Origin of the sequence: uncultured Friedmanniella sp., from assembly GCF_964244285.1 — a bacterium.
Lineage (GTDB): Bacteria > Actinomycetota > Actinomycetes > Propionibacteriales > Propionibacteriaceae > Microlunatus.
Map to the genome: position 1 here is coordinate 1 of NZ_CAXTHT010000007.1, position 57135 is coordinate 57135.

Consider the following 57135-nt stretch of genomic DNA (forward strand, 5'->3'; position numbering starts at 1 on the left):
AGAGTGTCAAGGATCAAGCGGAGTAGGTCCGTCAAGGATCACCCGAAGCTGAACATCAGCTCCCCGGCTTGGCTTGCTCCCTTAGCCTCTCGATGGACGCTCGATCGAGGTCCTCACGGCAGCGGCGGATGGGGAGACCTGAGATGGCGTCACGGCCCCGACCGATCCGGACCCGGCGGGCGGCGGCTCAGCTGGGAGCGCAGCTGGCGGCCACGCGGGAGCAGCAGCGGCTCAGCGTGGACCAGCTGGCCGAGCGGGCCAGCATCACGCGGGGGACGTTGCGGCGGGTGGAGAACGGCGATCCCGCCGTCGGGCTGGCCGCGTTTCTCACCGTGGTCAAGGCCCTCGGACAGTTGGACGCCCTGATGGCGGCTCTCGCACCCCCCGAGGACGACGAAGGCTGAGCCCAGCCCGTCAGCGGGCCAGCAGGTCGACCAGGAACGTCACGGCGGCCGGGTAGGCGTCCTGGCGGTTGGCCCGCTTGGCCAGGCCGTGGCCCTCGTCTGCGTACACCTTGAGCACGTGGGGGACGCCACGGGCGGCGAGCGCCTCGACGATCTGCTCGGCCTCGGACAGGGGCACCCGCGGGTCGTTGGCGCCGTGGATCACGAACAGGGGCGCCCGGAGCTGGTCCAGGTAGGTGATCGGGGACGCGCGGACCAGCAGCTCCCGGTCGTGTTCGAGGCTGCCGTACTCCCGCTCGCGGTAGGCCCGGCGGTAGGCCGAGGTGTTCTCCAGGAAGGTGACCAGAGACGAGATGCCGACGATGTCGACGGCCGCGGCCCAGCGCTCGGGCTGCATGGTCACCCCGGCCAGCACCATGTAGCCGCCGTACGAGCCGCCCCACAACGCTGCGCGCTCGGGATCGAGACCCTGGCTGGGCAGCCAGTCGTGCAGCGCGGCGAGGTCGGCCACCGAGTCCAGCCGGAGGTCGACGTCGTCCAGGCTGTACCAGCGCTTGCCGTAGCCCGTGGAGCCGCGGACGTTCGGCACCAGCACCGTGAGCCCGCAGCCCACCAGCGCCTGCACCACGGGAGAGAAGGTCAGGTCGGCCGCCGACTCGGGTCCGCCGTGCACCAGCACCACCGACGCCCCGGCCAGCGCGGGCACCGGTACCGACGGGGCGTAGACGAAACAGGGCACCTGCTCCCCGTCCGGGGTGGGAACCCGGTGGATAGACGGCTCGACCAGCCGCGCCGCCAGGTCAACGGGCCTCCCCTCCCGGCTGTCGGCCACCAGGGTGGCGCGACCCTTGGCCGCGTCCACCGAGTAGAGCGAGCCCGGCGCCGTCGGCTGGGAGACGGTGAGCACGAACCGCGACGAGTCGGCCGCCCAGACCACGTCGGCCACCGCCCGCCCCCACTGCGCGCCCTTCTCCGCCGGGACGGCAGAGCGCAGCCGCCCGTCCGCCTCAAGCACCGCCAGCTCCACCCCACCGTCGACCAGCCGGCCCACCACCAGGGCGCTGCCGTCCGGTGAGGGCCACGCCGCCAGGTCATGCGCCTCGTCGGCGACCAAGGTCGTCCGGCCGGTGTCGTCGAAGCCAGGGCCGTCGAGGCCCACCCGCATCACCGCATCGAACTCGCGGCCCGAGTTCGAGGTCAGCACCAACGCCTCGTCGTCGGGCGCCCAGCCCACGGCATGGTTCCGGGCGTGGTCGTCGGGATCGGTGACCTGGTTGCCGGCGGCGGCCCTTGGTCCCGCCAGAACCACCAGCGTGGACGCCGGACGGAGGCTCAGCGCCGTCACCGCCACCGAGGTGCCGTCGTGGGAGACGTGGGTGTCCGCGACGTAGCCGCCGCCGTCCCACAGGACCTCCTCCGCACCGGTGGCCCAGTCGCGCACCACCACGTCCATGTCCACGCCGTTGCGGCGGTTGGTGCCGTAGACCAGCCGCTGGTCGTCGACGTCGCCGATGACGTGCAGGTAGGCCGGGTCGCGCACCAACGGCTCCAGCCCGTCGAGGGTGACCGGAGTGGTCGCACCTGTGCTGAGGTCCAGCAGCGAGAGCTGCATCAGCTCGTCACCGCCGTTGTCGTGCTGGACGACCACCTGCCGGCGGCCGGGGCGGTAGCGGCCGACGCAGCGCGAGGGCAGGTCGGTGAGCGGGGTCCGGGTGCCGTCCGGGTCGATCTCGACCAGCTGGACGCTGCCCAGCTCGTCGTGCCCGGCGAGCACGCGCCCCTCGGCGTCGATGTCGAACGCCGACCACGTGCGCAGGTCCAGCAGAGCACCCACTACCGCGCTGACATCCACCCCGCCGAGTCCGGACCGGTCCGACGGGTTGGGGGTCGGTGCGCTCACCCGGTCAACCTAGCCCGCGTCGACAGACCGACCGCCTGGCAGCAGAGTCGCCCGCACCCCGGGCGGTGAAGCTAGCTGAGGTCAGCCGGTACCTCAGCGCGGAAGCGGTGGAGCTGGTCGAGGATGAATCCCAGGTCCGGCACGCCCCCGTGGTCGCGGTTCATGAAGTCGATGACCAGCTCGTCGACGCCCGCCGCGCGGTACTGAAGCATCTTGGCGGCGATCGCGTCCGGACGGCCGACGAGGCCCGGCACGCCGCCGGCCGCCTCACTCGGGTCGACGATGCGGAAGTCGGTGCGCACGCTGATGCGGAAGCCGGGTCGGGCGCTCTGGGCCCGGGTGGCGGCCACGTAGGAGGGCAGCTCGTCGGGTTCGAGCCAGACCCCGTGCCAGCCGTCACCCAGCCGGGCGGCGCGCCGCAGGGCTGACGGGGCGTGACCGCCGACCAGGATCGGCAGCGGCGACTCGACGGGCGGGGCGAACGGCAGCCCGACGAGAGCGGGCGGGACGAGCGTCGCATCGGCGTCGCCGGCCAGCAGGCTCCGCAGCACGGCGACGGAGCGGTCCATCACCTGACCGCGTCCCTCGAAGTCGGCGCCCATCAGCTCGAACTCCTCGGCGATCCAGCCCACGCCGACGCCCAGCTGCAAGCGCCCGCCGCTCAGGGCGTGCAGGGTCGACGCCTGCTTGGCCAGCAGGACCGGCTCGTGCAGCGGCAGGATGAGGACGGACGTGCCCAAACGGACCCGTTCGGTCGCCGCGGCGACGTAGGCCAGGGTGGTCAGGCTGTCGAGGGTGTCGCCGTACGGGTCGAACATCTCGGCGGGCACCACGACGTGCTCGGAGGTCCAGACGGAGTCGAAGCCGAGCTCCTCGGCCGCTCGGGCCAGCGTCAGCATCGACGCGGCCGACCGGTGACGACCGAGGTTGGGCAGGGCGAGGCCGAGTTCCACCGGAGACCTCCTCATCCGCCGATCGGGTACCCCGACGCTAGCGATCTCGCGCAGCCACCGCTACCGATCGCCGCACTGGGTCTGCCTCGCCGCCTGCCCGATCGGACCTGGCGGCCGACCGGTCCGCGCGCGACCCTGGACCCGGAGGGTGCGGTGGGTTGGCCCACGCAGGGGATCGAGCCGGCGTCAGCGACGACGCCGGCTCGGGCACGCCCCCGACCGCCCGTCCGACGCCCGAAAGCTCCGCCCGCGACACCCGCCGAGCAGGTACTGGAGTGGCAACGGACGGCGGGTAACCGCGCGACCGTGGCCCGGTTGGCGGCGCGCGAGGGCCCGTCGACGAGACCAGGGAGTACGACCTCAGGGAACGAGGTCGTCCAGCGGGAACCGCTGCCTCAGCTGGTGCTGTCCGCGGAGCCGGGGACCGAGGTCCTTCCCGGACCCTTCCCGCCGGGCACGGTGCGCGAGTCCGGGGGCCTCACGGTGACCCAGACCGACGCCCAGCACGTCGAGATCAGCTACGGCGAGTCGTGGGTGCGGCTGGCGAGCCCGGTCGGCGGGGTCTACGCGTTCTCGGTGGGGCCGCCGATTGCTGGTCCCCCGCAGGCCGCCCCTGCCCTCGGGCCGCTGATCCCGAAGCCCGACCCCGACACCAAGCCGGTGCTGCCGCAGCGGCTGGTCCGGGTGACGGCGACGGACCAGATCGTCGAACAGCACCAGGACGAGAACGCCCGGATCGCGCCGCTGGCCGTGCAGAGCCGGCTCGCCTCGGCGGCCGGGGTCGCCGAGGCCCATCCCGAGATCGGGGACCTCGACATCCTGGAGAGCGCCGAGGCCGACCACGCGCAGCTGCAGCTGGAGGAGACCCTGGTCCGGGTCGAGGCGGCGCCCGGCAAGGAGGGCGGCTTCGCCTACTGGATCGACCCGGAGTGGACCGGCGCCCAGTCCGACGAGCGCCGGGTGACGGTCGTGGCCGCGCCCGGCGTCCGCGTCAGAACCGGCGCCCCGGCGCACGCGCCGGTCATCACCTACGGCCGCCGGCTCACCACCGAGGTCGTCCGGGTCCCGCACCCCGGCCTCGTCCCCGCCCAGGGCAGCCGGATCGAGCTCAGCGACTTCGTCGGTGTGGAGACCATCGGCGATCGCCCGGACCAGGGCCTGCCGATCTCGACCGTCGGCCCCATGGACCCGGCCGCCGAGTCCAGCGACACCGTCCACATCGGCACCGGCCGGTCGGGGGTGACCATCGAGCACCCGTGGAGCGAGGCCCGGGTCACCGTGGCGCCGACCGACCCCGAGGTCGGGGCCGCCTACGCCTGGCAGGTGCTGCCGCCGGTCAACGGATCGCCGGGTGAGATCCGGGTGGTGGTCGGCCCCGGGGTCCGCGTCGACGTGGCCGAGCCGGTACCGGTCCGGCTGCGCTCCTCCGACGGCTCGGCCATCAGCCCGAAGCCGAGCGAGGCGGGCCCTGGCGACGGCCTGCGCGACCAGGCGTTCGAGCTGACGCTGGTCGAGGTCGCTGAGGTCGCCTCCGTGCCGGCGCAGGGCACGCCGCTGAACCTGGAGCACCTGCGCGGGCTCGGCCGGACCCGCGCGCCCGACGGGCACGTCTGGCTGGGCACCTCCGACGCCGCCACCCGGCTGGCCACCTCGCTCGTCGACGCCGCGATCGGCTTCATCCCCGTCCTCGGCCAGCTCTACACAATCGGTGAGTTCGCCTACGCCGCGTCGACGGGTGAGGACTTCTGGGGCAACGAGATCGACGACGCCGGGCTCGTGGTGATGGGCTTCGGAGCTGCCCTGAGCGTGATCCCGCTGGTCGGCGGCATCCGGGCCCTGGTCACCGGGAGCCGCGAGCTGGCCAAGGTCGCCGAGCTGGCCGCGCGCTGGGGGCTGCGGGCCGAGGAGCTCGAGGCGCTCCTCGTCCGGGTCGGCAGCGCTGCCGAGGGGGCCGACGCCACTCTGGTGCAGAAGGCCGTCCGGGCGCTGCAGAAGGGCGGCTCGCTGACCGAGCAGGAGGTGGACGGGCTGCGGCGCATCCTCGGCCGCGTCGGCGCGGGCAGCGTCGCACTGGAGGGCCTCACCCTCTCCGCGACCGGCACGCTCGAGCTGGCCCTGGCCACCGGCGGCACCCCGCTGCGCAGCGAGACCTACCTCTCCCAGCTGCTCAGCGCCTACCGGACCACCGGCGCCGTCCCGGACGAGCTGGTCCGACCGCTCGCGGTCTCGGGGCACTTCGGCAACGCCGAGGAGGCCGAGCTGGCCGTGCAGCAGGCCCTGCGCGACCTGGCCCGGAGCGAAGGCGTGGCGGCCGACGAGACGATGATCGCCGCCGCCGCACGTAGCTCGGGAGAGGCGGTCGCCCGCGTCCAGACCGCCGCCACCGAGGTGGTGCCGTCCCAGACCAGGACGACGCAGGTCGCCCAGCCCCAGCTGCTCGCCGAGTACGAGCGGCTGGTGGACCAGAAGCTGCCCGCGGTGATCCAGGACGCTCTCGCCCGCCAGCGGACGACTCCGACCCGGGTCCGACTGGCCCAGCTGCGGACCCAGTTCGACCAGCTGCGCACCCAGGTCGGCGACGCCCGGACGCTCACCAACGCCCAACGCGACGCGGCCAACGACCTGCTGCGCGAGGCCCGCGACCTGAGCGAGGCGGACTTCAACAACCTGCGCGACGCCGTCTGGCGCCGGCTGCGGAACCCTCGGCGGCATCCCGACCTGGCCGCTCTCGAGCGCCGGATGCGGACGGCCGGCAACCTCGACGCGACCACCACCGGCGCACCCCGGCTGCGCACCGCCACCCCCGACGGCATCGCGTACGACTCGATGAACCTCGAGCACCGCATCCGACGCTCCGACAACCCCTGGCGCTACAACGACCCGACCAACCTGATCGCCGCCGACGGGCCGCAGAACCAGCAGTACCTGGAGGGGATCCGCCAGCAGGGCAGTATCTGGCCGACGGACGCCGTCGAGGAGTTCGTCGTCCGGTTCGGGCTGAACGACCAGGGCATCAACTTCGCGCCCCGCTCGCGCTGAGCGTCATCGAGGCAGTCGGCTCACCAGCGCGGCCAGTGCTCCGGCCGCGGCGGCCGCCAGCCCCATCAGCAGGAACACCCGGACCGAACCGCGGACCGGCTGCCGGGTGACCGGCAGGCCGCCGAGCAGAGCGGCCGCGTCGACGATCTCCTCCAGCGTGGCGGTCATGGCGTGCGGCATGACGAGCAGGCTCGTCCCGTAACGGCGGATCCGTGTCGCCCGACCCCAGGTGTAGCGACGACGCCCGTAGGTCGGCGGGTCGGGCAGTTCGACGCCCGGCCGCGGGACGAAGGCCAGGACCGGGTAGCGCTTCGACCCGAGAAACCAGCCCGGACGCATCGGGGCGACGACCACCTCGGCCAGGTCGGACCACGGCACCACGTCGTAGCCGCGCACCGTCACGCCGGCCACGCCCAAACGCAGCACCACCCCAGCCGTGCGGCTGCGGACCAGGCCCCTGATGGCCAAGGGGACGATGACGGCGAACTCGACTCCACCGACGGTCGCCAGCCATCCCGGGATAAGCCCTGTGATGCCCGCAACGACGAACGCCACAGCGAATAGGCCGAGGATGAGAACCGGCCTCGTCTGGCGACGAGGACTGTAAGCCACCTCCAACGGCGCGGCTGCGCCCAGGTCGGGCTGGTCAGGTCGCGGCGTCACCTCAGGCATCATGCCAACCCGCTCCGTCCACCACTGCTGCCTCCCGAAAGTGCTCGTGCCTCCCGTCGAGCGGATGCAGGACCACCTTCAGGAGGCAACGTGCCGAGCGCGGCGGTCGGCGCGGTCCGAACGGTCCCGGCGCAGCAGGGCGACGGCGGCGACCAGCGCGGGCAACGTCATCACCAGGTCGAAGGCCCAGAGGGAGGAGACGGTCGAGTTGTTCATCAGATGCACCAGGATCCCGGCGAGGAGGATGTTGCCCCCGGTCCGCAGGTAGAGCCAGGTCATGATCAGTGACGAGAGCACCGTCCCCAGGATCAGCCAGAGGACGCCCATCCGCTCGTCGTGCTGGAAGGTGCCGCTGATCAGGAAGGCCGGCAGGTGCCAGGCGCCCCAGACCAGGCCGAGCACGGCAGCCGAGCCAAGACGGCCGAGCCGTCCGCGCACCAGCCGGGGCAGGGCGTAGCCGCGCCAACCCAGCTCCTCACCGAGTGGTCCGGCGTCCAGCAGCAGGGTCGCCAGCAGCATGGCCGGGGCGAGGTACCAGCTGTGCAGCGGGGTCGGCGGGATTCCGCTGAGCAGCAGGGGGCCGAGCGGACGCTCGGTCACGATCTCCTCGAGCAGCCGGGCCAGCAGGTCCGCGAAGGGCCAGGCCAGCAGCACCAGGGCGTACCAGCCCGGCGACACCCGCCGGCGCAGCAGCCGTGAGGCCAGTTCCTCCAGTCCCGACCGGCCGGTCCGGACGGCCGTCAGCACGACTGCGCTGAGCGAGGGGGCGTAGACGGCCAGGTAGTACAGCGGGCTGCTCGTCCCGAACTCGCCCGTCACCGCCTCGACCTGGGGTCGCGCCAGCAGCACCAGGGCCGCGACGCCCCAGGTGAGCCCGAAGGTCAGCCCGAAGAACCAGCTCAGGTCGTGACGGCGAGCCGGCACCTCGGCCACGGCCCTCGTCTCGGAGGAGGCGGGTGGTGTCGCTGCTGAGGGAAGGGCCTGGGTCAGGGGCGGGTGGACGGTCATGGCGGCTCTCAATTCGGCGATGGTGCGCTACCTCGTCGAGGCCTTCGCCAGGCTCGGGGCACGGGAACCATCCTGGGCGGGGGGGGCGGGCGGGTCACTGGTGCTGACGGCCGGATCGGGGGTGCGGCCAGCCCCACCGAGGATCGGGAGCGACGACACCGCCGACGGTGGAAGAGGAAGCGCCTTCTGCGCGTTGCCTCAGGCGAGTCCGACCGAAGCCGTCCCCAGCCGCACCGAGGAGCCCCTGCGATGTCCGTCCCGACCTCCCCGCTGAGCGCCGAGCCCGCGGCGCCGGCCTCGGTGCCGGAGTCGTTCCGCCAGACCATGGCCTGCGTGGTGACCCCGGTCGCGGTGGTCACCACCGTGCTCGGCGGCCGAGCGCACGGCACCACCGTCAGCGCCTGGGTGTCGCTGTCGATGACACCGCCGATGATCCTGGTCTCACTCGACCAGCGGTCGCGGCTGCTCGGCCAGCTGCGCGAGAGCCGCCGCTTCGGGCTCAACATCCTCAGCGCCGACCAGGCCGGGCTCGCTGAGACCTTCGCCAGCAAGGACCAGGACAAGTTCGGCCTGCTGGACTGGCACTACGACGCCGGGCTGCCGCGGCTCGGCGGACTGGCCGGCTGGGTGGCCTGCGACGTCGCGGAGTTCGTCACCGGAGGCGACCACGTCGTCGCGCTGGGCACGGTCGTGGCCGCGGAACCGGGCGACGCCGAACCCCTGAGCTACCACGCCCGCCGCTTCGGCACCCACACCCCGTTCCCGGTCCTCGACGGCCGCTGAGCCCGTCCGGCCCCGACTCCCCGCCTGACGCTCCACCGGGAACCGATCCGTCGTCGCGGCCCCGCGATCGCGCTGACAGGTGCGACACTGACCCGGTGAACGGTCCCCCCGCCGCACAGGAGCGCAAGGCGACCGCTGGTCCGGCCTACCGGATCGCGGCCTTGGCGGCGCGCGCCATCGGCGTCCAGGACGGGACGTTCGTCCTCGTCGACGGCCACCTGCAGGGCGTGCTGGCCAGCACCCGCTCCCCGACCGAGCCCGACGGCGTGGCGGAGACGCTCAGCGAACTCGTGGCCACCCGGGCCCGGCCGCTGGTGGTCGAGGATCTCGCGACCTCTGACGAGTCGGCGCTCACCGGCACCGAGGCCTCCGGAGCGTTCCTCGGCGTCCCGATGACCGGCCCGGCCGGCGTGGTCGTCGGCGTGCTCCACGTGAGCTCGCCCGCCCCCCGGTCCTTCACCGTCGACGACGTCGAGCTGCTGAGCGACCTCGCCGCCATCGCGGGCGACCAGCTGGACCTGACCCGGCGCGCGAACGAGCTGGAGGCCCCGAGCGAGCGGGGCGCGGCCGCCCTGGTGCACGCGATCGGTCGGGGCGAGATCGTGCCCTGGTACCAGCCGATCGTCGACCTGGCCACCGGTCAGGTCATCGCGGTCGAGGCGCTGGCGCGCTGGGAGAACCCGTCAGGCTCGGTCGACGACCCGGCCGTCTTCATCCCGCTCGCCGAGCGCTCGCACCTGATCACCGACCTCGACCGGGTGGTGATCGGCCAGTCGCTGGTCGACCTCAGCCGGTGGCGGGCTCAACACCCGGGGCTGCGGCTCAGCGTCAACCTGTCCGGTCGGCACCTCGACTCCGACGACTGGGTCGCCGTCGTCCAACACCAGGTGGCCCAGGCCGGCGTCGAGCCCAGCGCGGTCACGCTCGAGCTGACCGAGACGGCCCGGCCGGCCGGTCCGGGACTCAGCGTGGAACGCATCACCCAGGCGCGGGCTGCTGGCTTCCAGGTCTGGTTCGACGATTTCGGCTCGGGCTGGGCGGCGCTGCAGGAACTGCTGTCCTTTCCCCTCGACGGGATCAAGATCGACCGCTCGTTCGCCGCCGAGCTCGGCCGGCACGTGGACGACACCATCGTCCGGGCGATGGCCCAGACCGCCGGCGAGCTGGGGCTGAAGGTCACGATGGAGGGCGTCGAGACGATCGAGCAGGCCACGATCGCCCGCGAGCTCGGCTGCCACTACGGCCAGGGTTACCTGTGGTCGCGCCCTGTTCCGGCGCTGCGGGTGGACCGGATGCTGGCCACCGCCGACGGCCAGCTCCCCCGACTGGGCTGAGGTCCACCGACCTCCTCCGCGCCCCGGACGCCCGACGCTGGACCTCGAGCGCGCCGGTCAGGACGGCAGCGGTGACATCCGGGCGATCCGCTCCGCCACCTCGGCGGCGGTGAACGGGCCCCCGAAGCAGCTGCCCTCCATCACCTCGCACCCCAACCCGGACAGCATGGCGCGGTGCTCGTCGTCGGTCACGCCGGTGACCACCAGCGGCAGGCCGAAGTTCTGGACGCCCTGGACCATCAGCTGCAGCAGCCCGGCCCCGGACGGGCTGCGCCAGTCCAGGAACCCGCCGTCCAGCTTGACCACGTCGATGGGCAGCCGTTGCAGCCGCCGGACGGAGCTGTAGCCGGTGCCGAAGTCCTGGAGCCCGACCCGCACCCCCAGCTCGCGGATCCGGTCCAGGTTGCCGAAGCCGACCGGGTCGTCGATGAAGGTCGTGTCGGTGATCTCGACGGTCAGCTGTCCGGGGGCGATGGCAGACTCCTCGACGGCTCGCCGGACGTCGTCCAGGACGCGGACCCGGGCGAGGTGGCGGGCCGAGACGTACACCCCCAGCCCCAGCCGGGTCGCGCTCAGCCCGTTCCAGACCGCGAGCTGCCGCGTGGCCTGCCCGAGCACCCAGGTGTCGAGGTCGAACGCCAGGTCGGACAGCTCGGCGACGGCTCGGAGCTGCTCCCCGGTCACGGGCCCGACCCCCGGCCGGTCCCAGTCCAGCACGGCCTGGTACCCCAGGACCGTGCCGTCGCCGACCTCGACGACCGGGTCGTACCGCAGGGTCAGCGCGTCCTCGGCGAGGGCCCGGCGCAGCGCGCGCTCGAGGTCGGAGCGCTCCTGCAGCTCGCGGCGGAGAGCGTCGCCGAAGACCTCCACCCGGCCCCGGCCGAGGTTCTTCGCCCGGTACGCGGCGGTGTCGGCCTCGTTGAGCAATGTCTCCGCATCGGTCCCGCCGTCCTGGCTGATGGCCACCCCGACGCTCGCGCCCACCCGCACCGGGTGCCCGTGGCTCAGCGTGACGGCGGCCGACACCTCCCCGATCAGCCGTTCGGCCACCGTGACGGCCGACCCGGTCTCGACCAGCGGCTCGAGCAGCACGACAAACTCGTCGCCGCCGAGCCGACCGACCATGTCCCCCTCCCGGAGCACCGCGCGCATCCGGGCCGCGACGGCCTGCAGCACCTCGTCGCCGGCGCGGTGACCGTAGCTGTCGTTGACCCCCTTGAAGCCGTCCAGGTCGACGAAGAGCAGCCCGACCAGGGCGCCGTCGCGCTGGGCGCGCGCCAGCGAGGCGCTGACCAGCTCCAGCCCCTGGGCCCGGTTGGGCAGTCCGGTCAACGAGTCGTGCGAGGCCTGGTACGCGAGGGCGGCCTGGGCCTGCTCCCGCTCGGCCTGCGCCGCGGCGATCTGCCGGACGACGATCGTCATCCGCAGCACGACCAGCCCGAACATCGCTGCCGAGGCCAGTGCGATCGGCCAGACGCTGATCGGCCGGTGCCGCAGGTGCTCCCCCACCAGCACCCCGGGTGGAACCAGCATCACCAGGATCGTCGCGGCCACCCGGGAGCGGCGCAGCTGCCCCTGCTCGGCCCGCACGGGGATGGACAGCTCGTACAGCGACGGGTGCAGCAGCGCGGCGCCGAGCAGGACGTAGGACGCGAGCCAGAGGTGGTCCAGGGCGCCGGTGCTGTCGAAGGTCATCTTGTCCAGCGCGGTGGCGCCCACGTCCGCCGTGACCACGAGGCTGAGCGCGACGACCAGCAGCTTGAGGGCCGGCGTCCGCGAGCCCGGGGTGGTGATGAGGGCCACCAGGATCGTGATGATCAGGATGTCGAGCTGCGGGTAGGCGCCGGACACGACCAGGGCCAGGACCGGGTGGCCACCCGTCACGGGGGCCGGCGACCCGATGACCACCATGGTCAGCAGCGCGAGCCCGATCAGGACGGTGAGCGCGTCCAGCAGGCCCTCCAGGTCGCGCCGCGGGCGCCGCCCACGGGTCAGCATCAGGAGGGCCACCGCGAGCACCGGGTAGGCAACGAGGTAGAACGCGTCCGCCACCGTCGGGAAGTAGTCGGTCGAGCTGACCGCCGCCAGCACGCCGCCGACGGCGTCGCCCAGCACCCACAGCACCTGGCTGGCCAGCAGCACCAGCCACGGAGCCCGGCGGACGGGCCGGCGCAGGTGGATGCCGAGGGCCATGGCCCCGACGCCGAGCGCCCCGACGGCCACGTAGTAGACCGTCGTCGCGGTCCCGCGGGGCACCCAGTGGTAGGCGATGACCAGCGCCGCGCCGCCGAGCAGGAAGACCCACCAGGCTTGGGGGAGCCGGACGGGCGGCGCCGCGGTGCCGCTGGTCCCGGCCGCGCTGGTCACGGGGACGCTCTCCACTGCCGGACCGGACAGCTGCCGACCAGCACCGCGAGAGCGTGCACCAGGGTCCTCTTCCTGTGTCCAGACCCCGAGTCCGTTCAGCGCGAAGTCTACCGGCGGACTTAGGCGCGGTAGCGGATCCGGACCGCTCCGGTTCCCACCCTCAGCCCGGCAGGAGGAGACTGACGTGGGTGAGCGTGAGTGTGTTCGACCTGTTCAGCATCGGCATCGGCCCTTCGAGCTCGCACACGGTCGGCCCGATGCGGGCGGCCGGCCGCTTCGTCGCCCAGCTGGCTGAGGAGGCTCTGCTGGACCAGGCGACGCGGGTCAGCGCGCAGCTCTTCGGCTCGCTGGGGGCGACCGGGCACGGTCACGGCAGCTACGACGCGGTGATCTGGGGACTGGAGGGCGAGGACCCGGAGACCGTCGACACCGCCGCCGGCCGGCTCCGGTCCGCGGAGGTCCGGCGGACCGGTCGGCTCCGCGTCCTGGGCCGCCACGAGATCGACTTCGACCCCGACACCGACCTGGTGCTGCACCGGCGGCGTGCGCTCCCCTTCCACCCGAACGGGATGACCTGCACCGCCTACCTCGGCGACCGGGTGCTCCTCGAGCGCACCTACTACTCCATCGGCGGCGGCTTCGTGCTGGAGGACGACGGCTCGGGCCAGCCGACCCTGCGGCCCGACCCGACCCCAGTGCCGCACCCCTTCCGCACCGCCGCCCAGCTGCTGGAGCAGTGCCGAGCGTCCGGACTCTCGGTCAGCGGGGTGATGCTGGCCAACGAGTGCGCCCGGCGCCCCGAGGCCGACGTCCGGGCCGGCCTGCTGGAGATCTGGGCCGTGATGGCTGGGTGCGTCCGGGCCGGCAGTGCGGCGCACGGGGTACTGCCCGGCGGGCTGAAGGTCCGGCGGCGCGCCGCCGAGCTGTACGACCGGCTACTGGTCGAGGCCGAACCGGTGGCGACGGGCGACGTCCTCCTCCCGCCCGGGCCGGTCGACCCGCTGAGCGCGCTGGACTGGGTGAGCCTGTGGGCGCTGGCGGTGAACGAGGAGAACGCCTCGGGCGGACGGGTGGTGACCGCCCCGACCAACGGTGCCGCCGGCATCATCCCGGCCGTCCTGCACTACGCCGTCCGCTTCGTCCCCGGGACCGACGACGACGGGATCGTCCGCTTCCTGCTGGCGGCCGGTGCGATCGGCGCGGTCTACCAGCAGACGGCGTCCATCTCCGGCGCCGAGGTGGGCTGCCAGGGCGAGGTGGGCACCGCCTGCTCGATGGCCGCGGCCGCCCTGACCGAGATCATGGGCGGCACCATCGAGCAGGTCGAGAACGCGGCCGAGATCGGGATGGAGCACCATCTCGGCCTGACCTGCGACCCCGTCGGCGGTCTGGTCCAGATCCCCTGCATCGAACGCAACGCCGTCGGCTCGGTCAAGGCCATCACCGCCGCCCGGCTCGCCCTGCGCGGCGACGGCCGGCACACCGTCAGCCTGGACAAGGTGATCAAGACCATGATGGAGACCGGCGCCGACATGAAGGTCAAGTACAAGGAGACCTCCCGCGGCGGTCTCGCGGTCAACATCGTCGAGTGCTGACCGACTCGTCAGAACTGGGTTGTCCTATGGGACAACTCAGTTCTGACAAGTCGGGGCTGGAACGATGGGCGAATGAAGCGCACGGTCACCTCCCACCTCGACCTCACCCTCTCCGGGCCGACGAAGCTGGTCTACAGCGTCGCGGTGGCGGCGCGGGCCCCGTTCGAGAGCGAGCTGTTGTCGATCGTGGCCGACGGCGAGGCCGTGGAGCCGCAGGAGATCGTGGACGCGAACGGCACCCGGCTGCACGTCCTGCAGACCTCGGCCCAGCTGGTCAGCCTGGACTACCGGGCCGTGGTGGACGGGCAGTTCGACGTCCCGGCCGTGGACGAGCTCGACCTGATCACCTACCTGCGACCCAGCCGCTACTGCGAGTCCGACAGCCTCGGGCCGACGGCGCTCAGCGAGTTCGCCGGGCTCACCGACCAGCCGCTGCTCGCCGCGGTCGGGGACTGGGTGGCCGGCCACATCACCTACGCGGCCGGCTCGAGCCTGCCCACCGACGGCGCCGTCCGGACCCTGCTCGGCCGCCAGGGCGTCTGCCGCGACTTCGCGCACCTCTCGATCGCCCTGCTGCGGGCGCTGAACGTGCCGGCCCGGATGGCCGCCGTCTTCGCCCCCGGGCTGAGCCCGATGGAGTACCACGCGGTCTGCGAGGCCTACGTCAACGGCGCCTGGTACGTCGTCGACGCCACCCACCTCGCGCCCCGGCAGAGCCTGCTCCGGGTGGCCACCGGGCGGGACGCCGCCGACACGGCGTTCCTCACCAACCTGGGCGGCAACGTCCAGCTCAGCGGCCTCGAGGTCACCGCCACGGTCGACGAGCTGCCCTGGGACGACGGCAGTCAGCTGCTGCAGCTCGTCTGACCGACGGCACTCCTGCCCGGCGGGCGTGGGGGTACGTGGGCGGGGGCACCGCTCGCGGCTGCGGCAGGAGAGCCAGTGTGACAGCGGCGCTGCTTGCTTTGATAACGGGAATCATATTCACTAGTGACCTCGACGCGGCCACCGAGGAGCACGTATGAAGCCAGGCATCCATCCCCCGTACCGACTGATCGTGTTCCGCGACCGCTCGGCCAGCCACCCCTGCTCCACGGGCCGGTCGAGGACGTGGGACACAGGCCGGGTGGAGCAGTTCCAGCGCCGCTCCGGCAACCGGGCGACGTCGTGACGAGCCCGGTGCCCGTCCTGCTGCTTGCCGCGGTCGACGACGTCGCCCGGCGGTCCGCCGCGCTGGGCCTGCTGCTCGACCTGCCGTCGGTGGTCGTCGTCACCCACGACCTCGTCGTCGGCCACGACGGCGGCGGGGCGGTGCGACGGACGATCACCGACCGCTCCGGGGTGCTGGCCGAGGAGACGACCCCGCTGGACCACGCCTGCCTCGCCTGCGCGGTGCGAGAAGACCTGCTGCCCACGCTGCAGATGCTCCTGAACCTGGACCGGTGGAGCACGGTGGCGGTGTCGCTGCCGCTCACCGCCGCGCCGGAGCCGGTCGCGTACGAGATCGGTCGGGCGATCGGCGACGGCTCGCTCCAGGGCGCCGTCCTCGCGTCGGTCGTCAGCCTCGTCGACCTGGCCACCTTCGAGGCCGACCTGCTGGGCGACGAGCTGCTCGACGAACGCGGGCTGGCCTTCGGCGACTACGACCGGCGGTCGGTGGGTGAGGCCGTCGCGGCGCAGGTGGAGTTCGCCGACGACGTGGTCACCGTCGACCGGGCCTCCGCTGCCGCCGAGACCCTGCTGGCGCACCTGGTGGCGCCCACCAGCCGGCTGCACGTCGGCTGGGACTCTGTCGCAGCCGACCACCTGGTCGGCGTCCGGCACGACACCGAGACGGCGCGCCGGCGGATGGACCCCCTGCAGGTGCAGCCCAGCAGCTGCCGGGACGAGCACGGGATCTGGACGGTCGAGCTCAGCGCCCACCAACCGCTGGACCCGGGGCGGCTGCTGCGGCACGTCGAGGCGCTCGGCTCCGGCCGCGTCCGGGCCCGCGGTCACTTCTGGCTCGCGTCCCGACCCGACGTCGCCTGCGTCTGGGACGGCAGCGGCGGACAGCTCGCCATCGGCCACCTCGGCCCGTGGCGGCAACGCCGCCCGGGCAGCCGGATCGTGGTCACCGGCAGCGACCCGGACGACCGGAGACGGATCGTGGACACCTTTTCCCGAGTCCTGACGACGGCCGCAGATCTGTCGACCGCCTGGGCCAGCCAGCTCGTCGACGACGGCTTCACCCCCTGGCTGGGGCCCCTCCCCACGAGGACGGCCGACCGGGAGACGGTCGAGGACCCCTCGCCCCGGCCGTCGACGGACTGACTCGTGGTGGGGAAGGAACGGCCCTTGCCGGACCGGTCAGCGGGTGCACCAGTCGGCGGCTGAGCCCGGTGCGACGAGCGGGTGCTCGTCCGTGCCGAGGTCGACGACGGTGGTGACACTGCCGACCGGATCCGGGTCGTCGGCGTAGGAGCCGGCCGTCTCGACCGATGCCGTCACGGCAACCAGCTGCTCGTTGGGTGAGAGGCACACCGCCTCGACGGTCGCTCCCGCAGGTGGGGTGTAGAGGAGGTGGGGCCGGCGGCGGGGGCCGAGGGTGACGGCGGACGAATGCAGGTCGCCGGCGCTGTAGCGGTTGAGGACGGCCACGAACCGGTCCCGCTCTCCGAGCGGGGTGATCCGCCGGGGCAGACCGCTGCCCAGCCGCAGGTCGAGCAGCGGCTCGGTCCGGCCCGTCGTCAGGTCGATCCGGGTGTACCGGTTCTGGGCGTCTCCGACGACCAGGGTCGCCCCCCGGCCGAGGCCGTGGATCTCCAGGTGGTCGCCCAGCGCCTTCGGGACTGCCCCGCGGACAGGGTCCAGGAGGAACATCCCGTTGTTCTGGTCCTGCACCACGACCGCAGACGTGCCCGGCACGAACGCCCAGTCCCGGACCTCGACAGGGAGGCCGCCGAGACCGGTGACGGTGAGCGGGCCGGTGCGGGAGCCGGTCTGGTAGAGCAGCAGGTGCACGGGGTTGGACGTCGTGCCCTCGGTCTCGGTCGTGACCACGAAGCCGAAGAGGCCAGCTGACCCGGAGGCCTTGAGCTGGCTCAGGTGCACACCGCTCAGCACCGTGTCGGAGGGGTGCGCGGGATCGAGCGGCCCGACCTGCAGGGTGTCCAGGCCGTCGGCGTCGGCGGTGACGACGGCGATGTCGGGGTCGGCGACGGCGTACTCCTGGATCCGGGGCAGCGTCCGGACCGGCTGGGGTGTCGTGACACCGGCGGTGACCCGCTCGATGGTGTCCGGCTGGTCGTCGGAGTCCTGCGCCCGGTGCAGCGTGTAGAGCGTCGCCGGCGGGGTGGTGAAGCCGTAGCGCAGCACCGAGGCCGCACCCGTGGCCCGACTCACCAGCGGCACCTCCACCTGGTAGGTCGTCGCGTAGGCGAGCGTCGTCTGGAGCTGCAGGTCGAGGGTGGACCCGTCGGTGCGGGCGACCACGGCGAGGTGGGGGAGGGTCGCGACCGCGTCGCTGGGCACGGGGTCGACGACCTGGTCGAGCTGCAGCACCAGGTGCTGTCCGGCCCGCTCGACGGCCGCATCGGGACTGACCTGAGCACGCACCAGTCGCGCACCCTGCACCGAGTTCGCGGCCGTGAGCCCGGCCACGACCAGCAGCAGGGCGACGACGACGACCAGGATGCCGTGGTGGAACCGCCGGACCGGGTCCGGCGGGGCGTCCGCCCCCGATCCGTCAGTAGACATAGGGCTGGGCCGGCTCGTCCACGACCGTGACGTCGGTCGGGGTGATGACCGTCGCGTAGCGACTGGTCCGGTCGGCGTTCGGGGTGAAGCTGCCCGTCACCCGCACCCAGTCCGAGGGCTGCATCTGGTCGCGCCACTGCCGACGGGCGACCGGCACCCCGACCGGTTGGGCGTCGACCGCGCAGCAGCTCACCATGAGCCGGGTCAGGTAGAACACGTCGGGGTCCCCGCGGTCGAGGACGTAGCCCGTGGCGTCAACGTGCTGGCCGACCACCGCGCGCGGTCCACCCTGCCGCAGCAGCGCGGCCCATTCCTTGACGGTGAAGGTGGACGAGTCGGCGCCCGTCAGGGTGGTCACGTCGGTCGACTCGAGGGCCTGACCGGAGGTGACCAGCTCCCGGCTCTGACGAGCGACCGAGGTGAGGCTGGCCGGCGGCACGACCAGCAGCACGAGGACCGCACCGAGCAGGACCGCGGCCCGCGCCAGTGCGGCCATCCGACCCCGCCACACCGGAGCCTGTGACTCCTGGTCCGGGTCCACGTCGTGCTCCCACCCGTGGCCGGCGTGGTCTGGATGTTCCTCGCGGCCGGCGATGATCGCCGCCACCATCACCCCACCGGCCAGCAGCGCCATGACCACCGTGAACGTGACGTACCGGGGGTGGATGTAGAGGGTGAGACGACCCTGGCCGGCCAGCACGAGGATGGCGACGACGCTCGTCAGGGTCAGCACCAGACCGGTCCACCGGGCGAGCAGACGTTCACAGCGCAAGGTTCACCGCCAGTCCCGCGGCGGCCACCAGCAGGGCGACCACCGCCGTGAGCTCGACCAGGGTCAGCCCGCGGAAGGTCGTCCGCAGCAGCGCGAGCATCTTCACGTCGATCATCGGGCCGAACAGCAGAAACGCCACGATGGCACCCGGGGTGAAGGTCGAGCCCAACGACAGGATGAAGAAGGCGTCGACGGTCGAGCAGATCGCGATCACGAAAGCCAGGACGATCAGCGCGACGACGGACCAGAGCGGGCTCTGACCCAGGACCAGGAGCAGGTTGCGGGGGACGAACACCTGGATGGCGCCGGCCGCCGCCGCACCGACGAACAGCGCGGGGAGCATGGTCGTGGTCTCGGCGAGGAACAGCTCGAGGGTCTGTCGCGGTCTGCCGGACTCCGCGCCGTGCCGATGAGTGCGGCAGCTGTCGGTGAAACGCCTGGTCAGCAGGTCCTCCGGGTGCGGGTGCCGGCTGAAGAGCCAGCCGACGAGGTTGGCGATGGCGAACCCGCCCACCACCCGCCAGACCAGGATGCCGTCGGAGAAGCCGAACGCCTGGTAGGTCACCACGATGGTGATCGGGTTCAGGATCGGGGCGGCGAGCAGGAAGGTGAGGACGTCGGGGACGGTGAGGCCGCGGACGAGGAGTCCGCGGGCCAGCGGGACGTTGCCGCACTCACACACCGGGAGCAGGACGCCGAGCAGCGACAGCCCAGCCCGACGCAGCGCCGGCGTCCGCGGCAGGACGCGGAAGATCACCTCCGACGGCAGCCAGATCTGGACCAGGGCCGAGACCGCGATCCCGACCACGACGAAGGGCAGCGACTCGACGACCACGCTGATGGCCAGCGTGAGGAAGTCCTGGGTCCGCGAGCCGAGCCCGACCCGGTCGGGTGCGATGACGCGCACCACGACCAGCAGGCCGAGGACGGCCGCGGCAGCCGTGGGCCGACCCCACCGTCGGCGCTTGGCCAGAACCGGTCCGGCACGCTCGGCGACGACCGTCATGACCGTCGGAGATGGGTCGAGACGGCCAACGCAGCTCCCAGGACGAGAACGAGGGGATCAGGGGGCGCGGATCCGCACTCCCGGGACACGGCGGGCCTCAGGGGGACTGCGGTCCCCCGACCCCGTGCTCCACCCTCGGTGTCGACGCTGCAGGAGAGCCTACTGGTGGTGCTGTTGCCCGGCCAGGTGCTCCGTGTCACACTGCGGAGGTTATTTCCACTACGGATCGTCGGGCACGTACCTGCCCGTGGAAAGGTTGTGTGGCATGGCCACCGTTTCATTCGATGACGCGACTCGCGTCTACCCGGGTGCTGATCACCCCTCCGTGGACAAGCTGAACCTGAACATCGGGGACGGGGAGTTCATGGTGCTCGTCGGCCCCTCCGGGTGCGGCAAGTCCACCTCGCTTCGCATGCTCGCCGGGCTCGAGGAGGTGAACGCGGGCGCCATCCACATCGGCGACCGTGACGTCACCGACCTGCCGCCCAAGGACCGCGACATCGCGATGGTCTTCCAGAACTACGCCCTGTACCCCCACATGACCGTGGGTGACAACATGGGCTTCGCGCTGAAGATGGCCGGGGTGTCCAAGACCGAGCGTCAGCAGCGTGTCTCCGAGGCCGCCAAGCTGCTGGGCCTGGAGGACTTCCTCAACCGCAAGCCCAAGGCGCTCTCCGGTGGCCAGCGTCAGCGCGTCGCCATGGGCCGCGCGATCGTCCGTTCGCCCCAGGTGTTCCTGATGGACGAGCCGCTGTCCAACCTGGACGCCAAGCTTCGGGTCTCCACCCGTACCCAGATCGCCGCGCTGCAGACCCGGCTCGGCGTCACCACCGTCTACGTGACCCACGACCAGGTCGAGGCCATGACGATGGGTGACCGGGTGGCGGTCATGAAGGACGGCATCCTGCAGCAGGTCGACAGCCCGCTGCGCCTGTACGACACCCCCAAGAACCTGTTCGTGGCCGGCTTCATCGGTTCGCCCGCCATGAACCTGATCGAGGGCACCGTCGTCGACGGTGGCATCAAGGTCGGCGACTACACCGTCCCGGTGCCGCGCGAGTGGCTGACCAAGGCCGCGGGTGAGGACAAGCTCACCCTGGGCATCCGGCCCGAGAACTTCTCGCTCTCCGAGACCGGCGAGGGCATCGGCATCGACGTCGCGGTGCTCGAGGAGCTCGGCGCCGACGCGTTCCTGTACGGCACCCTCTCGGGGCTGGACGAGGACGCGCGTCTCACCGCTCAGCAGATCGTCGCCCGCATCTCGTCCCGGCGCCCGCCGGCCCGCGGTTCGAGCGTCCGGCTGACGGCCGACCCGGAGCACTTCCACGTGTTCTCGACCAAGAGCGGTGACCGTCTCTCCTGAGTCGCACCGGTCGCGGTCGACCCGCGGCTGACCCACACCACAGGCCCCCGGCTTCTCGCCGGGGGCCTGTGGCGTTCCCGGGCCGACCTGTCCCGGAACCGGGAACCGGGTCGGGTTCAGAGCAGGTCGAGCAACGTCCGCGGTCCGAGGACGCCGGCACCGAGAGCCTCGACGCGCCGGCGCAGCTCGCGGTCGGCGGTGACCACGCGTACGGGACGGCCGCGGTCTCGGCGCTCGGCCACGGCGGCGACGACCGCGTCGTCCCCGGAGCCCGACGCGGACAGCACCTCGACGCCGGGGACCCCCGCCACGTCCCGGGCCGCGCCCTCCACCACCAGGACGAACGCAGGGTAGGTGCGCAGGCCCGGCGGGGACGGCGGACCCAGGCCTTCGACGCCACTCTCGGCGGCCGCGGCCAGCTGGTCGCGGAGCCGTTCGGCCGCGCCGGCCCGGTCGCGCCACCAGCCGTCCGGCCTGCTGCCCACGACGTTCGCCGCGTCGACCACCACCAGGGGCGCCGGTCCGACCTGGCGCAGCAGCGGCCAGGTGCTCGCGAACCCGGGGTGCAGCGCGAGACCGTCGATCTCGACCAGCGGCACCCAGGCGACGGCGTCGCTCTCCCAGTTCCGCGGCGCCAGGGCCATCGCCGAGGAGGCCGACGCGACGATCGTCGTGTAGGTCCAGCCGCCATGGTCGTCGACGTAGCCGGCTTCCACCTCAACCCTCTCGGGCTCGACTCCTGCCTCCTCGGCCGCCTCGCGAAGGGCGGCCTGCACGGGCGTCTCGTCCTCGTGCCGGGCACCGCCGAGGATGCCCCAGGTGCCACCGTGGTGGCTGCGCTCGGCCCGCAGCTGCAGGCCCACCGCCGACGCCTCGTCCGCGGGGGTGCGCAGCAACAGCCCCGCCGCGCCGAAGAGCCCCCAGTGACGGTGGCCGAGGGCGCAGGTCGTCCACCCGTCGCCACTGCTCACCCGTCACCACCGCTCACCGCCCGATCGTATGCGTGGCAGCGTTGCCCCCATGGGAGACCTGCACGAGCCCTGGCTGATCCTCGAAGCCACCCCCGACGACGCCGAGGAGTACGTGGCCTGCCACGTCGACTGCCTGGCCGAGACCTACGTCGACATCATGCCGCCGGCCTTCGCCCAGCTGCACCGCGCCGAGGCGCCGGAGAAGGTGCGCCGGCTGCGCCGGGAATGGCGGGACGGCACCCTCGACTCGTCCTGGCTCGCCCGCGACGCCGCCGGTGAGGTGGTCGGGATCGTCCAGTCGGGGCCGGGCGTCCAGGACTGGGAGGCCGCCCTCGACGCCCCGCCGACCACCGTGCCCCACCAGCTCAACCACCTCTACACGCGCCGGCGGACCTTCGGTACCGGGCTCGGCCGGCAGCTGCTCGAGGCCGCCCTGCCCGACGAGGCGACCTACCTGTGGATCCTGCACGACAACGCCCGCGCCGACGCCTTCTACCGACGGCACGGCTTCGTCGCGAACGGGGACGAGATGAACTGCGGCCCGAGCTGGTTCCACCGGACCATGTACCGGATGGTCCGGCCGGGGCTCCCGGCCGGGACGACCCCTCAGCCCAGGCCGCGCAGCGTCGCGTAGGTAGCGGCACCGTAGGCCAGGTGCGGGACGACATCGGCCGCCCAGTCTCTCGCGGCCCACGTGGCCGGGTCGCTGATGCCGAACGCCTTGAGCGGGACGTCCGAGAGCGCCATGGCCGCGCCGCCGATCACCAGGACGGCCAGCGGTGCCGGTACCTGACGGCCGGAACGACGCAGCAGCGCGTCCGCGAGCCCGGCGCCGATGCCGACGGCGACGCCCACCGCGGATCCCGACAGCGGTCCGAGGCCCTGCAGCCGGTTGGCGCGGGCGTCGTCGTCCCCCGGAACCGTGATTCCGACTCGCCCGGCCACCTCCTCGACCAGCTGCTCGGGAGTGCTGCTGGTGGCACGACCGCGGACGGTCATGTCGAGATAGGTGACCGCGTTGAGCACCGTGGTGCCGGCTGCGCCTGAGGCCGCACCCCGCCAGATTCCTCCGGACAAGGACATCTCCTGGGCCCCTGGCACTCAGGCCGGGAGCAGACCGAGCTGGGTCATGATCCCGATCTCGTCGGTGCTGCCCCAGCGCTCGACCATCAGCCCGTCCGCGAACCGGCTGATCTGAACGCCGCGCACGCTGAACGCGCGCCCGGTGGGCCCGTGCCCCTGGAACGGTCCGGTATGGGTGCCGGTGAGGGTGTAGGCGAAGGCGACGTTGTCGTCGTCGGCCACCAGGTGCTCCACCTCCACCTTCAGGTCGGAGAAGGCCGCCCGCATCCCGCCGAAGAGGTCGCGGTAGCCCTCGGGACCGGGGACCTGACCGGGGCCCGGGTCGTGGTCGACGCAGGAAGGCGAGACCAGCTCGTCGAACGCGGCGAGGTTCCCGGTGTTCACCGCCTCTCCGAACGCGGTCTGGGCCGCGAGGTTGGTGTCGCGTGACTTGTGCAGGATGCTCATCGAATCTCCGTCTGTGGGTGGTGGCGGCTCGGCCGACTTCAGGACTGCCGTCCTGGGAGGGCTCTATGTCGAGCACTACCCAGTCGTGTGCGATTCATATCCGGTCACGTGCCGACTGGCCCCAGAAGGCCTGAGCACGAGTCGATCGCGTCCAGCAGCGCCTGGCGTAGCGGCGCGGCCCGGACGGCGAAGTCGCGTTGCGCGGCGGCGTACGTCGCCCGGCCCTCGACCGTCTCGACCGGCACGGGTTCGTAGCCCAGCCCGGTCAGGTCGTACGGGCTGGCCCGCATGTCGAGCACGCGGATCTCCCGCGCCAGCGCGAACGTGTCCGCGACCAGCTCCGAGGGCACCAGCGGACTCAGCTTGTACGCGTACTTGTAGAGGTCCATGTTCGTGTGCAGGCAGCCCGGCTGCTCCAGCTCGGGCTGGTCGTCCCGGGTCGGCTGCAGCACGTTGAGCGGTCGGGCCGCCGGGGTGAAGAAGCGGAAGGCGTCGAAGTGCCCGCAGCGGACGCCGCGCTCCTCGACCACCGCCGCCACCTCGTCGGGCCCGAGGCGGAGCGGCACGCCGGGGTGCCGGAGCTCGGCGGCGGGCCACCGGTAGACCATCGCCCACTCGTGCAGGCCGAAGCACCCGAACCACCCGGGCCGCGTCGCGGTGGCCCTCAGCAGCTGCCGCGCCCAGGCAACGGTCCCGGCGCGGGCGCCGAGGACGGCGGCCACGTCCAGGCCCACCCCGCCGTCGACCTCGACGTAGTGCCGGCGGTCCAGCAGCTCGCGCGCCGCCTCGCCGCCGAGGACCACACCGGCCCCCGGGTGCCAGCGCCTCAGCTGGCCAGGCCGAAAGCTGTAGTACTCGAAGAGGAAGTCCTCGACCGGGTGCGTCGTCCCGCGACGCCGACGGTCCGTCACGCCGCCCAGCCAGCCGTCGACCCGGGACTCGTGCGCGGCGCGCCGCTGCTGCCACTCCGCCTCCGCCAGCACGATGCCACGGTACGGGGCCTGCGACAATGCCCCCATGCCCAGGTTCCTGTCGGCGCGTCCGGACACCCGTCTGATCACCCTGCCGTGGGAGACCCCGCTGGCGGAGTGGCCGGAGGAGCGGCTGGTGGCCCTGCCGCGCGGCATCTCCCGGCACGTGGTCCGGTTCGTCCGGGTGGGCTCGGACATCTACGCGGCCAAGGAGGTGCTGGAGCACCTGGCCAAGCACGAGTACCGGCTGCTGCGCGACCTGACCCGGCTGGACACCCCGTCGGTCGAGGCGGTCGGCGTGGTCACCACCCGGCTGGACGTCGACGGCGAGCCGCTGGACCCGATCCTGATCACCAAGCACCTGCAGTTCTCGCTGCCCTACCGCTCGCTGTTCAGCCGTGGCGTCCGGCAGGACACCGTCAACCGGCTGGTCGACGCCATGGTGGTGCTGCTGGCCCGGCTGCACCTGATCGGCTTCCTCTGGGGCGACGTCTCGCTGTCGAACACCCTGTTCCGCCGCGACGCCGGCTCGTTCGCCGCCTACCTGGTGGACGCGGAGACCGGCGAGCTGCACGACCAGCTCAGTGACGGCCAGCGCGAGCACGACCTGTCCATCGCCCGGGTCAACCTGTTCGGGGAGTTCTGCGACCTCGAGGCCGGCGGGCTGCTGGACGAGGCGCTGGACCCGCTGACCCTGGTCGAGACGATCGAGAACCGCTACCGCGAGCTCTGGGCCGAGCTCACCGAGGTCGAGGAGTTCGACGGCAGCCAGATGCACCGGATCGAGAGCCGCGTCCGGCGGCTCAATGCGCTTGGCTTCGACGTGGCCGAGCTGGACATCACCACCGACTTCGCCGGCTCGACCATCCGCATCCAGCCCAAGGTCGTGGACGCCGGGCACCACTCCCGTCGGCTGCTCCGGCTCACCGGGCTGGACACCGAGGAGAACCAGGCCCGCCGGCTGCTGAACGACCTCGACTACTACCGCGCCCGCACCGACCAGCAGGGCGCCGACGAGTCGATCGTGGCCCACCAGTGGCTCAACGACCGCTTCGAGCCGGTGGTCAACTCCGTCCCGTCCAACCTGCGCAAGAAGCTCGAGCCCGCGGAGCTCTACCACGAGGTGCTCGAGCACCGGTGGTTCATGAGCGAGAAGGCCGGCCGCGAGATCGCCGTCGACGAGGCGGCGCAGAGCTACATGTCGACGGTCCTGCAGGACCTGCCCGACGAGCAGATCGCCCTCTCACTCGACTCGATGGGACCGCTGCAGAACCCGTTCGACCCCTCCCAGGGCTACGCCGACGACGAGGCAGACAAGCCCTACGACCCGTGGGAGGACGAGGAGGGGGACGCCGCGGACGAGCCTCCCGCCCACGCCTATCTCGACATCGGGGCGCTGCGCGCGAAGGCCGCCAAGGGCTGACCCGCCGAAGCCGTGGCCCTGGCAACATGCTGAGGGCCGTAATGCGCACTACCCTCGTCTGATGGATGAGGAGCTGCACGCCCTGGGGGAGGACCTGATCTCGGCTTCGGCCCGGATGGTCCGCTGGGCTCCGAACGCTGCTCCCGTCACGCTCAGCCTGGCCGCCGGCCGGCTGCTGGCCCGGCTGAACGACAAGGGGCCCACGCGGATCAGCGAGCTCGCCTTGGCCGAGCGCTGCTCTCAGCCGACGATCACCAACCACGTGAAGCGGCTGGAGGCGGCCGGCCTGGTGGACCGCACGGCCGACCCCCGCGACGCCCGGGCGTGGATGATTGCCCTGACCCCCCGCGGCCACGAGGAGCTGAGGATGCTGCGCCACTCACTCGGCACCGGCCTCGAGCCGTACCTCTCCCAGCTCTCCCGTCGCGACCTCAAGGCGCTGCGGGACGGCGTCGAGGTGATGCGGCGCCTGATGACGCTGGAGGCCTGACGTCTCCGCTGCGGTGACCCCCCGGGCGGCCCAGGGGTCGGACCTGGTCCTCGCGGTGCTGCTCGCCGGCGTGGCCGCGGTGCTGCTCAAGGTGCTGTCGACCAGCCTGGACGCGGCGGACTGGGTTTTCGTCCCCCTCGTGATGCTGCCCCTCGCACTGCGCCGGTCCCGGCCCCGCACCGGCGCCACCCTCGTCGGCGTCGCCGCCCTGACCCAGGCCCTGCTGGGCGTGCCGATCGGGTTCCACGACGCGGCGGTCCTGCTGGCGCTGGCCACCCTGGGCGGCTGGACGGACCGGCGGACCGGCCTGGTGGGCCTCGGCTGCGCGTTCGTCCTGGTCGGGGTGGGGGTCTGGCGGCGCTGGTGGGGCTACCTCGACCGACGGCTCGGCCCCGACCTGACGCTGGTGCAGACCCTGAGCGCGGCGGGTGCGGTGGTCCTGGTGGTCGCCGCCTGGGCCTTCGGCGAGCAGGCCCGGCGGGCCCGCGAGGGCGACCTGGCCGTACGCCAGCGGGCCGCGCAGCTGGAGCGGGAGCGCAGCCAGCTCGCCGAGCTGAGTGCGGCGGCCGAGCGGACCCGGATCGCCCGGGAGATGCACGACGTGGTGGCGCACGGGCTGACGGTGATGATCGTCCAGGCCGACGGCGCCTCCTACGCCCTGCCGCCGGACGCGAACACCGACGTCGCCCGGTCCGCGCTGGGTGAGATCTCCCGAACCGGACGCGCCGCGTTGCAGGAGATGCGGCAGCTGTTGGGCCTGCTGCGGGCCGAGGACGGCGAGCCGGGTCAGGCGTCGGTGGCTCCCGTGCCGGGCCTGCGACGGCTCGACGTGCTGGTGGCCGAGGCCCGGGCGGCCGGCGCGGAGGTCACGCTGGAGGTCGACGGCGACCTCTCCGAGCTGTCCGAGCTGACCTCGCTGACCGCCTACCGGCTGATCCAAGAGGGGCTGACCAACGCCCGACGGCACGGCGGGGCGGTGGTCACCGTCACCCTGCAGCGGCTGGGTGAGGAGCTGATGGTCTCGGTGCAGGACTCGGGCCGGGCGTCGGGAGACGCCGCGGCCGGCCCTCCCGGCGTCGGACTGACGGGGCTCCGGGAGCGGGTCACCGCCACCGGAGGCCGGACCCGGATCGGGCCCGTCCCGGGCGGCGGTTTCGCGGTGACCGCCTGGATGCCGGCCACCTCACGGGCCGAGTCGGCTGACCAACGGGAGAGGAAAGCGTGATCTCGGTATTCGTCGTCGACGACCAGGAGCTGGTCCGGGCGGGGTTCGCGATGGTGATCGACTCCCAGCCCGACCTGCAGGTGGTCGGCCAGGCCGGCGACGGCGAGGACGCGGTCGCCCAGCTACGGCACACCGCGTGCGACGTGGTGCTGATGGACGTCCGGATGCCGCGCCTGGACGGCGTCGCGGCCACCGAGCGCCTCCTCAGCGGGTCGGGACCGCGGCCACGGGTCCTGATGCTGACCACCTTCGACCTCGACGAGTACGCCTACCGCGCCCTCCGCGCCGGGGCGTCCGGCTTCCTGCTCAAGGACAGTCCACCGGCGGACCTGCTGGCCGCCATCCGCAGCGTCGCCCTCGGCGAGACGGTGCTCGCCCCCAGCACCACGCGCCGGCTGGTGGAGCGGTACGGCCTGAGCACCGGCCGCGACCCGGAGGCCGCCCGGTTGGTGGCGTCGCTGACCGAGCGGGAGCGGGAGGTGCTGACCGCCATCGCCCGCGGCCGCACCAACCCCGAGATCGCCGCCGAGCTGTACCTCGCGGAGGCCACCGTCAAGACCCACGTCGGACGGATCCTGGCCCGGGCCGGGCGTCGGGACCGCGTCGCCCTGGTGATCCTGGCCTACGCGAGCGGGCTGGTCTCAGCCTCCGGCGACGCGCCCGGCTGACCGGCTCCCTGGGCTCAGCCGCGGACGCGGGCGGCGCGGACCGGTCGGAGCAGGGGGCGGGCCACCAGCCAGGCCACCAGGTAGGAGGTGAGCAGCAGGACCGACATCGCTCCCGCGTAGCGCAGCAGGAAGGGGTTGCCGAACGGGTCCCCGATCCTCCGCAGCGCGACCGAGACCAGGCCGTCCGGGTCGGTGATGACGTTCCAGGAGTTGAAGCGCGGGAAGCGTCCGAGGTAGGTGCCGACCACGCTGAGCAGCAGCGAGGTCACGGCGACGACCCAGCCGGCGACCCGCCCGGCGCGTGCCTCGACGACGTGGTGCACGACGAGCAGGGAGGCCAGCCCGAGAGCCAAGCCCGTGGCGGCGAAGGTGCCGATGAGCAGGGCGTCGAACCACAGCGGCGCGCCGACCCTGCTCCTCAGGTGGACGAAGTCGGTCAGGATGTACGGCGCGTTCGGGAGGAAGACCAGCCAGCCCAGGCCGAGCACCGCCAGGAGCGGCCGCGGGCCCCTCACCCGGTGCACGGCGGCGACGCCGAGCGCGAGCAGAAAGGGGACCCAGGCCAGGGCCAGGTTCCAGACCAGGAACAGGAAGGTCGGTTTGCCGACGCGATCGACCCGGACCTCGAGCAGGCCGATCGAGGCCAGTGAGGCCAAGGCCAGCGCGAGGGTCAGCCAGGCCCACCAGGACCCGAGCCGGCGGCCAACCTCGGGAGTCGTCACGGTGGCGGGCACGACGTCGAGTCTGGCACCGCGGCGACCCGGATGCACCCCGAGGTGAAGAAACAACCCGGCGCGGCAGAATCGCCGGATGAGCGTCAGCGACGTCGGGGCGGCGTACGACGAGAGGGCCGCGGAGTACGTCGAGCTGTTCGGCAGCCTCGACCAGCTGGTCGAGGCCGACCGCGCCCTCGTGGACCGGTGGCGTGACTCGACCTCGGGTCGGCTCCTCGACGCCGGGTGCGGACCGGGCCAGTGGACGGAGATCCTGCGGCAGGGGGCCCGCGAGGTCCTCGGCGTCGACCTGTCGGAGCAGTTCCTGACCGTGGGGCGACGCCGCCGCCCCACGGTGCCGTTCCTCCGGGCCTCGCTCGCGGCGCTTCCCCTGCGCTCGGGCACCGTCGGCGGGGTGCTGGCCTGGTACTCCGTCATCCACACCTCACCCGACGCGCTTCCGAGCCTGCTCGCGGAGCTCCGCCGCGTCCTCCGCTCCGACGGCAGCCTGGTCCTCGGCTTCGTCGACGGTGACTCCGGGCAGAGCTTCGACCACACCGTCATCACCGCGTACTCCTGGTCGGTCGACGCGATGTCGTCACTCCTGGATGACGCTGGCTTCGAGGTCGTCGAACATCATCAGCGACCGCCCGTGGGACGCCGCTCGCGAGCGCACGCGGCCCTGGTCGCCCGCGCCCGCTGAGCGGTACGGCCCTGGCGGCCAGCACCGAGCCCGGTCGGCGGGCCGCACCGGGAGTCTCGGCGTCGTCGCCGGCGGCACGAGAGGATGCAGGGGTGTCAGAGCCCAGGGACCGCGGGCCCGGCGAGGTGCCCGGTGCCGACTGACCCGCGCGGGCTGCGCGAAGAGGCGCCGCTGCTCGACGCGTGGCTGCGTTTCCAGGAGGCGCCGCCGACGCCCTTCACGATCCCCGGCCACAAGCAGCGCGACGACCTGGTCGGCGACGTGGTCGCGGGCGACGTCCCCCTGTACGCCGGGCTGGACACCATGAAGCTCACGGATGGCGTGTTGGCCGAAGCCGAGGAACGCGCGGCGCAGCTGTGGGGGGCCGTCTTCTGCCGGTTCTCCACCGGTGGGGCCACCCACGCCAACCAGGCGGTGGCGCTCGCCCTCGGTCGGGAAGGCGACGAAGTCATCGTCAGCCGCACGCTGCACCGCTCGATGCTGCTGGGTCTGGTGCTGGCGGGCCTGGTCCCGGTGTGGGTCCGTCCGGAGGTCGACGTCGCGACCGGGCTGCCGCTCGGCGTCGCCCCCGCGACCGTGGACCGCGCGCTCGGGGAGCACCCGTGCGCCCGGGCCGTACTGGTGGGCGACCCGTCCTACGTCGGGACCGTCGGCGACGTCGCCGGGCTGGCCGAGGTGGCGCACCGCCACGACGTGCCCCTGGTCGTCGACGCCGCCTGGGCTGCGCACTTCGGCTTCCACCCGAGCCTGCCTCGGCACGCGCTGCAGCTCGGCGCCGACGTGATGGTGACCAGCGCCCACAAGACCCTTCCCGCGTGGAGCCAGGCGGCGATCGTCCTCGCCCGGACCGGACGCGTCGACGCCACCCGGCTGGACGCGGGCGTGGAGGCGACGGCGACCACCAGCCCCGCCGGCGCCATGCTCGCCAGCATCGACGCGGCCCGGGCCCTGCTGGCGCGCGACGGTGAGCAGCTCCTCGACGGGGCCCTCCGAGCGGCCCGTGCGGCGCGCGAGCGGCTGCTGGCCGTGGCCGGGCTCGTGGTGCTCGACGGGCCGCGGGTCGACCCGCTCAAGCTGACGCTGGTGCTGTCCGGGACCGGCGCGGACGGCAACGCCGTCGAGCAGGACCTGCTGGCGGAGGGGCTGCCCGTCGAGTCGGCGGACCGCGACGTCATCGTCGCCGTGGTCTCGCTGGCCGACACCCGGCAGACCCTGGACGCCCTCGCCAACGCGATCGGACGCTCCATCGAGCGACACCGCGGCCGGCCCCGCGACGTGGTCGCCGCCGCGACGTACCGGGTCGACTCCGAGACCGCGGTGCCGCCCCGCCGGGCCTTCTTCGCCGCCGCCGAGGTCGTGCCGATCGACCTGGCGACCGGACGGATCAGCGCCGAGCTGGTCGCGCCCTACCCGCCGGGCATCCCCGTCCTCGCCCCGGGCGAGAGGATCACCGAAGGCACCCTCACCGCGCTGACCCAGGCCCGCGCCGCCGGCGTCCGGATCGCCTACGCCGCCGACCCGTCGCTGCGCACGCTGCGGGTGCTCCGTCACCAGGACTGACGCCGGCTGCCCGAGCCCTCGGCCACACCCAGGTTCCACCCGCAGGAGGACCGGGCGCCTCCCAGGGACGGACGCGCCGGGCCACTCGACGGGGCAGGGTCGAGACATGACGTCACCGCTGGTCCACTCCTCCCACCGGCCTCTGCGGATCGCGCTCGACGTCGTCCTCCGCGCCGGCGGTCTCGTCGCCGCCGTCGCGGCGCTGACCGCGTTGGCCGACGGGACCGACGCCCTCGCCGACGGTCTCGACGTGTTCTTCAAGCTCTGCGTGCTCGCCTTCGCGCTCGCGTTGCTGGACGGGCTCTTCCAGCGCGACCGGCTGCGGCTCTACCTGGTCTGGGCCTTCGTCGTGCCGCTCGTCGGCCTGTTCGAGACGGCGGACTACCTCCGCTCCAACCTCACCGGCCCGGGCGCCTATCCGAACCTGGCGGCAATCGGGCTCAGCGACGTCGCCGAGACCTACGTGCTCTACGCCGCCCTGGTCGGCGCCCCGGCCGCGGTGGGGGTCCTGCTCGGCGTCCTGCTCCGCCCCCTCCCGGCCACGCCGGCACCGACCGTGGCCACCTCGAGCCCTAAGGTGTGGCCATGACCTCGACTCCCTCGCCGCACCGACGGGCCGACCCTCCTGCTCACCAGCTACGACTTCTCGCCAACCTCGGCCCGGCGGCGACGGTGGTGCTCGGGTCGCTGACGGTCTGGCTGGTCGTCGCGACGCTGCAGAACCTGGCGCAGCCGATGTCCTCGGCGGTCGTGGCCTCGCTGCTGGTGAACACCGTCGCCACCGTGCTCGCGGGTCTGGCGACCTACCGGCTCGGGGTCGAGGCGCCCCGCTTCGTGCGCGGCTGGCAGGCCGCCCTCGTCGAGCGGAACGACGTCCTCCGCCACCGGTGACCCGCGCGCGCTCCCCGCGCCCCTGACCTCCTCGAGCGTGGCCGGCCGGCTGTAGACCGGTAGGCTGCCGCGGTGACTCTCCGGCTCTACGACTCCGCGACCCGCGGGATCCGCGACTTCGTGCCCGTCGTCCCCGGACAGGTCTCCATCTACCACTGCGGGCTCACCGTCCAGTCCGCTCCGCACGTCGGCCACATCCGCAAGGAGGTGGTCTTCGACGTGCTGCGCCGCTGGCTGAGGCACCGCGGGTACGGGGTCACCGTCGTCGCCAACGTCACCGACATCGACGACAAGATCCTGACCAAGTCGGCCGAGGCAGGGGTGCCGTGGTTCGCCCACGCGTACCGGTTCGAGCGCGAGCTGCACGACGCCTACGCTGCGCTGGGCTGCGAGCCCCCCACCTACGAGCCGCGCGCCACCGGCCACGTGCCCGAGATGATCGAGATGATCAAGGTCCTGATCGAGCGCGGCCACGCCTACGCGGCGGCCGACGACTCGGGCGACGTCTACTTCGACGTCCGTTCCTGGCCCGCGTACGGGTCGCTGTCGGGGCAGAGGATCGACGACATGGAGGCCGCCGCCGACGCGGACCCCCGGGGCAAGCGGGACCCGCGTGACTTCGCCCTGTGGAAGGGGCACAAGGAGGGCGAGCCGCTGACCGCCTCCTGGTGGACGCCCTGGGGCCGCGGCCGTCCCGGCTGGCACCTGGAGTGCTCGGCGATGGCCGGCAAGTACCTCGGCGACGAGTTCGACATCCACGGCGGCGGCATCGACCTGCGCTTCCCGCACCACGAGAACGAGCTGGCCCAGTCCACGGCGGCCGGCCAGCGCTTCGCCCGCTACTGGATGCACAACGCCTGGGTCACCGCGGCCGGGGAGAAGATGAGCAAGTCCCTGGGCAACGGCGCGCTCGTCTCCGAGGTCACCCAGACCTACCCGCCCCGGGCCGTCCGCTTCTACCTCGCCCAGCCGCACTACCGCTCGGCGATCGAGTTCTCCGACGACTCCCTCGCCGAGGCGACCGCCGCCCTGGCCCGGATCGACGGGTTCGTCGAACGGGCGGCTGAGCTGGTCCCCGACGCGGACCGGGCCGAGCTGCCGCAGACCTTCGCTGAGGCCATGGACGACGACCTCTCCACTCCCGCGGCCGTGGCCGTGCTCTACGACGAGGTGCGCGACGGCAACAGCGCCCTCGACGCCGGTGACCTCGAGGCGCTGGCCAAGCACCTCAGCCACGTCCGCGCGATGCTCGCCGTGCTCGGGCTGGACGCCGAGGACCCGGTCTGGCAGCGGCAGCGCTCGGCCGACGAGGACTACCGGCCGGTGGTCGACGGCCTGATGGCCGCGGTCCTGGCTTCTCGCGACGAGGCCCGCTCGCGTCAGGACTACGCCGCCGCCGACGCCGTCCGCGACACCCTGACCAGCCTCGGCATCACCCTCGAGGACACCCCACGCGGCGCTCGCTGGTCGCTGACCAGGAAGGGCTGACATGCCCGGGAACAGCCAGCGCAAGGGCGCTGTCCGACGCAAGGGCAAGGGCAACACCGCCGGCTCGGGCGGTCGCGTCCGGCGCGGCCTGGAGGGTCGCGGCGCGACCCCGAAGGCCGAAGACCGTCCTTACCACAAGTCGTACGTGTCCCCGAAGTCCGCAGCGGCGGCCGCCGCCCGGGGTCGGAACGAGCGTGGCGGACCCCCGCAGCGCACCGGCCGTCCCGGCACCGGGCCCGAGTGGGTCGCCGGCCGCAACCCCGTGCTCGAGGCGATGCAGGCGGGCATCCCGATCAAGACCGCGTACGTGTCCGAGGGCGCCGAGCGCGACGACCGGCTGCGCGACATCCTCAAGCTCGCCGCCGACACCCGGACGCCGATGCTCGAGGTGACGCGCGACCAGCTGGACAAGATGACCGGCGGCGCGATCCACCAGGGGGTGGCCCTGCAGCTGCCCGAGTTCGCCTACGCCCACCCCGACGACCTGCTCGCGGCCGCGCTGACCGCCGACGGCGAGCCGCTGGTCGTGGCCCTGGACTCCATCACCGACCCGCGCAACCTCGGCGCCGTCGTCCGCTCGGCGGCCGCGTTCGGTGCCAACGGGGTGCTGATCCCCGAGCGCCGCTCCGCCGGCATGACCGCCGCCGCATGGAAGACCTCGGCCGGCGCCGCCGCGAGGATCCCGATCGCCCGGGCGACCAACCTGAACCGCTCGCTGCGGGCGTTCAAGAGCGCCGGCTTCACCCTCGTCGGGCTGGACGGGGAGGCCGACGTCGACATCGCCGACCTGCCGCAGGCGTCCGGACCCCTGGTCCTGGTCGTGGGCAGCGAGGGCGACGGGCTCTCCCGGCTGGTCCGCGAGGCCTGCGACGTGATGGCCTCCATCCCGATCAGGACCGACGTCGAGTCGCTGAACGCCGGCGTGGCCACCGGGATCGCCCTCTACGAGATCTCGCGCCACCGGGCCTGACCAGCCGAAATTCCACCAGGCCTCGGCGCCGCTGAGCGCGGCCATCGCCACCCGCGGGCACGCCGGAGGCCAGCGCGCTTTCCCTGCTGGCCGTGGTCGAGACGGAGCTGCTCATGCCCGCCGACCTGGTCGACCGGGCGCCGATCGGGGTGGCGAACCCCGGGGGTCGGACCGGTAGATTGGCGCCGTGACGCTCACCACCGAGACCCCCGCCGCGCTCGACTACGCCGCCACCGCCTCGCAGGCCTACCAGTCCGCGCTGAGCGTGATCGAGTCCGTCGAGCCCCGGATCGCCGACGCGACCCGGCAGGAGCTGGCCGACCAGCGCAGCTCGCTCAAGCTCATCGCCTCGGAGAACTACGCCTCCCCCGCGGTGCTGCTGACCATGGGCACCTGGCTCTCCGACAAGTACGCCGAAGGCACCATCGGGCACCGCTTCTACGCCGCCTGCCAGAACGTCGACACCGTCGAGGCGGTCGCGGCCGAGCACGCCCGCGAGCTCTTCGGCGCCGAGTACGCCTACGCCCAGCCGCACTCGGGCATCGACGCCAACCTGGTCGCGTTCTGGGCGATCCTGGCCCACCGGGTCGAGCTGCCGGAGCTGGCCGAGCTCGGGGTCAAGGGCATCAACGACCTGACCGAGGAGCAGTGGGAGACGCTGCGGCACAAGTTCGGCAACCAGCGCGCGCTGGGCATGTCCCTGGACGCCGGCGGCCACCTCACCCACGGCTTCCGCCCGAACATCTCCGGCAAGATGTTCCACCAGCGCTCCTACGGCACCGACCCCGAGACCCAGAGGATCGACTACGACCGGTTGCGCGCCACGGCGAAGGAGTTCAGGCCTCTGGTCCTGATCGCCGGCTACTCCGCCTACCCCCGTCGGGTGAACTTCGCCACGATGCGCGAGATCGCCGACGAGGTCGGCGCCACCCTGATGGTCGACATGGCCCACTTCGCCGGCCTGGTGGCCGGCAAGGTCTTCACCGGCGAGGAGGACCCGGTCCCCTACGCCGACCTCGTCACCACCACCACCCACAAGTCGCTCCGGGGCCCCCGCGGCGGCCTCGTGCTGGCCACACGTGCGTACGCCGACTCGGTCGACCGCGGCTGCCCGATGGTCCTCGGCGGCCCGATGGGCCACGTGATGGCGGCCAAGGCCGTCGCCCTGGCCGAGGCCCGGACCCGTGAGTTCCAGACCTACGCCCAGGCGGTCGCCGACAACGCCAAGGCCCTGGCTGACGGCTTCCTCAACCGCGGCGCCCGGCTCGTCACCGGCGGCACGGACAACCACCTCGTGCTGCTGGACGTCTCCGCGTACGGGCTGACCGGCCGGCAGGCCGAGTCGGCGCTGCTCGACGCGGGTATCGTGACCAACCGCAACGCCGTCCCGAGCGACCCGAACGGCGCCTGGTACACCTCGGGCGTCCGGCTGGGCACCCCCGCCCTGACCACCCGCGGCTTCGGTGCCGACGAGTTCGACCGGGTCGCCGAGCTCGCGGTGAGCGTGCTGAAGCAGACCACCCCGGTCACAGCCTCGAACGGCCAGCCGGGCAAGGCCAAGTACGTCCTGACCGACGGGGTGGCCGACCGCACCCGGGCCGCGTGCGCCGAGCTGTTGGCGGACTTCCCGCTCTATCCGGGGCTGCAGCTCTAGCCCTGGGCGGCAGGTACGATCGCCGAAACCCTCCACGAGTCGGGCAGGCGCCATGGCACCCACGACAGTCACCACGATCGTGCTCGTCCTCTTCGCCGTCGGCGTGTTCGTGCTGACCGGTTACGCGTGGCTGGGGGCGTGGAACCTGGCCGTGCCCCGACCGCAACCGCTCCCGCCCGGCGAGGAGATCGAGGCCGCCGTGATGCAGATGCGGCAGGCGATCGAGGACTACGAGCGCCGTCAAGCCTAAGGTGATCCACAGCCTGCTCACGGTTTAGTCACAGGTTGGTCTCGGAGGGCCCTTCTGGCCCGGAGCGGCTCGAACCCTCCTAGTCTTCCCTGCGAAGCATCGGGGACCGGTGCCTGCCTCGAGGAGTCACCTGTGTTGCACCACCACCGCCCAGCCCGCCGCGTCGTCAGCTGCGCCGCCGCGTTCGGCACCATCGCCGCCCTGACCCTGGCCGGGGTACCGCGGACGGCCGCCCAGCCGCTGTCCCCCATCGAACCGGGCAAGGACACCAGCAACGGCCAGCGTGCGCGCAAGGGCGACTACGACTCCCGGGCCGGCTCGGCCAAGCAGCAGCTCGAGGCCGGTCAGAAGGTGACCGCGCGGCGCGCTGCCGCGCAGTCCGCCCTCAACGTCGAGCTCGGCACCCAGGGCATCCAGCAGATCGACTCGGTCACCGCGACGCCGAAGATGGTCGGTCGGCTCGACGGCTTCTTGACCAAGGCCTCGAAGAAGAAGGCCGACGTCATCGTCCTGGCCTACGTCCGAGCCCACCTCGCGGCGTTCGGGCTGACCGAGTCCGACCTCGACACCTTCGTGCTCCGTCGCCGCTACACCGACGTCGCCGGCATCCAGCACCTCTCGTGGATCCAGCGGGTCAACGGCGTCGACGTCTTCGGCAACGGCCTCAAGGGCAACGTGACCAAGCACGGTGAGCTGATCTCGATCCAGGGCTCCCCGATCGCGAACCTCGCCGCACAGGCCGCCGCGGCCGGTCCGCAGCCAGAGCTCGACGCCGCACAGGCCCGGCAGAAGGCGGCGACCGACGTCGGCGGCCGCGTGGCCTCGGCGGAGTCCCGCAGCGCCAAAGCCGGACAGCTGGTCACCTGGAGCAACGACGACCGCGCCCAGCTGGTGTGGTTCGCGACCAGCCGCGGGGTCAAGCTGGCCTGGTCAACCTACGTCCAGGCCGGCGGCGCCGACCTCAACTACCAGCACGTGGTCGACGCCCGTACCGGCTCGGTGCTCTACCGCCATGACACCACCGACAGCGACCAGGACACCACCCCCGGCGCTACCACAGCCGGCAGCAGCACCACCCCGTCGACCAGCGGCAGCCCGAGCACCGCGACCGACGCCACCACGTCGGCCGTGGCCAGCAGCAAGGGCCAGGCGCTGGTCTTCAGCAACTACCCGGGCGCGCCGAAGGGCGGCAAGCAGAAGGTCTACGACCTGGTCAAGCACAAGATGGTGGCCAAGAGCGCCACCTCGCTCAGCGGCTACTACGTCAACGCGTTCGCCGACGTGAACGACGACAACGTCGCGAACGCCGGTGAGACGGTGGCCGTCCCCGGCTCGACCGGCAGCAAGCCGCAGTACAAGTTCGTCTCGTTCCCCACCGTCAACACGCTCTGCAGGAGCACGCGGCTGTGCACCTGGAACCCCAGCCAGCCGAACTCGTGGACCGTGAACAAGGCGGCGGACGTCACCCAGGGCTTCTACTACAACAGCCTCTACCACAACTACCTGCTGGCCAAGCCGTTCGGCTTCACCCGGGCCGCGGGCAACTTCGAGCAGCGCGACGGCGACGCCGTCCAGCTGAACGCCCTCGACGGCGCGGCCACGGCCGGCGGCCTGCCGGACGGCAACCACATCGACAACGCGAACATGAACACCCCGCCGGACGGCATCGCCCCGACCATGCAGATGTACCTGTTCCACTACCCCGGCGCCACCAACAGCCAGGACGGGCTGCTGCCGACCTCGTCCTCGTTCGACCCGAGCGTGATCCTGCACGAGTACACCCACGGCCTCTCCAACCGGCTCGTGGTCGACGCGACGGGCAACTCGACGCTGAACAGCGTCCAGGCCGGCTCGATGGGCGAGGCGTGGAGCGACTACTACGCCGAGGACTACCTGGTCACCCACAAGCTGGAGACCGACACCAAGACCCCCGGTGACGTCGTCACGGGCAAGTACGTCGACGCCGGTCAGCACCTGATCCGCACCATGGGCATCGACTGCCCGGTCAACACCACGTCGAGCCGCTGCACGGCACCGTCGGGGGCCCGGGGCGGCTACACCTACGGGGACTTCTCCACGATCATCGGCTACCCGGAGGTGCACGCGTCCGGGGAGATCTGGGGCCAGACCCTGTGGGACCTGCGCGCCCAGCTGGGGCACTCCGTGACCGGGATGCTCGCCACCCGGGCGATGGAGCTGTCGCCGTCGGACCCGAGCTTCCTCGACATGCGCAACTCGATCCTGCAGGCCGACCAGGCCGTCTACGGCGGCCACTACCGGGCCAAGATCTGGAGCGTCTTCGCCAAGCGCGGCATGGGCTTCTACGCCGCCTCGCTGCGGTCCCAGGACACCAAGCCGGCCCAGAGCTTCGCCAAGCCGCCGACCAAGTCGACGCCGAAGGTCACCGTCAAGGGCCGGGTCCGGGACGGGCTGAGCGGGCGTCCGCTGGCCCACGCGCTCGTCACGATCTCAGGGCACGACTCCGGCTTCGCCGGGGACTACCGGGCGTTCACCGACGCGACCGGCCTCTTCAAGATCGCCAAGGTCCCGACAGGGACGTACCCGGCCATCGCGACCTACGTCTCGGGGTATGAGATCCCGAGCCTTCGGGTCAAGGTCACGAAGTCGGGGGCGACGGTCTTCTTCAATCCCCGGCGCGACTGGGCGGCGGCCAGCGGGGGCGGGGAGGTCGCGTCCTTCACCGGCCCGGACTTCACGCCGTACGGCTGTGGCCCGGACCGGGCGATCGACCTGAGCCAGGGCAACGGCTGGGGCACGACGACCGGTACCGACGGCAGCCCGACGAACACCATGATCCCCAAGGCCGTCGTGGTGCACCTCGCGGACGCCATCACGCTGTCCTCGTTCGCGGTGGACCCGTCGAACACCTGTGGTGACGACGCGAGCTCAGCCACCGGCAAGTACCGGATCGACACCTCGCCGAACGGCTCCACCTGGACCCTGGCGGCGTCCGGGACCTTCACCAAGGCCAACGTGGGCCGGCTCAACGCGGTACCGGTCGCCTCGCCGGTGGCGAACGTCAGCTACGTCCGGTTCACGATGCTGTCCCCGCAGGTCCCCGGTTTCGCCAGCAACTGCCCCGACGGCGGCTACACCGGGTGCCAGTACACCGACATGACCGAGCTGGAGGTCTACGGGACGTCCTGAGCGGTGACCCCCGGACCGGCCGGGGCGGAGCGGGCGCGCAGACTGGGGCGGTGAGCACCCCTCTGACGACCCGCACCCTCGGCCGGGCCGAAGCCGCCCTGACCGTCTCCGCCCTCGGCCTCGGCTGCATGGGGATGAGTGAGTTCTACGGCACCTCGGACGAGTCCGAAGCCGTGGCCACCATCTCCCGCGCCCTCGACCTCGGGGTCACGCTGCTGGACACCGCCGACATGTACGGCCCGTTCACGAACGAGATCCTCGTCGGCCGGGCCATCGCGGGCCGGCGGGACGAGGTGGTGCTGGCGACCAAGTTCGGCAACGTCCGCGACCCCGACGACCACTCGTTCCGCCGGATCGACGGCAGCCCCGAGTACGTGCGTGAAGCCTGTGACGCCAGCCTGCAGCGACTGGGCGTCGACCACCTCGACCTCTACTACCAGCACCGCGTCGACAAGACCGTGCCGGTGGAGGAGACGGTCGGGGCCATGGCCGAGCTGGTCAGCGCGGGCAAGGTGCGCTTCCTGGGGCTCAGCGAGGCGAGCGCGGACACCATCCGCCGGGCCCAGGCCGTGCACCCGATCACCGCGTTGCAGACCGAGTACTCGCTCTGGACGCGGCACGTCGAGGACGAGATCCTGCCCCTGCTGCGCGAGCTCGGGATCGGGCTGGTCCCCTACTCCCCGCTCGGCCGGGGCTTCCTGACCGGCACCATCACCTCGACCGACAGCCTCGAGGCCGGCGACTTCCGCCGGCACAACCCGCGCTTCGCGGGCGAGGCCCTGGAGGCGAACCTCGGCATCGTCGCGGCGGTACGGGCGATGGCCGACGCCAAGGGCATCACGCCGGGGCAGCTCGCGCTGGCCTGGGTGCTGGCCCAGGGCGAGGACGTCGTCCCCATCCCCGGCACCAAGCGCGTCCGCTACCTCGAGGAGAACGTCGCCGCCGCGGCGGTCGAGCTCACCGAGCAGGACCTCGCCCAGCTCGAGGAGACCGTGCCGGCCGCCGTCGGCGACCGCTACCCCGACATGAGCAGCATCGACGCCTGACCCCCGAGCCTGTCGAAGGGCCGCCCGAAGACCGGGTAGCAATCGGCCGCGTACTCGCGGCTGCTTGCTACCCGATCTTCTTGAGTCGGGTCAGCGAAGCTGGGGGTTCTCCGCCACCAGCTCGTCGAGGTCGGAGAGCCGGTCGAGGCCGCGGACCATCTGGCCCATCCGGAAGTTCTTGGCGAACCGCTCGCGGTGCCGGTTCAGGAAGAGCCAGTAGCCGACGGTGAACGGGCAGGCCTTCTCCCCGCGGCGCTGCTTGGGGTCGTAGACGCAGCTGCCGCAGAGGTTGGTCATCTTGTTGATGTAGTTGCCTCCACCCACGTACGGCTTGGTGGCCAGCACACCACCGTCGGCGTGCTCGGACATGCCGATGACGTTCGGCACCATCACCCAGTCGTAGCCGTCGACGAACGAGCGGTGGAACCAGTCGGTCATCTGCTGGGGGTTCCAGCCGCGCTGCATCGCGTAGTTGCTGAGCACCATCAGCCGCGGGATGTGGTGGGCCCAGCCGACCTCCCGGACCGAGGTCAGGGACCACTTGAGGCAGGCCGCGTCGGTGCCTTCGGGATCGAGGTCGGTGAACCACTCGGGGACGTCGACCTCGGCCCGCAGCTCGTTGGCCGCCCGGTAGTCCTCGCCGAGGTACCAGTACAGGTGCCAGATGTAGTCCCGCCAGCCGATCACCTGCCGCACGAAGCCCTCCACCGAGGCGATGGGCGCGTCCCCGTTCCGGTACGCCTCGACGGCGGCGTCGACCTCTTCCATCGGGTCGACCAGGCCGAGGTTGAGCGGCGCCGAGAGCATCGAGTGGGCCATCCAGCGGTCCTCGCGCAGGATCGCGTCCTCGTAGCGGCCAAAGGTGGGCAGCCTGGCGGTGACGAAGTCGTCCAGGGCGTTCAGCGCCTCGGCACGGGTGGCGGCGAAGGTCCGCGGCCCGTCCTCACCGACGAAGGTCACGCCCTCGCGCTCCAGCCGGTCGAGGTCGTCCCGGACCTCGGCGTCGATCTCGTCCTCGACCGGCCAGGACGGCTCGGGCAGCCCCAGCGTCTCCGTCCGGGGGGGCGGCTCGCGGTTCTCCGCGTCGAAGTTCCACCGGCCCTGCACGGGCTCGGCGCCGTCCATGAGGACGTCCAGGCGCAGCCGGGAGTCGCGGTAGAAGTCCTCCATCAACAAGCGCTTGCCCCCGCGGGCGTCGGCCCAGGTGGTGAAGTCGGCGCGGGGCGTTGCGTAGCCTCGCGCCGGGAGCCGTTCCAGGTCCCGTTCCTCCGCCAGCCGGTCAACGAGGTGCAGCGCGGGCCAGGACGTCGGCTGGCAGACACTCAGCGGCTCGTCGACCTGAGCCAGGCCCTCGCGGTAGGTCTCGGTGACGAGATAGGTGCACTGGTCCCCCAGCTCGGCCGCACGGTGCCGCATCGCCGAGAGCACCAGGTGGGCCTTCTGCCGGTGGAACGGCTTGCGCCGCAGCACCGAGTGCGCCTCGATCATCAAGACCGGCTGGTCCGGGGCGTCCAGGAAGGCGGGACCCAGCTGGTCCCCGAACAACCAGCGTCGGCGCATGGCCCGACCGTACCCGGGCGAACCCACCTCAACCCGTCAGCGGGAGAACAGGGTGCCCGAGACGCCGGTGATGAAGTTGCGGAGCGAGTCGGGCAGGTCGCGCAGGTGCCAGTTCTCGGGACCGTGGTACCAGGACAGGTCGGTGGAGTCGGCGTCCGCGTCGGCGTCGCTGGCCACGATCGCGTCGAGCCAGCGCTCGCTGCCGCCCAGCACGATCGCGTAGGGCAGCAGCTGAGAGAGCTCCTCCAGCTCGCGGCCGGTCGGCATCTGGTCCGTGGGGTGGCTGAGCAGGTCCGAGCGCAGCGCACCGAGCCCGGTGAGCAGGGCCGTCCCCTTCGCGGTCCGCGACGGCATCTCCTGCGCGACGAAGACGAGGCCGAGGGCGAGGACGATCAGGGCCAGGCCGATCAGCCCCAAGGTGGTGAACGCCGCGAGCAGCACCGTGACGACGACGGCGACCATCAGACCGACCACGGCGAGCCGCGTCCAACGGTTCCGGGTCGCGTCGGGTCGGTGCTCGTACCAGCCGAGCTGGACCATCTCGTCGTAGAGCAGGTCCTGGACCCGCACGATCGAGCCGTGGACCCGGCTCGACAGCTCCGAGACCAGGACGTTGCCGCCCTCGGGGGCGATGCCGTCCAGCAGCGCCTGCTCGAAGGGGCGCAGCGCGTCCCCACCGGACAGCCGGGTGAGGTCCCAGTCGGCGCGGGCGAACGCGCTGGCGCGAGACAGCTCGGTGATCCGCAGGTGGCCACGGACTGCGAGGTCGACCAGCGTCGCGGTGATGTCGATCGGGTCGACGCGCTCGTCGGCGACCGTGCCCACGTGTCCCGGCCGGACGTCGTCGACCACCCGGAACTCCGAGTGGCCGGCGGCGGTGGGCGCGAACTCGGCCACCCGGGCGACCTGGCCCCCCGCCCCGACGTCACGGCCCCGGCGACGGTGCGCCAGCACCAGGCCGATCCCACCGAGGACGAGCAGGCCCAGCGCGAGCGCCAGCGGCAGCGGCGAGGGCGAGAACGCCCGCCCGAAGCTCCACTGGTGGTCGATGACCTCGGTGGCGGCGACGGTCCCCGCCGGGAAGCCGATGTCGACCACCACGACCTCGCCCGGACCGCGCGGCCCGTCGTTGAACACCGGCGTCTGCGCGTTCTCGCTGCTGGCCGCGGCCGAGCGGCACGGGACGGCCGAGTTCGGGGCACCGGCGGTGCAGCGGACGTAGCTGATGCTGCCCGGGATCTGCACGGTGGCGCTGAACGTCTGCACCGAGGCGTCCAGCCCCTGCAGCATGGCCCAGCGCAGCGCGGTCTCGCCGCTCTCCAGGTTGACCGTCGCGCCGGTGACGCTGTAGCTGAGCACGACCTCGGTCGCGCCGTTGGTCGGCACGGTGACCTCAGTGAAGCGCTTGTCCGTGCTGACGGTCGGGGTGACCGCCGCCCCGCCGACGGTGGCGGTGAAGGGCGAGAGGGTCTGCACGTACTGGCGACCGCCCACGAGGTCCTGGCGCGTCTCGAACCGCTGGGTCAGCTGCGCCGGCGCCGCGCCGGAGTAGGTGACCTTCTCCTGCACCTTGAGCACCCCGTCCTTACCCAGGTTGCCCGAGGCCGTGACGGTGGACGCGGTGCCGGCCGCAGCGGCGGGCAGGGCGAGAGGACCGACGACCAGGCCGACGGCGGCCGTGCCGCCGAGCAGCAGCGCGGCGAGCCGACGACGTGGAGGACGGGCGTGGGGGAGGGAACGCACGGGGACAGCCTCCCATCTCAGGCGGCCACCGCGCTGGCGACCCAGCGATGTCGTCGCTGCCCGCCGGACGCGGATCTGCACCGTGCCCCCGCCGCGCCCCGCACCGCCGTTATCGTTGCCGCGTGAGCCAGCAGCCGTGGGGCAACCAGACCGGCGCCCCCTCCCCCTGGGGCCAACAACCGCCACAGGGCAACCCGTACGGGCAGTCAGGCTTCAGCGGCTGGAACCAGCCGCCCGCCCCGCAGGGCTACCAGCAGCCGTACGGCTACGGCGCCCCGCAGCCGGGGATGACCCCGTACGGGCGGCCGCCGCAGCGCCGTCGCAGCCCCCTCGGCCGGTTGCTGCTGGCCGCGGTGGGGATCGGCCTGGTGCTGCTCGCGGGTACGGTCGTCGCCGGCCTGGCCAGCTCGGGCTCGTCCTCCTCCTCCGGTGGCGCCTACCAGAACGACGACTACCAGGTCCCGCCGCCGGACGCGAACCCGCCGGCGCTGCCCCAGCCGGAGACCTACGCCGAGGCCGAGGCGATGCTGACCAAGAACACGTTCTACTCCCAGACCGCGCCGGTCCCGGTGCGGTGCGAGCAGGACCAGCTCAACGTCGACACCGCCAGCGACGCGAAGCTGAAGTCCCACTTCGAGGACCTGATGGCCTGCCTGCTGCGCGTCTGGGAGCCGCCGGTCACCGGCGCCGGGGACCAGATCGTCCGGCCCACCGTGACCATCTACAGCGACGAGATCACCACCAGGTGCGGGAAGAGCGGGATCAACGCCTTCTACTGCGGGGCCGACCAGCAGGTGTACTACAGCAACAAGCTGGACGACGCCGTGCCCATTGTCGCCACGGAGAAGTGGGCTGCGGACGTGGTGATGGCCCACGAGTTCGGGCATGCGCTCCAGGCCCGGACGGGGATCTTGATCTCCGAGGCCGCCCTCAGCCAGCAGAGCGACGACGAGCAGACCCAGCTCGACTACTCACGACGGCTGGAGACCCAGGCCGACTGCCTCTCCGGGATGTTCATCCGGTCCACCTCGAAGTCGCTCGGCATCGAGCAGTCCGACGTCGACGGCATCCTGAGCGTCTACAACGCCGTCGGCGACGACACCCTGAGCGGCAAGGCCAACATCGAGGGCAACCACGGCCTCGGCCGCAACCGCCAGTACTGGGGCAACACGGGCCTGGGCACCAGCGCCGTGAGCTCCTGCAACACCTTCACCGCGAAGGCGTCGCTGGTCCGCTAGCCCCGCGATGGCGACCCGCTCCTCAGAGCAGGGCGGACGATCTTCCCCAGCTCGGGGACCACGGCGGGCCGTCGCCCGGTGAGTTGCCGGTCGGCAGCTCGTGGGTCGCGGGGCCCATCGGCGCTCTGGCTCGGGAAGGCTTCTCCAGCCACGGCCCGAACGCCGTCCGGATCCGCTGGTCCACCAGTGCCCTCTGCCAGCTCGACGTCGCTCGCCACTCCGTCAGAGCCTGGGCTGGGACCGCCGGAACGCCGTCCGACGCTCCGTGAACGGTCCACACCCAGACCGATCGGATCGCGAAGGCGACCACGACCATCATCACGGCCCCCATGATCACGTACGCGAGGGTGCGCCGGAACGACGACGACGCCACCAGGTCGGCCGCGGAGAGCCCGATGGTCACCGTCTGCATCACCGCGGCGGCACACACCATGGCGGCGGCGAGGCCCAGACCGAGCACCGTGACCGACGTCGACGAGGGCCCGAGCAGCTTGGTCACCGTACCGGCAAGCGCGATCACGATCGCACTCAGCAGACCGGCGACCACCATCACCCTGAACGCAGCTTTCGGCTCCTCGCCGAGCAGGGCCGTTGCGGCGTCAGCGCTGGTCGCGAGGGCGAGGAAGGCTGTCGTGGCCAGGGTCAGGTTCGAGATCCAGGAGTCCTTGAACGACCAGCCCGACTCCAGGTTGGCCACCACGCTCGTCGCGCGGTAGCTCGCCGTCGGCAGCGGCTTCCACTGCAGGGGCGGCTTTCCCAGCGCCGCGATCCGCGAGTCGACGATCGCCCTCGTCTGGGCGTAGCTGGCGGTTCGCTCATCGCTGGCGGTGCTCAGCCGGTGGCGCGCCAGCAACCACGCGACCAGGCCTGCGACCAGCACGAGGAAGGCCGCGATGACGCCGCCGACGACGCCCCACCGGAGGGGGGCCCAGTCGGAGGCCTGGACCGGCGGTTGCACCGTGACCACCGGCAGGCCGCCGTCGCCGTCGCCGTCGCCGTCAAGGTCGAGCGTGAGTGCGCTCGGCGGACTCGGGAAGCACGACGCGGGAAAGGTCAGGGTCACGGTCCCGGCCTGGTGTGGCTCCAGGATCCGGTCGTCGACGGTCGCGGTGCAGCCGCTCGAGGTGGTCACCTCACCCACCAACGTCTGATCGGAGCCGGAGAGGTTGACGAGCGTCAGGTCCGTGGTGATCACACCCTTCTCATCGCGTGAGGCGGTGACGGAGGTGTCCTCGATCAGGACTGAACCCAGCGCTGTCGCCGCAGGAGCAAGAAGACCGGAGAGGGCGATGCCGAAGGCGATCGTGGCGACACCCCGGGCGACGACGTACCTCATGAGCCGGATTGTCGCGCGGTCTCGAGGTCGCCGGGGCTGCTGTGAGAAATGAACGCCGAGGTGCTGGATCCCTACCGCGTGACCAGCGCGGTGGCAATGGCCGCGATGCCCTCACCGCGCCCGGTCAGGCCGAGACCGTCGGTGGTGGTGCCGCCGAGCGAGACCGGCCCACCCACCGCGGCCGTGAGCACCTGCTCGGCCTCGACACGGCGCGGTCCGAGCTTCGGCCGGTTGCCGATCAGCTGCACGGCCACGGAGGTGACGGTGAAGCCGGCCGCGCGGACGCGGGCGGCCGTCTCGACCAGGAACTCGACGCCCGGGGCTCCCGCCCATCGCGGGTCGGACGTCCCGAAGTTGCTTCCGAGGTCGCCCAGACCCGCGGCGCTGAGCAGAGCGTCGCAGACGGCGTGGGCGACGACGTCGCCGTCGGAGTGCCCTTCGGGACCGACGGTCTCGGTGGGAAAGACGATCCCGGCCACCCACATGGGGCGGCCGGGAACGAGTTGGTGCACGTCGACGCCGATACCGGTACGGATCTCCATGGCCGGTGGCGGAAAGGGGGGCTGCCTAGGAGGCCAGCACCTCGTCGAGCAAGATCTCCGCCTTGTCCTCTTCGACCCGCTCGGCGAGAGCGAGCTCGGAAACCAGGATCTGACGAGCCTTGGCCAGCATGCGCTTCTCACCCGCGGAGAGGCCCCGCTCGCGCTCACGGCGCCACAGGTCGCGGACGACCTCGGCGACCTTCATGACGTTGCCCGAGTGCAGCTTCTCGAGGTTGGCCTTGTAGCGTCGCGACCAGTTGGTCGGCTCCTCGGTGTGCGGAGCACGGAGCACACCGAACACGCGCTCCAGACCGTCGGCGTCGACGACGTCACGGACGCCGACGAGGTCGAGGTTGCAGGCTGGGACACGCACTACGAGGTCGGTCTGGCCGACGATACGCAGGACGAGGTAGAGCTTGTCCTCGCCCTTGATCTGGCGGGTCTCGATGTCCTCGATCACGGCAGCCCCATGATTTGGGTAGACGACCGTCTCACCGACTGTAAAGGTCATATTCTCTGGTACCCCTTTCGCGGGTCCCAGTTTAGCACGTTCTCAGGATCGCCTTTCGGGCGTCTGCGCTAGTCAGAGGCCGGTATCCGGCGAAGAGAGGCTTGACAAACCGGCGGCGGATGTGCGTCACCTGTGCTCTGGGCCACAGTGTCCGCGGGCTCCGGGTGAGCCCCCCATGACGATGGCTCGTGACTCGCTAGGCTGCGGTGCAGTGTTACCCCACACAGGGTGTACCCCGGGCAGGGCAGGAGTCGACCTCGTGGTCCAAGAGTTGCGCGCAGGACGGGCGGTGCGCCGGTTACGGCAGATCGTCGCGGCCTTGCTGCTGTCGGTCACGCTGACGGCGCTGGTGGCCGGCTGCGGCTTCGACGCCCAGACCAACAAGCCCTACACCCCCGCCGACGGCACCAACGCCGACATCGGGACCGACGGCTCGCTGAAGATCCGCAACCTGGTCATCATCAGCCGCACCGAGGGCGAGGGCGTCGTCTCGGCCAGCCTCGTCGGGAACACCGACGACCAGCTCACCTCGGTCTCGGTGACCCCGATCAAGGTCGACGGCACGGCCGGCTCCCCCGTGACGGCGGCGCCGGCCACCCCCCTGCAGCTGGGCAGCGGCTCCTTCACGGTGCTGACGAACCTGGCCCCGTTGAGCGTCAAGGCCGCCGACCTGACGCCCGGTCTGACCGCAACCGTCACGATGACCTTCGCCAAGGCCGGCCCGGTGACCCTGAACTGCCCGGTCGTCGACGGCACCATCCCGCCGTGGTCGCAGGTCACCCCCGGCACCTCGGCCAGCCCGACCCCCGAGCCCACCCCCAGCTGACGCCGGGCGGCCCAGTCCCACCGGCTCGTCCCCGCCGCCTTCCGCCGCCGTACCTTCCCGGACGGTCACTTCACAGGCCTCGGAGCCGCGTTGCGCCCTTCCGCAGGGGTGTGATGCGGTCCAACGGGCTGTGAAGTGGCGGTCAGACCTCGGTCCGGGTTCGCCCATCCGGCGCCCAGGCCCAGCCGGGCGGAAGGTCAGCCGTAGGTCTCGCGGTCGCTGAAGAGGCTGCTGACCGACTCGCCTGCGTGGATCCGGTGCACCGCCTCGGCGAAGAGCGGGGCGACCGAGCGGGTCACGATGTTCGGCAGCTGCTTCTCCGGCGGCAGGGGCACCGTGTTGGTGGTGACGATCTCGGCGATGTCGGGCTCCTGCTTGAGCCGCTCGATCGCCGGGCCGGTGAACAGGCCGTGCGTGCAGACGATGGAGATCTGCCGGGCGCCCTCGTTCCGCAGCACCCGCAGCAGCTCCACGATCGAGCCGGCGGTGGCGATCTCGTCGTCCAGCACGATGACGTCCCGACCGTTGACGTCGCCGACGATCCGGTCGATCACCACGGAGTCGTCGGCCTTGCGCTGCTTGGAGCCCGCGGCCACCGGCAGCCCGAGGTTGCGGGCGAACTCGGCGGCCACCTTGGCGTTGCCGAGGTCCGGGGAGACCACGACGGTGTTGCTCAGGTCCTTGCGGCGGAAGTGCGCGGCCAGCTCCAGCACCGCGCTGAGGTGGTCCACCGGGACGGAGAAGAAGCCGTGCACCTGAGGCGCGTGCAGCGCCATCGTCAGCACCCGCGTGGCGCCGGCGGTCGCCAGCATGTCCGCGACCAGCCGGGCGCCGATGGCGATCCGCGGGGCGTCCTTCTTGTCCGAGCGCGCGTACGCGAAGTGCGGGATGACCGCGGTGATGTGGGCGGCCGAGGCACCACGCGCAGCGTCCATCATCAACAGCAGCTCGAACAGGTTCTCCTGCACCGGCGGCACCAGCGGCTGGACGATGTAGACGTCGCGCTGACGGCAGTTGGCCCGCAGCTGCACCTGCAGGCAGTCGTTGCTGAACCTGGTGGTGCGCGAGTGCGACAGCTCCACCCCGAGGATCGAGCACATCTCCTGCGCGAACTCGTGGTGGGCCGAACCAGAGAAGACGGTGATGTCGCCGGTCACGCGGCTCAGCCTAACGGGCCCGACAGGGTGCTCCGACCGCGTCCGAAGGGGCCCTGGGGCCTCCGAGACCTCGTCCTGGACGCCAGACAGGGTTGTCCTCTACCTAGGGGCTAGGTAGAGTACGACTGTGGTACGTCAGTCCCCTCGCATGACCCTGCCGACCCGCCTGGTGCTGGAGGCGCTCCTCGCCGAGCCGACGCGCGAGCTCTACGGCGCCGAGATCGGGAACCTGGCGGGGTTGCCGAGCGGCACCGTCCACCCGATCCTTGCGCGACTCGAGGGAGCGGGCTGGCTCGAGTCGCGATGGGAGGCCATCAACCCGCGGCTCGAGGGACGTCCCGCCCGCCGGTACTACGGCTTGACCGGCGGCGGCCTCGAGGCGGCTCGAGCGGCGTTGGCCCGCGCTCGTCGCCCGACGACGTGGCCCCAGGCTCGTCCAGCGCAGCCGACATGAGCGCGCCCGGGGCCAGCCTCTGGTGCTGCCGGCGGGACAGCGGGAGCGGTACGCGCGGGAGTTCGTGGCCGAGCTCCACGGCATGCCGCGCTCCCGCCAGCTCCGGCACTCCCTCAACGTGCTCGCCTGTTCGTGGGCGCTGCGCACAGCCCTCAGCACGACCAACGCCCCGTCCCCGGAGGAGACCATCATGACGACGACCGCGCGACGACCCTGGCCCTGCCGACTCCGGCGGCACCGCTGGGACGACCGGCAGAACCCGGAGACGGCGGAGCGCTACGAGATCTGCCTCCGCTGCGACGCCTACCGGGACCGGCCCGCGGCGGCGCCGGGCGCGGGCTTCGGCATCGGGAGCGGCGGGGGCGTCTGAGCCACCGGCGCAGCCCGGCTCGTGGCCGCAGTCCGCACCGTCAGCCCTCGAACTTGTAGCCCAACCCGCGCACGGTGATCAGGTAGCGGGGGTTGGCGGGATCGGGCTCGAGCTTGCTGCGCAACCGCTTCACGTGGACGTCCAGCGTCTTGGTGTCGCCCACGTAGTCGGCCCCCCAGATGCGGTCGATCAACTGGCCCCGGGTCATGACCCGTCCCGCGTTGCGCAGCAGCATCTCGAGCAGCTCGAACTCCTTGAGCGCGAGCCTGACCCGCATGCCGTCGACGGAGACCTCGTGCCGCTCGACGTCCATCCGCACCCCGGAGGACTCGACGACGTCGGGCACCAGCTCGACGTCCTGGCCGCGCCGCAGCACCGCCCGGATCCGGGCGACCAGCTCGCGGTGGCTGAACGGCTTGGTCACGTAGTCGTCCGCGCCCAGCTCCAGTCCCACGACCTTGTCGATCTCGGAGTCCCGGGCGGTGACCATGATCACGGGCACCGGTCCGCGGAGCCGCAGCTGACGGCAGACCTCCGTACCGGGCAGCCCGGGCATCATCAGGTCGAGCAGCACGATGTCGGCACCCGTCCGGTCGTACTCGGCCAGTCCCGTGGCGCCGTCGGCGGCCTCGACGACGTCGAAGCCCTCCTTGCGCAACATGTAGCCCAACGTCTCGCGGTAGGACTCCTCGTCCTCGACCACCAGCACCCGCGTCATCGCACCTCCACTCGCTCGTCCCGGCCGGCGAGGGGCAGCACCGTCACCGGCGCCCCCCGGTCCTCCTCTGGCGCTGTCGTCGGCCCTGGCTGCAGGTGCGCAGGGATCTTGATGGTGAACGTCGAGCCGGCGCCCGGCTGGCTCCAGACCGACACGTCCCCGCCATGGGTGGCAGCGATGTGCTTGACGATCGACAGCCCCAGTCCGGTACCGCCGTTGGCGCGGCTACGGGCGTAGTCGACGCGGTAGAAGCGCTCGAAGATCCGGTCCAGCTCGTTCGGCGAGATGCCGATGCCGTTGTCGGAGACGGTGATCTCGACGTAGTCGTCGTCGCTCATCGCCTGCACGTGGGCCGCGACGACGACGCGGGCGCCCGGGTCGGAGTACACGACCGCGTTCTCGACCAGGTTGCCGACGGCCACGATGAGCTGGCGCGCGCTGCCCAGCACCCGGGTGCCGCGGGTGCCGGCGACGGCGAGGGACACGCCGTGCTGCTCGGCGTCCACCCGGCATCGGTCGACCGCGTCGGAGAGCACCTCGTCGACGTCGACCTCCTCCGGGTCGGCGAGCGGGTCGTCGGCCTGCAGCCGGGACAGCTCGATGATCTGGGCCACCAGGTCGTTCAACCGGGCCGACTCGACGCCCATCCGGCCGGCGAAGCGGCGAACGGCCGGCGGGTCGTCGGCCGCGTCCTCGACCGCCTCCGCCAGCAGCGAGATGGCCCCGATCGGGGTCTTCAGCTCGTGGCTGACGTTGGCCACGAAGTCCCGCCGGGTCTGCTCGATCCGTCGCGCGGTGGTCTGGTCGTCGGCGAGGATCAGCACCTGACCGCCCTCGAGCGGGGCCACCCGGGCCGTCAGGTACGTCGACGCGGCGCGCGGACCCCGGGTCACCTCGAGCTCGACCGTGCGGATCATCCGGTCCCGCCGGACGGCGCGCACCAGCTCGAGCAGCTCGGCCAGCGCCACCCGGCTGCCCCGGGCGAGGCCCAGGTTGCGGGCGGTCGTGGTGGCCTCGAGCACCTCGTCGTGGGGCCCGACGACGACGCCGGAGGAGGGCAGGATGGCCAGCAGGTCGGCGACGCCGTCCGGCACGACCGGCTCCGGCGCCTCGAACGGCTGCATCGGCTCCGGGCGATCCCGACCGGTCCAGCGGGCGAGCAGCAGGCCGACGACCACGCCGACGACCAGCCCCAAGCCAGCCGCCAGGGTGGTGTTCACACGGGAATAGTAAGGGCGTCGGCCGCCCGTCCGAGAGCGTTCACACCCCGCCCCCGCACGGATCCGCGCAGCGTTCCGGACCTGTTCACCTGTCGTTCACCGGCTGGGCGGCTCGGTGTAGGGGTCAGGCATAGGGTTGGGGCCACTCCAGTCACAGAGGGGATTGACCCATGCGGGACTCCTACCGCGAACAGATCGACGACATCCTGGCCGACCTCGTGCAGATGTCGCAGGCCGTGTCGTCGGCGGTCCGCAGCAGCACGACCGCTCTGCTCGAGGCCGACATCCACCTCGCCGAACAGGTCATCAGCGACGACGAGAAGCTCGACGCCAAGCAGAGCGAGGTCGAGGCGCGTGCCTTCTCCCTGCTCGCCCGGCAGGCGCCCGTGGCCGGTGAGCTGCGGACCCTGGTGGCGACCCTCCGGATGGTGACCGAGCTCGAGCGGATGGGCGACCTCGCCGCCCACGTGGCCAAGATCGCCCGGCTCCGCTACCCCGAGATCGCCGTCCCGCCGGAGCTGCGTGCCAACTTCGTCCGGATGGGGGACGTGGCCGAGAAGATGGTCGTCACCGCCGGCCAGACCCTCAACGACCGCAACATCCAGAACGCCCAGGAGCTGCGAGCCCGCGACGAGGAGATGGACGAGCTGCGTCGCACCCAGTTCCGGCTGCTGCTGAGCGACGACTGGAGCTCCGGCGTCGAGGCCGCGGTCGACGTCGCCCTGCTGGGTCGCTACTACGAGCGGATCGCCGACCACGCCGCCTCCATGGCCCGCCGCATCATCTACGTCGTCACCGGCGAGTTCCCCGAAGACGCGTACTGGCCCCAGCCGTAAGTATGGTTCTCGCTCCGCTCGAGCGCGGATGGGGCGGGTGAGGCCACAAGCCCGGTGGGCAGGCTAGGTCGCTTCGCCGAACCAGGTGGGCAGGTGTTTCTCCAGGCTCTCCTGGTCATCTCCTACCCACGCGATGTGGCCGTCGGGGCGGAGCAGCACCGCCCGGACGTCGAGCTCGTCACTGTGATCGACCACGTGGTCGACCCGGTCCGCCCAGCCGGCGACGGAGAGCTGACCGGACTGGTCCAGCAGCAGGCCGCGACCGGCGTGCATGAGGCCGTAGAGGTGGCCGCGGCTGAGGGCGACGTCGCGCAACCTTCGGCCGAGCAGCGGGTGGCCGTCGCCGAGGTCGTAGCGGATCCCGACGGCGCTGACCCGTTCGACCAGGTAGCGGTTCACCTCGTCGAAGCTCATCAGCTCCGACAACAGCTGGCGGACGGCCACGGGACCCGGCTCGGTCGACAGCAGCTCGGCCTGGGCGCGGCTGAGGGTCAGCACGTCCTCGGCCACCGGCCGGCGTTCGCTCTGGTAGGTGTCGAGCAGACCGTCGGGCGCCCAGCCGGCAACCTCGGCGGCGAGCTTCCAGCCGAGGTTGAACGAGTCCTGCAGGCCGAGGTTGAGCCCCTGCCCGCCGGTCGGGGGGTGGACGTGCGACGCATCCCCGGCCAGCAGCACCCGGCCGACCCGGTACCGCTCGGCCAACCGGGTCGCGTCGTTGAAGCGGGACAGCCAGCGCGGGGAGTGCACGCCGACGTCGAGGCCGGTGAAGAACCGCAGCCGCTGCTCGAGCTCGACCAGGGTGGGCGGGACCGCGCGGTCCTCGGTCACCCGCTCGGCGGGGACGACGACCCGGTAGACGCCCTCGCCCACCGGTCCGGCCCCGAACCCCCGCTGCGTCTGGCGGACCTCGGCCACTGCCGCAGCCAGCGCCTCCGGGTCGATCGAGATCTCGACCTCGCCGATCAGCCACTCGTGACGCGCCGGCACACCGGGAAAGTCCACGCCGAGCAGCCGGCGTACGGTGCTGCGTCCGCCGTCCGCGCCGACGACGTAGCGAGAGCGGAGCGACATGCCGTCGACCAGCGCGACGGTCACGCCGTCGTCGTCCTGGCCCAGCCCGACCAGCTCGGACCCGCGTCGGACCTCGGCCCCGAGCCGGGCCGCATGCTCGCTCACCACGCGTTCGGTGACGGTCTGCGGGACACCGAGCAGGTACGGGTGGGCCGTGTCCAAGCCGTCCGGTGCCGGCCGGACGATGCCCGCGAACCCGCCGAGCGGGTACGGCACACCCTCGGCGAGCAGCTCCTCGAGGAGTCCGCGCTGGTCCATCACCTCGAGGCTGCGGACGTGCAGGCCAAGTCCCCCACCGCGTCCGGGCGGCACCGCCGACCGCTCCAGCACCAGCACGTCCACGCCGTGCAGCGCCAGCTCACCGGCCAGCATCATCCCGCTCGGACCACCACCGGCCACGATCACGTCGATCACCAGAACCGTCCCCTTCCGTACAGGTCGGGGTGATTCTGCGGCACCGATGGGGCCTTGCCGCAAGACCCCAGGTCCGCTGTACGTTCAAGGTGGCGGGAGTGATCGACCGCCGCTCCCCTACTTCTTGCCCTGGTTCTTGACCGCCTCGATCGAGGCGGCGGCGGCCTCGGGGTCGAGGTAGCGCCCGCCCGTGCTCACCGGGGTGAGGTCGTCGGCCAGCTCGTAGACCAGCGGGATGCCGGTGGGGATGTTCAGGCCCACCACGTCGGCGTCGCTGATCTGGTCGAGGTGCTTGACGATCGCCCGCAGCGAGTTGCCGTGAGCGGCGACGAGGGTGACACGGCCGGCGAGCAGGTCGGGCACGATCGCGTCGTACCAGTACGGCAGCGCCCGCAGCAGGACGTCCTTCAGGCACTCGGTCCGCGGCCGCGCCTCGGGCGGCAGGCCGGCGTAGCGCGGGTCGTGGAAGTTGGCGAACTCGTCGGCGTCGTCGATGGGGGGCGGCGGCACGTCGTAGGAGCGACGCCAGGTCATGAACTGCTCCTCGCCGAACTCCGCCAGCGTCGCGGCCTTGTCCTTGCCCTGCAGCGCGCCGTAGTGCCGCTCGTTCAGCCGCCACGACCGCCGGGTCGGGATCCAGAGCCGGTCTGCGGTGTCCAGGGCCAGCTGGGAGGTCCGGATCGCCCGCCGCAGCAGCGAGGTGTGCAGGACGTCAGGCAGCAGCCCCGCCTCCGCGATCAGCTCCCCGCCTCGCCTTGCCTCCCGCTCCCCCTTCTCGTTCAGGTCGACGTCGACCCAGCCGGTGAAGAGGTTGAGCGCGTTCCAGGCGCTCTCGCCGTGCCGCAGCAGGATTAGGGTGGAAGTCATGGCCAAAACTCTAGTGGCAGGTCGGTGGGGGCCAGCCGATGAGTTCGGCCCCTGGGCGCGGTCGGCACAGCATGACGAACAGCGCTGCACGGCTCGGCAAGGTCGTGGTGAACCGGGCGATGTCGCTCGACGGCTTCATCGCCGCCGCGGACGGGGCGATGGGTCCGATCGTCGAGCACCTGAAGGACGACCCGTTCCCCGAGGTGATGCTCGAGACCGGCGCCATGCTCGTCGGTCGACGCACACACGAGGTGGCCGAGCGGATGTCGAAGGAGGACACCAGCTACGACGGAGGGCCGGTGTTCGTCCTGACGCACCGGCCGCCGGACGACCCGCGGCGCGGGGTCACGTTCCTCAGCTGCGGCCTGGCGGAGGCCGTCACCACGGCGCAGGCCGCCGCGGGGCCGAAGAACGTGGAGATCCTCGGCGCCGACCTGGCCAGCCAGTGCCTGCAGCAGGGCCTGGTGGACGAGGTCCTGGTGTACGTCCTGCCCGTGCTGCTCGGCGACGGGGTCCGCTTCTCGACCCCGACGCTCGGTCGGGTGGAGCTGGAGCCGTACAGCAACACCCAGTCGGGTGCGGTGACGATGCTCCGCTTCCGGGTGCGGAGGTAGGCGGGACCTCGGCGTCGGGGGTCGGGTGGTGAGAATGAGGGCATGACCGCTGCGCCCACCGCCCCTGACCGTCCGCTCGCCCTGGTGACGGGGGCGAGCAGCGGCATCGGCGCGGCCAGCGCCCGTCGCCTAGCCGCCGACGGGTACCGGGTCGTCTGTGCGGCCCGCCGGCAGGAGCGCATCGAGGTACTGGCCGCCGAGATCGGCGGGACGGCGCTGGCCTGCGACGTCACCGACGCCGGGCAGGTCGCCGCACTCGCGGCGGCGGTCGGCCCGTCGCTGGACCTGCTGGTCAACAACGCCGGCCTCGCCCTCGGGATGGAGCCGGTGGCCGAGGCCGACCTGGACTCCTGGCAGACGATGTACGCGGTCAACGTGCTCGGGGCCGCCGCGGTGACCAAGGCCGTGCTGCCCGCCCTGGTCCAGGCGCACGGGCAGATCATCGTCATGACCTCGACGGCCGCCGACCTGCCGTACGAGGGCGGCGCCGGCTACTGCGGCGCGAAGGCCGCCGAACGCGCGATGACCGGGGCCCTGCGGCTGGAGCTGTACGACACCGACGTCCGGATCGCCGAGATCTGCCCCGGGATGGTGCGCACCGACGAGTTCGCGGTCAACCGCTTCGACGGGGACGCCACCCGGGCCGCCAAGGTCTACGAGGGCGTGACCGCCCCGCTCACCGCCGAGGACGTCGCCGACTGCGTCGGCTGGGTCGCCGGCCGCCCCCATCACGTCAACATCGACCGGTTGACCGTCCGGCCCCGCGCCCAGGCCGCCCAGCACAAGGTCCACCGGGTGGTCGGCTAGCCCTTCGACGGGCTCAGGTCGCGGAGACGCGGTACATCCGGGCGGCGGCGACGCCCTCGCCCGTCCCGAGGGCCAGGCCGCCGCCCGTCCGGTGCACCTCCCAGGCGGGCAGCACGCCGGCCGGCGGGTAGACCTGCTCGACGCTCATCTCGGCGTCGGGCAGGTGCGGCAGGGCCAGCACCACCTCGGCCGGGGC

54 protein-coding genes (1 of these 54 only partly in view) are annotated in these 57135 nt (G+C 72.2%); 30 read left to right on the plus strand and 24 right to left on the minus strand.

Features of this window, described 5'->3' with window-relative positions:
- Positions 1–143: 143 nt before the first annotated feature.
- Positions 144–404 carry a helix-turn-helix domain-containing protein gene (locus tag ACFE7W_RS15855; protein ID WP_375425788.1) on the plus strand — a complete coding sequence of 87 codons (261 nt, stop codon included), beginning with the start codon at positions 144–146 and terminating at the stop codon, positions 402–404.
- 10 nt (positions 405–414) lie between these two features.
- On the opposite strand, the gene ACFE7W_RS15860 is transcribed toward ACFE7W_RS15855, so the two are convergent.
- Positions 415–2304, minus strand: coding sequence for a S9 family peptidase (locus ACFE7W_RS15860; RefSeq protein ID WP_375425789.1), 1890 nt, complete (start codon positions 2302–2304; stop codon positions 415–417).
- A 71-nt stretch (positions 2305–2375) separates the two neighbouring features.
- The gene (locus ACFE7W_RS15865) at positions 2376–3257 is read right to left on the minus strand and encodes an LLM class flavin-dependent oxidoreductase (protein WP_375425790.1); all 882 of its coding nucleotides are present in this window, start codon (positions 3255–3257) and stop codon (positions 2376–2378) included.
- A 402-nt stretch (positions 3258–3659) separates the two neighbouring features.
- Here ACFE7W_RS15865 and ACFE7W_RS15870 point away from each other — a divergent pair, with 402 nt between their 5' ends.
- Positions 3660–6296: a hypothetical protein gene (locus ACFE7W_RS15870; RefSeq protein WP_375425791.1), complete on the plus strand. Its 2637-nt coding sequence runs from the start codon at positions 3660–3662 to the stop codon at positions 6294–6296.
- 3 nt (positions 6297–6299) lie between these two features.
- Here ACFE7W_RS15870 and ACFE7W_RS15875 read toward each other — a convergent pair whose 3' ends face one another.
- Positions 6300–6851: a hypothetical protein gene (locus ACFE7W_RS15875; protein WP_375425792.1), complete on the minus strand. Its 552-nt coding sequence runs from the start codon at positions 6849–6851 to the stop codon at positions 6300–6302.
- A gap of 195 nt (positions 6852–7046) precedes the next feature.
- Complete coding sequence (locus ACFE7W_RS15880; protein WP_375425793.1) at positions 7047–7901, minus strand: lysostaphin resistance A-like protein; 855 nt, start codon at positions 7899–7901, stop codon at positions 7047–7049.
- Positions 7902–8225: 324 nt separating this feature from the next.
- Between ACFE7W_RS15880 and ACFE7W_RS15885 the strand changes: the two genes are divergently transcribed.
- Both ACFE7W_RS15885 and ACFE7W_RS15890 read left to right on the plus strand, forming a co-directional pair.
- Positions 8226–8759 (plus strand): flavin reductase family protein, encoded by a 534-nt coding sequence (locus tag ACFE7W_RS15885; protein WP_375425794.1) that lies wholly within the window; start codon positions 8226–8228, stop codon positions 8757–8759.
- Positions 8760–8854: 95 nt separating this feature from the next.
- The gene (locus ACFE7W_RS15890; protein ID WP_375425795.1) at positions 8855–10093 is read left to right on the plus strand and encodes an EAL domain-containing protein; all 1239 of its coding nucleotides are present in this window, start codon (positions 8855–8857) and stop codon (positions 10091–10093) included.
- 57 nt (positions 10094–10150) lie between these two features.
- On the opposite strand, the gene ACFE7W_RS15895 is transcribed toward ACFE7W_RS15890, so the two are convergent.
- Positions 10151–12475, minus strand: coding sequence for a putative bifunctional diguanylate cyclase/phosphodiesterase (locus tag ACFE7W_RS15895; RefSeq protein WP_375425796.1), 2325 nt, complete (start codon positions 12473–12475; stop codon positions 10151–10153).
- A gap of 173 nt (positions 12476–12648) precedes the next feature.
- Between ACFE7W_RS15895 and ACFE7W_RS15900 the strand changes: the two genes are divergently transcribed.
- The 3 genes from ACFE7W_RS15900 (at position 12649) to ACFE7W_RS15910 (ending at position 16368) form a co-directional block, all read left to right on the plus strand.
- Positions 12649–14055, plus strand: a complete 1407-nt coding sequence (locus ACFE7W_RS15900; RefSeq protein ID WP_375425797.1) for an L-serine ammonia-lyase — start codon at positions 12649–12651, stop codon at positions 14053–14055.
- Positions 14056–14127: 72 nt separating this feature from the next.
- Positions 14128–14922 (plus strand): transglutaminase family protein, encoded by a 795-nt coding sequence (locus ACFE7W_RS15905; RefSeq protein ID WP_375425798.1) that lies wholly within the window; start codon positions 14128–14130, stop codon positions 14920–14922.
- A gap of 312 nt (positions 14923–15234) precedes the next feature.
- Positions 15235–16368 (plus strand): CobW family GTP-binding protein, encoded by a 1134-nt coding sequence (locus ACFE7W_RS15910; protein WP_375425799.1) that lies wholly within the window; start codon positions 15235–15237, stop codon positions 16366–16368.
- Between the two features lie 36 nt (positions 16369–16404).
- Here ACFE7W_RS15910 and ACFE7W_RS15915 read toward each other — a convergent pair whose 3' ends face one another.
- The 3 genes from ACFE7W_RS15915 to ACFE7W_RS15925 are packed head-to-tail and all read right to left on the minus strand — an operon-like array spanning position 16405 to position 19571.
- Positions 16405–17793 (minus strand): hypothetical protein, encoded by a 1389-nt coding sequence (locus ACFE7W_RS15915; protein WP_375425800.1) that lies wholly within the window; start codon positions 17791–17793, stop codon positions 16405–16407.
- Positions 17783–18526: a TIGR03943 family putative permease subunit gene (locus tag ACFE7W_RS15920; RefSeq protein WP_375425801.1), complete on the minus strand. Its 744-nt coding sequence runs from the start codon at positions 18524–18526 to the stop codon at positions 17783–17785. The genes ACFE7W_RS15915 and ACFE7W_RS15920 overlap by 11 nt, the downstream gene beginning before the upstream one ends.
- Positions 18527–18554: 28 nt before the next feature.
- On the minus strand, positions 18555–19571 hold the full coding sequence (locus ACFE7W_RS15925; RefSeq protein ID WP_375425802.1) for a permease: 1017 nt from the start codon (positions 19569–19571) through the stop codon (positions 18555–18557).
- A gap of 265 nt (positions 19572–19836) precedes the next feature.
- On the opposite strand from ACFE7W_RS15925, the gene ACFE7W_RS15930 reads away from it, so the two are divergent.
- Entirely contained in the window at positions 19837–20934 is a 1098-nt protein-coding gene (locus ACFE7W_RS15930) for an ABC transporter ATP-binding protein (protein ID WP_375425803.1), read from the plus strand.
- A 116-nt stretch (positions 20935–21050) separates the two neighbouring features.
- Here the strand turns inward: ACFE7W_RS15930 and ACFE7W_RS15935 are convergent, their stop codons facing one another.
- Positions 21051–21905 carry an NUDIX domain-containing protein gene (locus tag ACFE7W_RS15935; RefSeq protein ID WP_375425804.1) on the minus strand — a complete coding sequence of 285 codons (855 nt, stop codon included), beginning with the start codon at positions 21903–21905 and terminating at the stop codon, positions 21051–21053.
- Between the two features lie 49 nt (positions 21906–21954).
- Between ACFE7W_RS15935 and ACFE7W_RS15940 the strand changes: the two genes are divergently transcribed.
- A complete protein-coding gene (locus ACFE7W_RS15940) occupies positions 21955–22539 on the plus strand; it encodes a GNAT family N-acetyltransferase (protein WP_375425805.1) in 585 nt (194 codons plus the stop codon).
- Here ACFE7W_RS15940 and ACFE7W_RS15945 read toward each other — a convergent pair.
- From ACFE7W_RS15945 to ACFE7W_RS15955, 3 genes are all read right to left on the minus strand, one after another.
- On the minus strand, positions 22512–22982 hold the full coding sequence (locus ACFE7W_RS15945; RefSeq protein ID WP_375425806.1) for a hypothetical protein: 471 nt from the start codon (positions 22980–22982) through the stop codon (positions 22512–22514). The genes ACFE7W_RS15940 and ACFE7W_RS15945 overlap by 28 nt on opposite strands.
- 24 nt (positions 22983–23006) lie before the next feature.
- The gene (locus tag ACFE7W_RS15950; RefSeq protein WP_375425807.1) at positions 23007–23435 is read right to left on the minus strand and encodes an ester cyclase; all 429 of its coding nucleotides are present in this window, start codon (positions 23433–23435) and stop codon (positions 23007–23009) included.
- A gap of 104 nt (positions 23436–23539) precedes the next feature.
- On the minus strand, positions 23540–24454 hold the full coding sequence (locus ACFE7W_RS15955; protein WP_375425808.1) for a 3-methyladenine DNA glycosylase: 915 nt from the start codon (positions 24452–24454) through the stop codon (positions 23540–23542).
- Between ACFE7W_RS15955 and ACFE7W_RS15960 the strand changes: the two genes are divergently transcribed.
- From ACFE7W_RS15960 to ACFE7W_RS15975, 4 genes are all read left to right on the plus strand, one after another.
- The gene (locus ACFE7W_RS15960; protein ID WP_375425809.1) at positions 24453–25829 is read left to right on the plus strand and encodes a DUF4032 domain-containing protein; all 1377 of its coding nucleotides are present in this window, start codon (positions 24453–24455) and stop codon (positions 25827–25829) included. The genes ACFE7W_RS15955 and ACFE7W_RS15960 overlap by 2 nt on opposite strands.
- A 61-nt stretch (positions 25830–25890) precedes the next feature.
- Positions 25891–26319 carry a MarR family winged helix-turn-helix transcriptional regulator gene (locus ACFE7W_RS15965; RefSeq protein WP_375425810.1) on the plus strand — a complete coding sequence of 143 codons (429 nt, stop codon included), beginning with the start codon at positions 25891–25893 and terminating at the stop codon, positions 26317–26319.
- Positions 26320–26332: 13 nt separating this feature from the next.
- The gene (locus ACFE7W_RS15970; protein WP_375425811.1) at positions 26333–27544 is read left to right on the plus strand and encodes a sensor histidine kinase; all 1212 of its coding nucleotides are present in this window, start codon (positions 26333–26335) and stop codon (positions 27542–27544) included.
- On the plus strand, positions 27541–28212 hold the full coding sequence (locus ACFE7W_RS15975; protein ID WP_375425812.1) for a response regulator: 672 nt from the start codon (positions 27541–27543) through the stop codon (positions 28210–28212). Before ACFE7W_RS15970 ends, ACFE7W_RS15975 begins: the two co-directional genes overlap by 4 nt.
- A gap of 14 nt (positions 28213–28226) precedes the next feature.
- Here ACFE7W_RS15975 and ACFE7W_RS15980 read toward each other — a convergent pair whose 3' ends face one another.
- The gene (locus ACFE7W_RS15980) at positions 28227–28946 is read right to left on the minus strand and encodes a DUF1361 domain-containing protein (RefSeq protein ID WP_375425813.1); all 720 of its coding nucleotides are present in this window, start codon (positions 28944–28946) and stop codon (positions 28227–28229) included.
- Between the two features lie 76 nt (positions 28947–29022).
- On the opposite strand from ACFE7W_RS15980, the gene ACFE7W_RS15985 reads away from it, so the two are divergent.
- The 10 genes from ACFE7W_RS15985 (at position 29023) to ACFE7W_RS16030 (ending at position 40655) form a co-directional block, all read left to right on the plus strand.
- Positions 29023–29628, plus strand: coding sequence for a class I SAM-dependent DNA methyltransferase (locus ACFE7W_RS15985; protein WP_375425814.1), 606 nt, complete (start codon positions 29023–29025; stop codon positions 29626–29628).
- A gap of 132 nt (positions 29629–29760) precedes the next feature.
- Positions 29761–31188, plus strand: coding sequence for an aminotransferase class I/II-fold pyridoxal phosphate-dependent enzyme (locus ACFE7W_RS15990; protein WP_375425815.1), 1428 nt, complete (start codon positions 29761–29763; stop codon positions 31186–31188).
- 106 nt (positions 31189–31294) lie between these two features.
- Entirely contained in the window at positions 31295–31777 is a 483-nt protein-coding gene (locus ACFE7W_RS15995; protein ID WP_375425816.1) for a hypothetical protein, read from the plus strand.
- Positions 31774–32079: a hypothetical protein gene (locus ACFE7W_RS16000; RefSeq protein WP_375425817.1), complete on the plus strand. Its 306-nt coding sequence runs from the start codon at positions 31774–31776 to the stop codon at positions 32077–32079. The genes ACFE7W_RS15995 and ACFE7W_RS16000 overlap by 4 nt, the downstream gene beginning before the upstream one ends.
- 72 nt (positions 32080–32151) lie before the next feature.
- Positions 32152–33567 (plus strand): cysteine--tRNA ligase, encoded by a 1416-nt coding sequence (gene cysS, locus ACFE7W_RS16005; protein WP_375425818.1) that lies wholly within the window; start codon positions 32152–32154, stop codon positions 33565–33567.
- A gap of 1 nt (position 33568) precedes the next feature.
- The gene (rlmB, locus tag ACFE7W_RS16010) at positions 33569–34537 is read left to right on the plus strand and encodes a 23S rRNA (guanosine(2251)-2'-O)-methyltransferase RlmB (RefSeq protein ID WP_375425819.1); all 969 of its coding nucleotides are present in this window, start codon (positions 33569–33571) and stop codon (positions 34535–34537) included.
- 187 nt (positions 34538–34724) lie between these two features.
- Positions 34725–36191, plus strand: a complete 1467-nt coding sequence (locus ACFE7W_RS16015; protein WP_375425820.1) for a glycine hydroxymethyltransferase — start codon at positions 34725–34727, stop codon at positions 36189–36191.
- Between the two features lie 52 nt (positions 36192–36243).
- Complete coding sequence (locus ACFE7W_RS16020; RefSeq protein WP_375425821.1) at positions 36244–36441, plus strand: hypothetical protein; 198 nt, start codon at positions 36244–36246, stop codon at positions 36439–36441.
- A 132-nt stretch (positions 36442–36573) separates the two neighbouring features.
- A complete protein-coding gene (locus ACFE7W_RS16025; RefSeq protein ID WP_375425822.1) occupies positions 36574–39609 on the plus strand; it encodes a M36 family metallopeptidase in 3036 nt (1011 codons plus the stop codon).
- 50 nt (positions 39610–39659) lie between these two features.
- Positions 39660–40655: an aldo/keto reductase gene (locus ACFE7W_RS16030; RefSeq protein ID WP_375425823.1), complete on the plus strand. Its 996-nt coding sequence runs from the start codon at positions 39660–39662 to the stop codon at positions 40653–40655.
- Positions 40656–40745: 90 nt separating this feature from the next.
- On the opposite strand, the gene ACFE7W_RS16035 is transcribed toward ACFE7W_RS16030, so the two are convergent.
- Both ACFE7W_RS16035 and ACFE7W_RS16040 read right to left on the minus strand, forming a co-directional pair.
- The gene (locus ACFE7W_RS16035; protein WP_375425824.1) at positions 40746–42215 is read right to left on the minus strand and encodes a cryptochrome/photolyase family protein; all 1470 of its coding nucleotides are present in this window, start codon (positions 42213–42215) and stop codon (positions 40746–40748) included.
- A 36-nt stretch (positions 42216–42251) separates the two neighbouring features.
- Positions 42252–43958, minus strand: a complete 1707-nt coding sequence (locus ACFE7W_RS16040) for a DUF2207 family protein (RefSeq protein WP_375425825.1) — start codon at positions 43956–43958, stop codon at positions 42252–42254.
- Between the two features lie 122 nt (positions 43959–44080).
- Between ACFE7W_RS16040 and ACFE7W_RS16045 the strand changes: the two genes are divergently transcribed.
- On the plus strand, positions 44081–45196 hold the full coding sequence (locus ACFE7W_RS16045) for a neutral zinc metallopeptidase (protein WP_375425826.1): 1116 nt from the start codon (positions 44081–44083) through the stop codon (positions 45194–45196).
- Between the two features lie 22 nt (positions 45197–45218).
- Here ACFE7W_RS16045 and ACFE7W_RS16050 read toward each other — a convergent pair whose 3' ends face one another.
- The 3 genes from ACFE7W_RS16050 to ACFE7W_RS16060 form a co-directional block, all read right to left on the minus strand.
- The gene (locus tag ACFE7W_RS16050; protein ID WP_375425827.1) at positions 45219–46532 is read right to left on the minus strand and encodes a hypothetical protein; all 1314 of its coding nucleotides are present in this window, start codon (positions 46530–46532) and stop codon (positions 45219–45221) included.
- A gap of 71 nt (positions 46533–46603) precedes the next feature.
- The gene (ispF, locus tag ACFE7W_RS16055) at positions 46604–47074 is read right to left on the minus strand and encodes a 2-C-methyl-D-erythritol 2,4-cyclodiphosphate synthase (protein WP_375425828.1); all 471 of its coding nucleotides are present in this window, start codon (positions 47072–47074) and stop codon (positions 46604–46606) included.
- Between the two features lie 25 nt (positions 47075–47099).
- Positions 47100–47585 carry a CarD family transcriptional regulator gene (locus tag ACFE7W_RS16060; RefSeq protein ID WP_375425829.1) on the minus strand — a complete coding sequence of 162 codons (486 nt, stop codon included), beginning with the start codon at positions 47583–47585 and terminating at the stop codon, positions 47100–47102.
- Between the two features lie 289 nt (positions 47586–47874).
- Here ACFE7W_RS16060 and ACFE7W_RS16065 point away from each other — a divergent pair, with 289 nt between their 5' ends.
- Positions 47875–48411, plus strand: coding sequence for a hypothetical protein (locus ACFE7W_RS16065; protein WP_375425830.1), 537 nt, complete (start codon positions 47875–47877; stop codon positions 48409–48411).
- Between the two features lie 197 nt (positions 48412–48608).
- On the opposite strand, the gene ACFE7W_RS16070 is transcribed toward ACFE7W_RS16065, so the two are convergent.
- Positions 48609–49568 carry a ribose-phosphate diphosphokinase gene (locus ACFE7W_RS16070; protein WP_375425831.1) on the minus strand — a complete coding sequence of 320 codons (960 nt, stop codon included), beginning with the start codon at positions 49566–49568 and terminating at the stop codon, positions 48609–48611.
- Between the two features lie 148 nt (positions 49569–49716).
- Here ACFE7W_RS16070 and ACFE7W_RS16075 point away from each other — a divergent pair, with 148 nt between their 5' ends.
- Together ACFE7W_RS16075 and ACFE7W_RS16080 are read left to right on the plus strand one after the other, a co-directional pair.
- Complete coding sequence (locus ACFE7W_RS16075; protein WP_375425832.1) at positions 49717–50022, plus strand: PadR family transcriptional regulator; 306 nt, start codon at positions 49717–49719, stop codon at positions 50020–50022.
- A gap of 22 nt (positions 50023–50044) precedes the next feature.
- A complete protein-coding gene (locus ACFE7W_RS16080) occupies positions 50045–50392 on the plus strand; it encodes a hypothetical protein (RefSeq protein ID WP_375425833.1) in 348 nt (115 codons plus the stop codon).
- Between the two features lie 40 nt (positions 50393–50432).
- Here the strand turns inward: ACFE7W_RS16080 and ACFE7W_RS16085 are convergent, their stop codons facing one another.
- On the minus strand, positions 50433–51110 hold the full coding sequence (locus ACFE7W_RS16085) for a response regulator (RefSeq protein ID WP_375425834.1): 678 nt from the start codon (positions 51108–51110) through the stop codon (positions 50433–50435).
- The gene (locus ACFE7W_RS16090) at positions 51107–52330 is read right to left on the minus strand and encodes a sensor histidine kinase (RefSeq protein WP_375425835.1); all 1224 of its coding nucleotides are present in this window, start codon (positions 52328–52330) and stop codon (positions 51107–51109) included. The genes ACFE7W_RS16085 and ACFE7W_RS16090 overlap by 4 nt, the downstream gene beginning before the upstream one ends.
- Positions 52331–52500: 170 nt before the next feature.
- Here ACFE7W_RS16090 and phoU point away from each other — a divergent pair, with 170 nt between their 5' ends.
- Complete coding sequence (phoU, locus tag ACFE7W_RS16095; RefSeq protein WP_375425836.1) at positions 52501–53166, plus strand: phosphate signaling complex protein PhoU; 666 nt, start codon at positions 52501–52503, stop codon at positions 53164–53166.
- A gap of 63 nt (positions 53167–53229) precedes the next feature.
- On the opposite strand, the gene rox is transcribed toward phoU, so the two are convergent.
- A complete protein-coding gene (gene rox / locus ACFE7W_RS16100; RefSeq protein ID WP_375425837.1) occupies positions 53230–54651 on the minus strand; it encodes a rifampin monooxygenase in 1422 nt (473 codons plus the stop codon).
- 117 nt (positions 54652–54768) lie between these two features.
- Positions 54769–55518: a phosphoglyceromutase gene (locus ACFE7W_RS16105; protein WP_375425838.1), complete on the minus strand. Its 750-nt coding sequence runs from the start codon at positions 55516–55518 to the stop codon at positions 54769–54771.
- Positions 55519–55589: 71 nt separating this feature from the next.
- Between ACFE7W_RS16105 and ACFE7W_RS16110 the strand changes: the two genes are divergently transcribed.
- Positions 55590–56132, plus strand: coding sequence for a dihydrofolate reductase family protein (locus tag ACFE7W_RS16110; protein WP_375425839.1), 543 nt, complete (start codon positions 55590–55592; stop codon positions 56130–56132).
- Positions 56133–56174: 42 nt separating this feature from the next.
- Entirely contained in the window at positions 56175–56939 is a 765-nt protein-coding gene (locus tag ACFE7W_RS16115) for an SDR family NAD(P)-dependent oxidoreductase (protein ID WP_375425840.1), read from the plus strand.
- 13 nt (positions 56940–56952) lie between these two features.
- On the opposite strand, the gene ACFE7W_RS16120 is transcribed toward ACFE7W_RS16115, so the two are convergent.
- Positions 56953–57135 carry the 3' portion of a glycoside hydrolase family 36 protein gene (locus ACFE7W_RS16120; protein ID WP_375425841.1) on the minus strand. It continues 2007 nt past the right edge of the window, so the window shows 183 of its 2190 coding nt (coding positions 2008–2190); its start codon lies off the right edge, out of view — the gene reads right to left on this strand; its stop codon occupies positions 56953–56955.

Coding starts and splice junctions, on each gene's coding strand:
- ACFE7W_RS15855 (WP_375425788.1), top strand. CDS start 144: ATGGCGTCACGGCCCCGACCGATCCGGACCCGGCGGGCGGCGGCTCAG.
- ACFE7W_RS15885 (WP_375425794.1), top strand. CDS start 8,226: ATGTCCGTCCCGACCTCCCCGCTGAGCGCCGAGCCCGCGGCGCCGGCC.
- ACFE7W_RS15905 (WP_375425798.1), top strand. CDS start 14,128: ATGAAGCGCACGGTCACCTCCCACCTCGACCTCACCCTCTCCGGGCCG.
- ACFE7W_RS15915 (WP_375425800.1), bottom strand. CDS start 17,793: ATGTCTACTGACGGATCGGGGGCGGACGCCCCGCCGGACCCGGTCCGG.
- ACFE7W_RS15925 (WP_375425802.1), bottom strand. CDS start 19,571: ATGACGGTCGTCGCCGAGCGTGCCGGACCGGTTCTGGCCAAGCGCCGA.
- ACFE7W_RS15930 (WP_375425803.1), top strand. CDS start 19,837: ATGGCCACCGTTTCATTCGATGACGCGACTCGCGTCTACCCGGGTGCT.
- ACFE7W_RS15940 (WP_375425805.1), top strand. CDS start 21,955: ATGGGAGACCTGCACGAGCCCTGGCTGATCCTCGAAGCCACCCCCGAC.
- ACFE7W_RS15950 (WP_375425807.1), bottom strand. CDS start 23,435: ATGAGCATCCTGCACAAGTCACGCGACACCAACCTCGCGGCCCAGACC.
- ACFE7W_RS15960 (WP_375425809.1), top strand. CDS start 24,453: ATGCCCAGGTTCCTGTCGGCGCGTCCGGACACCCGTCTGATCACCCTG.
- ACFE7W_RS15955 (WP_375425808.1), bottom strand. CDS start 24,454: ATGGGGGCATTGTCGCAGGCCCCGTACCGTGGCATCGTGCTGGCGGAG.
- ACFE7W_RS15965 (WP_375425810.1), top strand. CDS start 25,891: ATGGATGAGGAGCTGCACGCCCTGGGGGAGGACCTGATCTCGGCTTCG.
- ACFE7W_RS15985 (WP_375425814.1), top strand. CDS start 29,023: ATGAGCGTCAGCGACGTCGGGGCGGCGTACGACGAGAGGGCCGCGGAG.
- ACFE7W_RS15995 (WP_375425816.1), top strand. CDS start 31,295: ATGACGTCACCGCTGGTCCACTCCTCCCACCGGCCTCTGCGGATCGCG.
- ACFE7W_RS16000 (WP_375425817.1), top strand. CDS start 31,774: ATGACCTCGACTCCCTCGCCGCACCGACGGGCCGACCCTCCTGCTCAC.
- rlmB (WP_375425819.1), top strand. CDS start 33,569: ATGCCCGGGAACAGCCAGCGCAAGGGCGCTGTCCGACGCAAGGGCAAG.
- ACFE7W_RS16020 (WP_375425821.1), top strand. CDS start 36,244: ATGGCACCCACGACAGTCACCACGATCGTGCTCGTCCTCTTCGCCGTC.
- ACFE7W_RS16035 (WP_375425824.1), bottom strand. CDS start 42,215: ATGCGCCGACGCTGGTTGTTCGGGGACCAGCTGGGTCCCGCCTTCCTG.
- ACFE7W_RS16050 (WP_375425827.1), bottom strand. CDS start 46,532: ATGAGGTACGTCGTCGCCCGGGGTGTCGCCACGATCGCCTTCGGCATC.
- ispF (WP_375425828.1), bottom strand. CDS start 47,074: ATGGAGATCCGTACCGGTATCGGCGTCGACGTGCACCAACTCGTTCCC.
- ACFE7W_RS16060 (WP_375425829.1), bottom strand. CDS start 47,585: ATGACCTTTACAGTCGGTGAGACGGTCGTCTACCCAAATCATGGGGCT.
- ACFE7W_RS16075 (WP_375425832.1), top strand. CDS start 49,717: ATGACCCTGCCGACCCGCCTGGTGCTGGAGGCGCTCCTCGCCGAGCCG.
- ACFE7W_RS16085 (WP_375425834.1), bottom strand. CDS start 51,110: ATGACGCGGGTGCTGGTGGTCGAGGACGAGGAGTCCTACCGCGAGACG.
- phoU (WP_375425836.1), top strand. CDS start 52,501: ATGCGGGACTCCTACCGCGAACAGATCGACGACATCCTGGCCGACCTC.
- ACFE7W_RS16105 (WP_375425838.1), bottom strand. CDS start 55,518: ATGACTTCCACCCTAATCCTGCTGCGGCACGGCGAGAGCGCCTGGAAC.
- ACFE7W_RS16110 (WP_375425839.1), top strand. CDS start 55,590: ATGACGAACAGCGCTGCACGGCTCGGCAAGGTCGTGGTGAACCGGGCG.
- ACFE7W_RS16115 (WP_375425840.1), top strand. CDS start 56,175: ATGACCGCTGCGCCCACCGCCCCTGACCGTCCGCTCGCCCTGGTGACG.